Consider the following 57,671-nt stretch of genomic DNA (forward strand, 5'->3'; position numbering starts at 1 on the left):
AATTTACAGAGCAGGCTATAGCGCGTGTTTGCGAAATTTATATAGCAGATAATAAATATACAGATGCTTTTCCTTACCTAGAAAAGCTAGAGCAAACGGCAAATATTAAGCAAAACGTAACCTTTGCACAATCTAACTTAATGAAAGGTTATTACAACCAAAAGAACTACAGTAAAACTATTGCTTATGCAGAAAAAGTGTTGGCTACAGAGAGTATAGATAACCGTATTAAAAGTGATGCTCATATTATGATAGCGCGTTCTGCTATTAAAACTAATAATGAGCCTAAGGCAAAAGAGGCTTATGCTATTGTACAAAAAATAGCAACAGGAGAAAGAGGAGCAGAGGCTTGGTACTACAATGCTTATTTTAAGCATAAAGAGCAAGATTATGAAGGTTCTTCAGAGGCAGTACAAACATTGGTAAAAGATTTTTCTGGATATAAAGAGTGGGCAGGTAAAGGGCTTTTAATTATGGCTAAAAACTACTACGCATTAGGAGATGCCTACCAAGCAAATTATATTTTAGAAAACATTATTAAAAACTTTGGCAGTTACCCAGATATAGTAGCAGAGGCGCAAACAGAGCAACGACTTATTAAAACTAAGGAGTCGCGCAGCAACTCGTCTATAAATCCAGACGGCAACTAATAAACAGGTAACAAAAAAATAAGAACACACTATGCAAAAGTATATCTATATAATTATTACTTTATTTCTAGGATTGGCACAATTTGCCTTTGCACAAGAAAAAGATAAGGATGAAGAGGAAAAAGATTTAGGAACAGAGACTGTAACAGTGGTAAAAGCCTACAAGCCAACTATTGCAGATGCTTTTAAATTAAAGTCTACACCAGTAATTAACGGTGCCGTAGAACTAAAGAAAAAGCCAATTAAATACAGTATTTTTTCTGTGCCGGTAGCTTCTACATTTACTCCAGCAAAAGGAAAAGCTACTGCAGTAAAAAAGAGAAAGCCAGAGGAATTGTTTAATTCATACGCTTCTATAGGTTTAGGAAACTACAGTAATGCACTGGTAGATTTTTATACTAGTAGACCTATTAACAGAAATGAAACGTTAGATATTGGATTAAACCACCATTCTTCTCGTGGAGATATAGAAGAAGCTCCTGTAGATAATGTTTTTTATGATACTAAAGTAAAAGGTATTTATACCAGAAGAGAAAGAGATTTGGAGTGGAATGCTAATGTAGGATTGCAACACAAGTTGTATAGCTGGTATGGAGTAACGGAAGATGCTTTAGGTGCAACACCAGAAAGTTTAATAGATGAAAAACAACACTATTTTGATGCTGAACTTGGAGGCGAACTTAAAATGGAAGATTATCTAATAAAAGGAGGTGATGTATTGTTAAGACGTTTTTGGGACGCAACAGAATCTGGTGAAAATAGAGCGGTTATTAACGCAGCTGTAGAAGTCCCAATTTCTAATGAGCTTATTAATTTTAATGTAAAACTAGATTACCTTGGTGGTAAATTTAAAAATGCTAGTTTAAATAATACGGACAATACTGGAGAAATTAAATTTGGTCAAGTACAGTTTGGTGTAAACCCTAGTCTGGTAATTTTAAGAGATGACCTTACTTTAAATTTAGGAGCTAATGTAGTTTATGGTTTAGATACAGAAGCTAGCAATAGTAATTTTTATGTTTATCCAGCAGTAACAGCATCTTATAGGTTATCTGGAGAAACAGCTATTGCATATGGTGGTATAGAAGGAGATTTACACCAAAACTCTTATCACGATTTTGTAGATGAAAATCCATTTGTGTCTCCAATGCTTACAATTTTACCAACCGATAGTCAGTACAATGCTTACGCTGGTTTAAAAGGACAGTTGTTAACTAACTTAGGATACAATGTAAAGGCATCTTATAAGGCAGATAATAATAGAGCATTATATAAATTAAATCCAGAAAATACATTTAGAGCAGATGAAGATAAAGATTATCATTTAGGAAATACGTTTGATATTTTTTATGATGATATTAAAACATTTTCATTTTTTGGACAATTAAATGTAGATGTAAACAGAAATTTTGCTTTAGGTATAAATGCAGAAGTCTTTAGCTACACAACAGAAACAGACAATCCTGCGTGGAACTTGCCAAAAGTAAAAGGATCGTTGTTTATGGATTATCAAATTAATGAAAAATGGTTTATGGGAGCTAACTTATTCTTTGTAGGTGAAAGAGAAGATTTAAGCTCTGTAGCTGCTACAGGTACACAACCACAAGATTTTGCATCTACAGTGGTAACTTTAGATAGTTATTTTGATGCTAATGCGCATATTGGTTACCGTTTAGATGAAAAATTATCTCTCTTTATAAAAACTGCAAATATTACAAATAATAGTTACCAACGTTGGGCAAATTATCCGGTACAAGGTTTTCAGGTACTTGCAGGAGCAACATATAAGTTTAATTGGTAATAAAAATATGATTTAAACGTTATAAAGTTTCACTATATGTAAATGATTTGTAAGTAATTAATGAACCATTTAAAACTTTATAATGAATTTGTCAGAACAATTAATACTTTGTAAGAAATGTGAAAATAGAAAGTTTGATCCTAATACCGGAATAAATTGTTCCTTAACAGGTAAAAAACCAAATTTTGAAGACACTTGTAGCACTTTTGTTTTAGATGCTAAAGAAGCAGAGAAAATAGCGGCAAAGGGTCAGGCATCTGCTTATGTTAAAGAAGATTCTAAACAAAATATGTGGTGGGTTTTAGGTGTAGTTCTAATAGTTATAAAAATTATATGGAGATTTAGTAGAGATTAGTTAGATGTTGTATCGTAATCAAAACAAAGCATTAAACTGGAAACTAATAGACGCTCTATTTGAAAAGCAAATAGAGCAGTCCTTAAATATTCAATCTGGTTACAATCAAATTAAAAAAGTTTTATTGCGTCGTAATTTTCCAATTTTAAATATAGATGAACAGAAACTATATTTAGAGTTTAAAGATTGGTTGGTTGAGGTTTTAAAAAGAGAACCTATACCTAAAGACATTAAATCAATCTATTTTGGACTTGCTAATTTGTCATTTCCGGAATTTGATGATGGTAAAATTAAAACTACTGTCTATATAGCAGGTTCTAAAAATAAACCAGATGAAGATTTAGATTGGAACTCTGCCCTAGAATATCTACCCAAAAGACGCTACTTGTTACTAAACAATTTTGAAGAATTAGATGTGTTTGTAGAAAAACACAAACTAAGTACAAAATATAAAGTTTTAGTGTGTAACGGCCTATTAAATTTACTTGTGCTAAAAGTTATGCAAGACTTAAAAGATGATTTGCTTACATACAAAATACGGAAATACTTGTTTGCGGAGTCAATTTTAACAAGAGATGAACTTTATTTTGGCGCAGGGTATGATTCTGGTACTACATATATTCTTGGAATGTTGAGTAAATAATTATAGGCTTTATATTATTCATTTTTTATCAGTTTATTTTTAAATCTTTTTATTTCATTATTTTTGAAGAAACTCAAAAGACTAATGAAAAAACTAACATTTGTTTTACTGCTGGCAATTGCAGCGTGTAATCCTAAAAAAGAAAAGGTAGACTTTATAGTTACTAACGCTAATGTCTACACTGTAGATTCTACTTTTGCAAAAGCACAGGCTTTTGCAGTAAAAGATAATTTATTTGTTGCCGTTGGTACAGAGCAAGAAATTTCAGAAAAATATGCGTCAGATAAAACAATAGACGCGGGCGGTAAAACAATTACTCCTGGTTTAATAGATGCGCACTGTCATTTTTTTGGTTTAGGAATGAATCAGCAAGTGGTAGATTTGGTAGATACTAAAAGTTTTGATGAGGTAGTAGAGCGTGTTTCTGCTTTCCAGAAAACAAATACAAAAACATTTATAGCTGGTAGAGGTTGGGATCAGAACGATTGGGAAATAAAAGAATTTCCAACAAAAGAAGCATTAGATTCACTTTTTCCTTCAATTCCTGTAGTTTTAGAACGTGTAGATGGACACGCATATCTTGTAAATCAATATGCATTAGATTTAGCTAATATTACTTCAGAAACAAAAGTAAATGGTGGTGAAATTGTAAAGGTTAATGGTAAACTTACAGGTGTTTTGGTAGATAATCCTATGGCAATGGTAGATGCCGTTTTGCCTAAACCAAGTGTAGCTACACAGGTACAAGCATTAAAAGATGCAGAAAAAATTTGTTTAGATTATGGTTTAACAACGGTTAATGATGCAGGTTTAAATAAACAAACTATAGAAATTATTGATAGCTTACAGCAAAACGGAGAATTAGATATTCGTGTTTATGCTATGATAAGCGCAAACAAAGAAAACTTAGATTACTATTTAAGTAAAGGAGTAGTAAAAACAGATGGTTTAAATGTGCGCTCTGTAAAAGTATACGGAGATGGGGCTTTAGGCTCTAGAGGTGCAGCTTTAAAAGAAGAGTATTCAGACAAACACAATCATTTTGGAGCAATGGTTACTCCTGTAGACCAAATAAATAGCCTTGCAAAAAGAATAGCAAAAACGAAATACCAGATGAATACGCACGCCATAGGAGATTCTGCTAATGTAGCAGTATTACGCGCATACAAATCTGCCTTAAAAAATACAAAAGACAGACGCTGGAAAGTAGAGCATGCACAAGTTATTGCACCACAAGATTTTGACTATTTTAAATTAGGTATTATCCCATCTGTACAACCAACCCACGCAACTAGTGATATGTATTGGGCAGAAGAAAGACTAGGTGAGGAGCGTGTTAAGGGAGCTTATGCATTTAAAAAATTATTAGATATAGCAGGTGTTGTTGCATTGGGTACAGATTTTCCGGTAGAACGTGTTAGTCCGTTTTTAACTTTTTATGCTGCTGTTGCCAGAAAAGATACTAAAAATTACCCTGAAGGTGGTTTTCAAATGGAAAATGCTTTATCAAGAGAAGAAACATTAAAAGGAATGACAATTTGGGCAGCTTATTCTAATTTTGAAGAAAATGAAAAAGGTAGTATTGAGCCGGGTAAAAAAGCAGATTTTGTAGTGTTAAGTGATAATATTATGGAGGTTGAAGCCTCTAAAATACCAACAATAACAGCAGAACAAGTTTTTATAGGCGGTAAGCAAGTAAAGTAATTATAGCTAAAGTTTGCGAAAAAAAATAAACCCGAAACTAGTTTTAGTTTCGGGTTTTGTATTTTAATAATTTAATATTTTACATACTAACTGCATAAGGAACAGAAACTAAAGTAGTTCCCCAACCCATTACCATATCAGTATCTGTAAACGTAATAGAAAAAGCTTCTAAAGACTCTTTGTTTTTAGATACTTTGCCAGTTACTCTAACAGCATCTGCATCTTCTTCATAAGAATAAGCTCCCCATTGGTTTAAGTTCTGGTTTAAAATTATAGTCCATTGCTTATCTCCAGGAATAGAAAATAAAGAGTACGTACCTGCTTTTACTGTTTTACCGCCAAATTTAGTATCTGTGTAAAAAGTAATTTCTGCCGCCTCATTAGCACCAGTTCTCCATACTTTTCCTGCAGGAGCCAAATCTTTAACTAATCTTCCTTTTAATTGTGGTCTACTGTAAACTACGCGAATGTTCTTTTTAGAAATTTTGTAGCTAGATGGCTGTGAAGCAATGTCTGCTGGACTTTTATCTAATCCAGGGAATTTTTGAGCAGTAGCATTTGTAGTAAATACCATAGTTAATACAAGTGCTGATAAAGCAAATAATCTTTTCATAAATGTTTGTTTTTTGTGTTTTTCAAATTTAGCGACATTTTCGCAGTAATGAATTATATGGTCGCTAAAATTATGCCAACTTACAAAATGATTGTTTTTTTTGTAAAAATAGTTCTGCTAAATATCAAATATGATGTATTTTTTTAAATAAAGTTACAATTTAAAGCCATTTAGACATATTATGTTTTTAAATTGAAACCTTTAGTTCATCTTTGTAATCAAATTGATATAAAGAATAAAAATATGTGTGGAATAGTTTGTGCATTTGATGTAAAAGAGAGCACTGAGGTGTTAAGGCCGCAGTTGTTAGATATGTCTAAAAAAATTAGACACAGAGGTCCGGACTGGAGTGGTATATATGCAGATGATAAAGCCATTTTAGCACATGAGCGTTTGGCAATTGTAGATCCTGCTTCTGGTAAGCAACCTTTGTTTAGTAAAGATGGTAAGTTGGTTTTAGCTGCTAACGGAGAAATATATAATCACCAAGAATTAAGAGCACAGTTTAAGGGTTCTTATGATTTTCAAACCGAATCTGATTGTGAGGTAATTTTGGCTTTGTACAAAGAAAAAGGAACCTCATTTTTAGATGAGTTAAATGGTATTTTTGGCTTTGCTATTTATGATGTAGATAAGGATGAGTATTTTGTGGCTCGTGACCATATGGGTATTATACCATTATATATGGGATGGGATGCTAACGGTACATTTTATGTGGCATCAGAATTAAAAGCTTTAGAAGGTACTTGTACAAAAATAGAACTGTTCCCCCCAGGTCATTATTTACATAGTAAAGATGGCCAATTAAAAAAATGGTATTCTCGTGATTGGATGGAGTACGATGCTGTTAAAGAAAACGAAACCAGTATAAAAGAAATTAAAGAGGCATTAGAAGCTGCCGTACACAGACAATTAATGTCAGACGTTCCTTATGGTGTGCTTTTATCTGGAGGGTTAGACTCTTCTGTAACATCAGCAATAGCAAAAAAATATTCTCAAAAACGTATAGAGTCTGGTGATACAAAAGATGCTTGGTGGCCACAATTGCACTCGTTTTCTGTAGGTTTGGAAGGTTCTCCAGATTTGGCAGCTGCTCAAAAAGTAGCAGATCATATAGGTACAGTACATCATGAAATTAAATTTACTATACAAGAAGGGTTAGACGCTATTAGAGATGTAGTGTACAATCTAGAAACTTATGATATTACAACTATTAGAGCATCAACTCCAATGTATTTAATGGCACGTGTTATTAAATCTATGGGTATAAAAATGGTTTTATCTGGTGAAGGCGCAGATGAATTGTTTGGCGGGTATTTGTATTTTCATAAAGCACCTAGTCCACAAGAGTTTCATGAAGAAACAGTTCGCAAATTAGATAAGTTGCATATGTATGATTGTCTAAGGGCTAATAAAAGCTTAGCAGCTTGGGGTATAGAAGGTAGAGTTCCATTTTTAGATAAAGAATTTATGGACGTGGCCATGCGCATTAATCCAAAAGATAAAATGATTAATGGAGAACGTATGGAAAAATGGGTTGTTCGTAAAGCTTTTGAAGATATGTTGCCCGAAAGTGTAGCATGGAGACAAAAAGAACAGTTTTCTGACGGCGTAGGATATAGTTGGATTGATACTTTAAAAGAGGTAGTTGCAACAGAAGTAACAGATGAACAACTGGCAAATGCAAAATATAGATTTCCATTGCAAACCCCAACATCTAAAGAAGAGTTTTATTATAGAGCAATTTTTGAAGAGCACTTCCCTAGTGATGCCGCAGCATTATGCGTGCCGCAAGAGCCATCTGTGGCTTGTAGTACTAAAATAGCGTTAGAATGGGATGAAGCATTTAAAAATATGAACGATCCATCTGGTAGAGCCGTAGCAAAAGTACATACAGATGCTTATGTAAAACAATAAACTTATATTTAGAATTATCGCCTGTTCTAAGGTTTTAATTATAATTAGTCTTTTAGGAGCACCAATATAACGGTGCTCCTTTTTGTTTATAGCCTTTTTAAGCGTACTTTGTTGGTTCGCCTCTTTTTTTTAAAAGCTAGTTTTATCCTAAATAGCATCTAAAAGTTAATTTAAGCGCTTTTAAGAAGCTTTTTCCGTTGTAAAGAAAATGTTGATAACTATTTTAAAACAGTCTTAAAACTGTTTAAAATTAAGAAATCAATAATTTATATTTGTTAGGTTATATTTTTATGATGAAATTAAGCACAATAATTTATATATAATGAGCGAAGAAGCAAACAAGAATAATTATTCAGCTGACAGTATTCAGGCCCTAGAGGGTATGGAGCACGTACGTATGCGTCCTTCTATGTATATTGGGGATGTTGGTGTAAGAGGTTTACACCACTTAGTATATGAGGTAGTAGATAACTCTATTGATGAGGCAATGGGGGGCCATTGTGATAATATAAGTGTAGTTATAAATGAAGACGGCTCTATTACAACCAAAGATAATGGTAGAGGTATACCAGTAGGACTGCATAAAAAAGAAGGCGTATCTGCATTACAGGTAGTAATGACTAAGATTGGTGCTGGTGGTAAGTTTGATAAAGATTCATACAAAGTATCTGGTGGTTTACACGGTGTAGGTGTATCTTGTGTAAACGCATTATCTAATAATTTAAAAGCTACTGTTTACAGAGAAGGTAAAATATGGGAGCAAGAGTATGAAAGAGGTAAGGCTTTATATCCGGTAAAAAGTATTGGAGAAACAGAGGAAACAGGTACTATAGTTACTTTTTACCCAGATGATACTATATTTACACAAACTACAGAGTATAATTATGAAACGCTTTCTAACAGAATGCGAGAGTTGGCTTACCTTAATAAGGGAGTTACAATTAGCATTACAGATAAGAGAGTTAAAGATGAAAAGGGAGAGTTTTTATCTGAAGTTTTTTACTCTGAAGAAGGACTAAAAGAATTTATTAAGTTTTTAGACGGTAACAGAGAACAACTAATACGTGATGTTGTTTCAATGGAAGGTGAAAAAAACGGAATTCCTGTTGAGGTTGCAATGGTGTACAATACATCATATTCAGAAAATCTTCATTCTTACGTAAATAATATTAATACACATGAAGGTGGTACACACCTTTCAGGTTTTAGAAGAGGTTTAACATCAACCTTAAAAAAGTATGCAGATGCATCTGGAATGTTAGACAAATTAAAGTTTGAGATTCAGGGAGATGATTTTAGAGAAGGTTTAACGGCTATTGTGTCTGTTAAAGTTGCAGAACCTCAGTTTGAAGGGCAAACAAAAACTAAATTAGGTAACAGAGAAGTTTCTTCTGCAGTGAGCCAAGCTGTATCAGAAATGCTTACCAACTATTTAGAAGAAAACCCAGATGATGCTAAGGTAATTGTACAAAAAGTCATTTTGGCAGCGCAAGCACGTCATGCGGCTACAAAAGCCCGTGAAATGGTACAGCGTAAAACGGTAATGAGTATAGGTGGTTTACCAGGGAAATTATCAGACTGTTCTGAGCAAGATGCTACAAAATGCGAAGTATTCCTTGTAGAGGGAGATTCGGCGGGTGGTACTGCTAAACAAGGTAGGGACAGAAACTTTCAGGCAATATTACCGCTTCGTGGTAAAATCTTAAATGTTGAAAAAGCAATGCAACATAAGGTTTTTGAAAACGAAGAAATAAAAAATATTTACACAGCTTTAGGTGTTACTATTGGTACAGAGGAAGATAGTAAAGCCTTAAACTTAGAAAAATTAAGATACCATAAAGTAGTTATTATGTGTGATGCCGATGTAGATGGTAGCCACATTGAAACTTTAATCCTTACATTCTTCTTCCGTTTTATGAGGGAGTTAATAGAAGGCGGTCACGTTTATATAGCAACCCCACCTTTATACTTGGTTAAAAAGGGAACAAAAAAACGTTATGCTTGGAATGATAAAGAACGAGATGAGATAGCAGAAAGCTTTAATGGTAGTGTTGGTATACAAAGATATAAGGGTCTTGGAGAGATGAATGCAGAACAATTATGGGATACAACAATGAATCCTGACTTTAGAACGCTTCGCCAAGTAACTATTGATAACGCCACAGAGTCAGATAGAATATTCTCTATGTTAATGGGTGATGAAGTACCACCTAGAAGAGAATTTATAGAGAAAAATGCTGTTTATGCTAACATTGATGCATAATAATGTATGTTTACACAACAAAAACTCGCACCTACAGTGCGAGTTTTTTAGTTTTATAAAAAAAATGTAATTCTATGAGAAAGTTTAGTTTGGTTATTTTCTTGGCATTAAGTGTGTACGCTTCTGCCCAATCTAGTGCAAATGAAGTTTTTGCTGCTGGTGTAAACGATGCAAATAAATTTATAAACAACTATATGTCTCCTGTGTCTGAAGGTATGCTATATAGTATTTCTGGAGGGTGGTACAATACAGCAGATGCAAAACCTTTAGGTGGTTTTGAAATTTCTTTAATAGGGAATATGGCGCAATCTCCAGACGATAAAAAATCTTTTATTTTAAATACTGAAGATTATGAAAACCTGCAATTTGTAGACGGTAGTATCTCTAAGGAAGTATCTACAGGTTTAGGAGATTTAGAAGGTATTAATGTTTTTGTAGAGGATGAAAACGGTTTGTTTAGAGAGGAATTTGAGCTTCCTACTGGTTTAGCATCAGAAAACATAAACTTTGTGCCGTCAGCTTTTTTACAAGTTAGTGTTGGTTTAATAAAAGGAACAGAAATTAAAGCTCGTTTTCTGCCAAAAATAGATGCGGATGATGTGGAAGTAGGTATGTTTGGAGTAGGTTTACAACATGATTTTACCAAGCTACTTCCTGCAGATAAAATTTTGCCTGTAGCTATATCTGGTGTTATTGGTTATACGCACTTAACAGGTGTTTATGATTTTACAGACCAAGATGTTATTGCTGGTGAAAACCAACGTTTGGATATGAAAATGAATACTTGGGTTTTTCAGGCTGTAGTGTCTACTAAATTACCAGTAATTAATTTTTATGGTGGTTTAGGTTACTTAACAGGTAAATCTACTGTAGATGTATTGGGTACTTATAGAGTTCAATCTGGGCCATTTATAGGAGATACCTACACAGATCCTTTCTCTATAAATACAGAAACTAGTGGTGTTACTGGTAACATAGGAGCTAAACTTAAATTAGGTTTTTTTAGATTACATGCAGATTATTCTTTAGCTAAATACAATAACTTATCTGTTGGTGTTAATTTTGGTTTTAGATAATATTTAAATTATAAAACATAAAATATAAAAAAAGCCCTAGAAATTTATTTCTAGGGCTTTTGTTGTGGTGCTCCTTTCTTTACTATTGTTCCCTAATAGCTAAAGTTTCACCGTTTGTTTCTTCTAATATAACTGCAGAAGATGTGTTTTCAGAAGCTTTTTCTGTATTGTTATTAATTTCTGTTGTTTTAATTTTTACTTGGTCACTAGGCATTTCTGTGCCTGGGTAGGTAATAGTATAGGTGTCACCTTCTATTTTCCATCTAAAATCTGTTAAAAAAGCAACGTTGTCATTAGTGTAACTGTGGTAACGTCCTTTATACGCATCGTTAAAAATCCATTCTTCTTTAGCATCTATACCAGATTCTAAAGTGGTAGTTTTGGCCCATAGACCAATAATAGGATCATTGTTTTCTGGAATTTCAGAGCAACAGTAAACAGTAAAGCATACAATAGCTGCTATGAAAAAAAGTAGGGGTTTTTTCATAAGTAGGTTTTTAATTAATTTGGGTATTGTATACAACGCTCAATTTTGTTGTGTATTTTATAAAAATCGATGTATAACACCTTTTTTTGTAGTTTTTCGTTTAAATACACCTTTCTTTAACATTATGTACTGTTTTAATCTCTATAAAGCTGTTTCATTTAATATTAAAGTTGGTTTAAGCTCTATTTTTTTGTTTAAATTCTTTATTTTTACAGTCAATAAACAAATCATTAAAAAATTAAATATATATACTTATGAAAGTAACGGTAGTAGGTGCAGGTGCAGTAGGCGCTAGTTGTGCAGAATACATTGCAATTAAAAATTTTGCATCGGAAGTTGTTGTGTTAGATATTAAAGAAGGTTTTGCAGAAGGTAAGGCTATGGATTTAATGCAAACAGCATCTTTAAACGGTTTTGATACTAAAATTGTTGGTTCTACTAATGATTACTCTAAAACTGCAGGTTCTGATATTGCTGTTATTACTTCAGGTATTCCTCGTAAACCAGGGATGACAAGAGAAGAATTAATAGGTATAAATGCAGGTATTGTTAAAACAGTATCAGAAAACTTAATAAAACATTCTCCTAATGTAATATTAATAGTTGTTAGTAATCCAATGGATACTATGACTTATTTAGTACATAAAACTACTGGCTTACCAAAGAACAGAATTATTGGTATGGGTGGCGCTTTAGATAGTGCACGTTTTAAATACAGATTAGCAGAGGCTTTAGAGGCTCCTATTTCTGATGTAGACGGTATGGTTATAGGTGGCCATAGTGATACTGGTATGGTGCCTTTAACAGCGCATGCGACTAGAAATAGTGTTAAAGTATCTGAATTTTTATCTGAAGAAAGATTAGAGCAAGTTGCGGCAGACACCAAAGTTGGTGGTGCTACATTAACTAAATTATTAGGAACAAGTGCTTGGTATGCTCCAGGCGCAGCAGTTTCTGGTTTAGTACAGGCTATTGCTTGTGATCAAAAGAAAATGTTTCCGTGTTCTACTTTATTAGAAGGTGAGTACGGTTTAAATGACCTTTGTATTGGTGTACCAGTAATTTTAGGTAAAGATGGTATAGAAAAAATAGTAGAAATTGAACTTAGTGATGCTGAAAAAGCAAAAATGCAAGAAAGTGCTGCAGGTGTTTCTAAAACAAACGGACTTTTAGAATTATAATATTTATAAGAAAAAGGGCTTAATAAGGGTGACAAATTTATTTGTTCACCCTTATTTTATATAATATTATAAATATATTGGCATTTCATATCTTAAATGATATATTTGCACGCTATATAAAATTACCAATAATAAACAAAAACTAATGTATAATAAAGGACTTATAAAGCTGTTTGCTTTTTTATTTGGGATCGTAAGTATCTATCAATTATCCTATACTTTTATAAGTAGTAAGATTGAAAATGAAGCAGCAACTTATGCAGCTAGCAAAATTTCTGAATCTGAAAAAGATTTTGCAAGCAAGAGAGAGGCATTGGAAATTAAATACTTAGACTCAATTGGAAGCGAATCCGTTTTTGGATTTACATCTTATAATGAAGCTAAGAAAAAAGAATTAAACAAAGGTCTTGACCTTAAAGGTGGTATTAATGTAACGCTGCAAATTAAGATAAAAGATATCTTATTAGGTTTAGCAAATAACACTAAAAACCCTGTTTTTCTTAAATCTTTAAAAGATGCTGATGAGGCATCTAAAAGTAGTGATAAAACATATGTAGACTTATTTTTTGATGCTTTTGATGCTAATAAGGGTGATACAAAGTTAGCTTCTCCTGATATTTTCTTTACAAAATCATTAAGTGAAGAAATAAAATCTTTGGATGCTTCAGATGAAGAAGTAAAATCTATAATCCGTAAAAAGATTGATGAGTCTGTAGAATCTGCTTTTGAAGTATTAAGAGAGCGTATAGATGGTTTTGGTGTAACACAACCAAATATACAAAGAGAAGGTACTTCTGGTCGTATTTTAGTAGAATTACCGGGTGCTAAAGATAAAGCAAGAGCGCAAGAATTGCTTTCTAGTACTGCGCAGTTAGAGTTTTGGGAAACATATCCTAAAAATGACCCTAACGTAATGCAATTTATAAATGCAGCAAATGAAAAGTTAAGATCTTTAGTAGATACAAAAACTGCTACGGCAGAAGACACAGAGTCTAAACCAGAGTCAGAAATAGATTCTTTATTATCTGATGTTACTCAGGATTCTTTAGATGTTGCTAATCAGGTGAACCCTTTAGGCGATTTAATTAAAGGAATTCCAAATAGTTTTGCTATTGCAGAATTTGCAATACAAGATACGGCTAAGGTTAATGAATACCTTAATATGCCAGAAATTAAAAGATTAATACCAAATGCTATACAACACGTTAAGTTTGTATGGGAGCGTCCTTCTAAGGGATCTGAGGTTGTTGGCCTTTTTGCTTTAAAAGGGAATAGAGATAATACTCCAAAAATGAGTGGTGATGTTGTTAGTGCAGCTCGTGCTCAGTTCGATCAGTTTAACAGGCCAGCTGTTGGTATGGATATGAACGTTAAAGGAGCTAAACAATGGCAAAAATTTACAAGTGAGGTTAACTTAAACCAAACTGGTATTGCTGTAGTTTTAGATAATAGAGTATACACTGCTCCTGGTTGTTCTGTAGTTGGTGGTATATCTGGAGGTAGTACAGAAATCTCTGGAGATTTTACTATAACAGAAACTAAAGATATTGCAAATGTACTTAGAGCAGGTAAATTGCCTGCAAGAGCAGATATTATTCAGTCAGAAGTTGTTGGGCCATCATTAGGACATGAGTCTATTAATAGTGGTTTAATGTCTTTCTTAATTGCAATGGCGTTAGTGCTGCTTTGGATGGTTTTTTACTACGGTAAAGCTGGTGTGGCTGCAGATATTGCATTGTTATTAAACATATTATTAATATTTGGAGTTCTTGTAAGTTTAGATGCCGTATTAACATTGCCAGGCATTGCTGGTATTGTTTTAACAATTGGTATGTCTGTAGATGCAAACGTTCTTATTTTTGAACGTATAAAAGAGGAGCTTGCAAAAGGAAAAGGTCAATCTTTAGCAATATCAGATGGTTTTGGTAATGCATTGTCTTCAATTTTAGATGCAAACATTACAACTGGTTTAACAGCAATCATTTTATTTATATTTGGTTCTGGACCAATAAAAGGTTTTGCAACTACATTATTAATAGGTATTGCAACGTCTTTATTTACTGCAATATTTGTTACAAGATTATTTATTGAAGGTTACACAGGTGGTAAAGGGAAAGTTTTAGATTTTTGCACAGGTCTAACAAGAAACCTATTTAAAAACTTAAGTATAAACTTTTTAAAGAAAAGAAAAATTGCTTACATTATTTCTGGTGGATTAATAGTTGTTGCATTATTTTCTTTATTAACTACAGGTTTGCAACAAGGTGTAGATTTTGTTGGAGGTAGAACTTACCAAGTACGTTTTGATCAGAGTGTTAATACCTCAGAAATTTCATCAAACTTAACAGAGGTTTTTGGTAGTGGTACTAACGTGAAAACTTTTGGAGAGGATAATCAAATAATGATTACTACATCATACAAAGTAGATTCAGAGGATATTGCTGTTGATGAAGAAATTCAGGAAAAATTATTTACATCATTACAGAGTTTATTGCCTAGTGGTTTAACAATTGAGGAGTTTAATAATGGAGGTACAGAAGATGTGTCTATAGGAATATTAAAATCTAAAAAAGTAGGACCAACTATTGCAGATGATATTAAAAAGAATGCTGTTTGGGCAATTTTAGGTTCGTTATTTGTAGTTTTCTTATATATTTTATTCCGTTTCCGTAAGTGGCAATTCTCTTTAGGTGCAGTAGTTGCAGTATTTCATGATGTACTACTTGTATTGGGTGTTTTTTCTTTATTAGGTAAAGTTATGCCTTTTAATATGGAAATAGATCAGGCATTTATTGCGGCAATATTAACAGTTATTGGTTACTCATTAAACGATACCGTTGTTGTTTTTGACCGTATTAGAGAAATAGTAAAAGAAAGAGGATGGAGTTCTGGAGATAATGTAGGTTTAGCATTAAACAGTACATTAAGTAGAACATTAAATACTTCTTTAACTACGTTAGTAGTTTTACTAGCTATCTTTATTTTTGGTGGTGAATCTTTAAGAGGATTTATGTTTGCTATGATAATTGGTGTTATTGTAGGTACATATTCATCTTTATTTATTGCAACACCAGTTATGTTTGATACATTAAAGAAAAGAATACAAGCAGGTAAAGAAGATGTTGTTGTAGAAGACAAAGAGTAATTCTTTAATCTGTAAAACATATAAAAAGCTGCTTACAATACGTAAGCAGCTTTTTTATTTTAGTCTTTTGGCGTAAGATCCGTTTGGTGTAATTTTTAATTCTAAAATAGATCTAGGCTCTAAATTTGGTTCTTGTCGGTGGGATACAAAAACAATTGCTGTTTGCTTATTGCTAGCTATTTGGTTAACTAAGTTTATAAACAATGTTGCACTCTCATCATCTAAACCAGCGGTTGGCTCATCTAAAATTAAAAGTAAAGGTTGTTTTACCATAGCTCTTAATAACATAGTTAACCTTTGTTGGCCAACAGTTACCTCATTAAATAATTTATTTTTTAAAGTAGATAGCTGTGCAATTTTCAACCATTTTTCTGCTTCGCTTTTTTGTGTTTCTGTAGGTTTAGTATAAAGGCCAATAGCATCTGTAAAACCACCAATAATCATATGTAGTAAGCTGTGGTTTCCTTTAAAACTATCTACTAATGACGGTGTAAAATAACCAATCTTCTTTTTTATATCCCAAATACTTTCTCCTGTTCCTTTTTTGTTGCCAAACAAGTATAATTCTTGTCCGTAGCCTTTGCTGTTTTCTCCGGTAATCATAGATAATAATGTAGTTTTACCACTGCCATTTTTGCCTATAAGTTGCCAGAAATCTCCTTTACATATACTCCAACTAATATTGTTTAGTATTTGTTTGTTGTTGTAAGCTACTGATACATTTTTAAACCTAATAAGTTCATTATCTTTATAATTAACTACGTTATTATTTTTAGGTATTGCAAGCGTTTTTAATGGTGTATTTTTTTGTCTTGAAGCTTTGTATGCTTGTAAGGAAGAGTAGGCGGTAAGCCTGTTTTTGTGTAGTTTATATATGTTGCTTTTTATAGGTAAAACATCTTCTTGTCTGCTAATAATTAAAATAAGGTTTACATTTTCAGAAATGTCAATTAGTAGTTTTTTTAGTATTGTTTGGTATGTAATGTCTAAATTATCATACAGGTTATTTAAAACAATATATTCTGGTTTTTGGGTAAGTATATAATTAAGTAAAGCTTTTTTTTGTTCGCCACTAGACATAGATTTTAGGCTTTGTTTAGTGTGTTTGGTAATTGTTTTTATATCGTGTATTTCTTCCTCTTTAATAAACTTATGTATTTCAGATTTAGAAAAAAACAGTACTTTTTTGTTGCTGAGGAAATCAAAATCAGCATTATTTTTTTTAGACAAGCTATCAATAAACAATTTAGTGTTAGATTGGTTGCTAGTAAATATGGTAATGTGATGTTGCATTTTACTGCTTTTATTTAAAAACTCTATAAATATGAACTGGGTTATTGCAATAACTTGTTGTTTTGCTTAACTGCATACCGTTGGCTATGGCAACTTTTTGTGACGGTATATTATCTATATGAATAATAGAGATTAATGAATCTGTAAAATTATGCTTAAAAGCATATTCTTTACATTTTACAGCAGCTTCTGTAGCATAACCTTTTCTCCAGTATTTTGGCAAAATAGAATATCCTATCTCTAACTCATCAATATCATCTACAGTTTGTACTAATAAACCGCATAAACCAATAAGCTTATTAGTTTTTTTGCAAATAAGCGCATTCATACCTCCAAGATTATATTGGTAGCGTTCAAAAGCTCTGTTAAATTGCTGCTTGCATGCAACAATGGGGTCTGTAGGTAAGCCGTCCCAAAACTCAGATGATCTAGGATCTTTATGAAAAGGAAGCCAATCGTTAAAGTCTTTGTGTTCTAATTTTCTAAATAATAACCTTTCAGTAGATTCGCCATTTAGAAGATATTTCATAATTGTTATAGTCTTGTGAAATCTATTTTATCGCCAACTTCTAACATGTATTTTTCAGATAAGCCTGCATTAATTTCTAAGACGTACATTACAGGTACTTTGCTAGATAAGCCTGTTTCGTCTAATGGTTTTGCATTTTCCTGAAAACTTGCTATGTGTAAATTTTCATCTATATAAATAATATCTAAAGCAATTTTAGTATTTTTCATATAAAATGAATGTATTCTAGAATCAGGAAAAATAAACAGCATTCCTTGGTTTTCCTTCATACTTGTTCTTTGCATTAAGCCAGTTTGTGTTTCGTAATCGGTTTCAGCAATTTCTATATCTAATAACAGTGCTTTGCTGTTGTCTGTGCTTTTAGTAATTGTTAGTATGCCTTCTTTTGTAAAAGCGGGTTCAGGAGTTTTTATAACTTCTGTTTTGTTTTCTTTACAACTTGTTAGTAAAGAAAAAATAGTAATTAATAATAAAGAATAATGCTTTAGTGTTTTCATTTTATGCTTTTTTAGGTCTAAATACAAAGTAAGCGCCTATTAGTATAAAAGGTATACTTAGCCATTGTCCTGTAGATAATGTGCCTAAAGACTCTTCAAAACCACCTTGACTTTTCTTTACAAACTCTACAAAGAAACGTATAGTCCACAATAGCATTAGAAATAAACCAAATAAAAAGCCTGCTTTGTCTTTTTTATCTGTTTTCCAGTAAAAGTATGATAAAATAACAAATACAAAAATATAGCAAACACCTTCATACAATTGTGCAGGGTGTCTAAAAGGTATACTTTCTAAAATTGAAGCAAATTTTGGATTGTTTTCAATAGCTTTGTACGCTGCAGTTACGGTTTTTTCTTTAGTTAGAGCTAATGCTCTTGAGGCAGGCATATCATCTGAATCTCGTATAAATTTTGTAGCAAAAACAAATGTTTTTTCTGTTATTTTACCATTAATCTCAGAATTAAAAAAGTTTCCTAGTCTTACAAAAAATGCACCAATTGAAACTGGTACAACTAACCTATCTAAAAGCCATAAAATTTTATAGTCTGGGTATTTTCTGCTGTATAAATACATCCCAATAATAACACCTAATGCTGCACCGTGGCTAGCAAGACCCGCAAATCCTGTGAACTCGTATCCTGTAATTATACCAAAAAGTCTTCCGCTAGGGTTTTCTCTTATTGGAAGTAAAATTTCTATTAAATGATTTTGGTAGTATGCCCAGTCATAAAAGAATACGTGACCTAAGCGTGCGCCTAGCATAGTTGCTATAACAGTATATAAAAATAAAGAATCTAGTTGCTCTATTGGTTTTTTCTCATTAGCAAAAATCTTTTTAATAATTACCCAACCTAAAGCAAAAGAGGTAATCCATAGTAAGTTATAGTACTTTATTTGTATTGGTCCAAGACTAAATAAAGTTTCATTAGGATTCCATAATATACTTAAAAAATGCATCTATTCTTCTTTTTGTGAATGGCTAAGATACATATTTTGGGCAAGGGGTTAAAAAAGAAAATGTGATTATAAGTTAATTTTATCTTATTCTTTTTTGAGGACTAGGGTACTGGGTCGTACCCGCTGCCGCCCCAAGGGTGACAGCTAAAAATACGTTTAGTTGCCAACAAACCGCCTTTAAATAAACCGTGTTTTTTTAACGCATCTACGGTGTATTGTGAGCACGTTGGTGAATATCTGCAACTAGCTGGAGTTAAAGGCGATATAGCAGTTTGATATATTTTTACTAATAGAAGAAATGGTGCTATCAGTATTTTTTTTATCATCTTAATTTATTTTAAGATACACTAAACGTAGTGCCATCTTTACCATCTTTTAATTGTATACCCATTGCTAATAATTGGTCGCGTATTTGATCTGATAAAGCAAAATCTTTATTGCTACGTGCATCATTACGTAATTGAATTAGCAAGTTTACTACTTCTTCTAGTTTTTCTGAATTGCCATTAGCGTCTTCATTAACACCAGTAAGTCCTAAAATATCAAAAGCAAAAGTGTTTAGTGTGTTCTCTAATAATTCTTTGTCTTCTTTAGTAATAGTTTCTTTGCCGCCTTTTATAAGGTTAACGTGTTTTACTGCTTCAAATAAATGTGCAATTAAAATTGGCGAGTTAAAATCGTCATTCATTGCATCATAACATTTCTGTTGCCAAGCAGCTACGTCAAATTCAGTTTTACTGCTAGTCTCTATTGCTTTTAAAGTTGTAATAGCCTCCATTAGTTTTAGGTATCCTTTTTCAGACGCCAACAAGGCATCATTGCTAAGGTCTAAAATGCTAGTGTAATGTGCTTGCATCATAAAAAACCGAACAGCAGATGGAGAAAAAGCTTTGCTTAAAATATTGTTATCTCCACTAAATATTTCGTTAGGGTAAATATTGTTGTCTGTAGATTTAGACATTTTTTTACCGTTAAGCGTAAGCATATTAGCGTGTAGCCAGTAATTTACAGGAGATGCGCCATTACTTGCTTGTGCTTGTGCAATTTCGCACTCATGATGCGGAAATTTTAAATCCATACCACCACCGTGTATATCAAAAGTTTCACCCAAATATTTGGTACTCATTGCAGTACACTCTAAGTGCCAACCAGGAAAACCATCTCCCCAAGGAGAAGGCCAACGCATAATATGTTCTGGTTCTGCTTTTTTCCAAAGAGCAAAATCTTGCGGATTTTTTTTATCACTTTGCGCTGCCAATTCTCTTGTATTGGCAATCATATCTTCTAGTTTTCTGCCGCTTAAAATTCCGTAGTTGTTTGTTTTGTTAAATTCAACAACATCAAAATATACAGAGCCATTAACCTCATAAGCAAATCCTTTTTCAATAATTTCTTTAATAATTTCTATTTGCTCTATAATGTGCCCGGTTGCAGTAGGTTCTATGCTAGGAGGTAAAAAATTAAATTTTTGTAATGTATTATGAAAATCTACGGTGTAGCGTTGCACTACCTCCATAGGTTCTATTTGCTCTAAGCGTGCTTTTTTTGCAATTTTATCTTCACCTTCATCAGCATCATCAACTAAATGTCCGGCATCTGTAATATTACGCACATAACGTACTTTATACCCTAAATGCTTAAAGTATCTAAAAATCATATCAAAAGACATAAACGTACGGCAGTTGCCTAAGTGTACATTACTGTATACTGTTGGTCCACACACATACATACCAATATGGCCCTCGTTTATAGGTTTAAACTCTTCTTTTTTTCCAGAAAGGGAATTATAAACTTTTATTGTCTGATTTTTATATAGTTGCATTATGGCTAAAAGGAATTAAAAATTGGTGTCTAGCTTTATATAGTCTAAAAATTCTTTACGTGTAGCTTGTTCTTTAAATTTGCCGCCATACTCTGCAGTAACTGTACTACTTTGTATGTCTCTAATACCTCTAGAGTTTACGCAAAGGTGTTTTGCATCTATAACGCAAGCTACGTCTTCTGTTCCTAAAACCTCTTGTAATTCTCTAACAATTTGTATGTTTAGTCTTTCTTGTACTTGTGGTCTTTTTGCGTAATAATCTACAATACGGTTCATTTTAGATAAACCTACAACTGTTCCTTTAGATATGTAGGCAACGTGTGCAATACCAACTATTGGTAATAAGTGATGTTCACAAGTAGAGTAAAGAGTAATGTTTTTTTCTACTAACATTTCTCCGTACTTGTATTTATTATCAAATGAAGAGGATTTTGGTTTACGTTCCGGATTTAATCCTCCAAAAATATCTTTAACAAACATTTTTGCAACACGCTTTGGAGTGTCATTTAAACTATCATCTGTTAAGTCCATACCTAGTGTAGTTAAAATATCTCTAACACTAGCTTGTATTTTTTCTATCTTTTGGTCATCATTAAGATCAAAAGCGTCTTCTCTTAAAGGGGTATCTTCAGCTGCAGATAAATGGTCGTTATCCATTTCTTCATCAAACCCTTCTATAGTGCTTTCTATTTTCATCAGCCTAAAATTTTTTAGAAATGCAAAGATATACATATTATAGCATTTAATGTTATAGTTTAAGGTGTTTGACAACATTAATTAGTGCTAAAGTTTGTTAAGGTTTAGTTTTACATATCTCAAACTTTTATCTATTTATGAAAAGGTTGTACGCAATAGCGTTTTTTTTCTTTACGTTAGGGTTACTGTCTGTTGGTGCGCAAGTGTCTGCAGATTGTAGCAATGCTATACCTATTTGTAATAATACACCAACTAATGGTGGTACAGACGGTTACGGAGTAGATGATTTTGGAGGTGCAGCAGAAACAGGTTGTTTAGAGCGTACTTTATCTGGAGCAATAGAGTCAAATTCTGCTTGGTATAGATTTAAAACTGGTGAAGCCGGACAATTAGGTTTTAATATTAGTTTTGATGCCGCAGAAGATTGGGATTTTGCCTTGTATAAGGCAAGTGACTGTAGTAGTTTAGGAGCCCCTGTGCGGTGTAATTTTTTTGATAACGGCGATGGAAATTCTTTTACAGGAGTAGGGGAAGACCCAACTGGAGCAACAAATGTACAATATGAAGATTGGTTAAATGTAGAGGCTGGTGAAGATTATTATTTATTAATTAATAATTTTAGTAACATTAACTCTGGTTTTTCAATTCAGTTTTCTGGACAAATATTTATAGACTATCCAAATACGGCATTAGATTGTTCTATTATTAGCAACTTATTGGGGCCGCCAATTGCTGCTTGTGATGGGGATACTGTTAGGTTAGATGCTACTACGCCAAATACAGCATCTTATACTTGGTATAGAGATGTTGGCTTGGGATATACAGAAATTGTAGGTGAAACTAATGCAACTTTAGATGTAGCTACAGATGCAATGTATAGGGTAGAGGTAGTTTCTAATGCGGCAGATGTTTTAATAAGTGATGTTCAGGTTGCTTTTTCTACAGCTCCAACTACAAACCCAATTACAGATATTACCCTTTGTGAAGAAAATTTACCTTTTAATTTAACCACAAAAAATGATGAGGCTCTAGGAACACAAGCGGCATCTGATTTTATTATTAGCTACCACGCAACCCCCGCAGATGCTGTTAATAATGCATCTAGCTTGCCAATGCAATATAGTCCTGCCGTAGGTGTAAATACTGTTTATGTTAGAACTACATCTGTAAAAAATCCAAACTGCTTTGATGTTTCTGAGGAATTTGACATTACAATTATAGAGACTCCCACTTCCACAATACAAACAGAAGTTTTTTTATGTGAAGGAGCAACTTCAGAAACAATAGGAGAAACCAATCCAGATCCCAATTATAATTACAATTGGCAAAGCGGTGAGTCAACACCTACTATTCAGGTATTTTCTGCTGGTAGTTATGTTTTAGACATTAGTTATGTTAATTTAGGAGTTACTTGTGTTAATACGGTTGTTGTACAAGTTGTTGTGGGGCAAACCCCAACCATATCTACTGTAATTATAGAAGATTTTAATGCAAATAATAAAGTGACTGTAGAAACTGATATTAAAGGAGATTTTGAATATCAGATTGATGATTCTCCTGTGCAAGGTAGTAATGTGTTTACAGACGTGTCTGCAGGTGCCCATACGGTTTCTATTATAGATAAAAATGGCTGTGGATTTGTTACAGAAGATATTGTTGTAGTTGGTTTTGATAATTATTTTACGCCCAATGGCGATGGTATTAATGATACTTGGCAAATAGTTGGTATGGAATCTTTACAGCAACCCGTAGTACATATTTTTGATAGATATGGTAAATTGTTAAAGGAGTTACGCGGAGCTGATTCATGGAATGGTACTTATGGCGGAAAGCTATTGCCAGAGTCTGATTATTGGTTTAAACTTAACTATACAAATACCGCAGGAGACAGGGTTACCGCAAAACACATAAGTAGTCATTTTACCTTAAAACGATAAATTTTAACTAGAAGTAAAATTGGTATTTCGTCGATTATGCAAAAAAATATTCGACGTAATGCAATAAATTTTATTATTTGCCGCTTATTATATGGTTATGTAACATCCCAACCAATGCAATATTTTTATGCGAGCACAATACAAACTAGTAGTAGGATTTCTTTTTTTTACACTAATTAGCAATGCGCAATTTACTCCAGATTGTAGGTCGTCTATACCAGTGTGCGGAGACGCACCAATTAGCGGTATAGCAGATGGCCGTGGAGATATAGATGATTTTGACCCTGATGTAATTAGGCAAACAGGTTGTTTAGAAAAGGGTAGTAATAGCTCTGCAAACATAGAAAATAACACATCTTGGTATGTTTTTAGAGCTTTAAAAGATGGTGTTATTGGGTTTGATATTTCTGCAGATACAGATACAGCTGAATGGGATTTTGCCGTGTATGGCCCAGATACAGATTGTGCCAGTATAAGTAACGGTACTGCACAGCCAGTGCGTTGCAATTATGAAGCTAACAATACAGCTTTTACAGGTTTAGGTACCAACCCAGAATCTGGTCAAGAAGGTTTTTCTTTTGTTAAAGGAAGTAAAAACACATATGATGAATTGTTAGATATAGCAGAAGGTGAAATTTATTATATTTTAATAAATAACTACAATACTAATTTTGATGGCGATCCAGAACCTTTTACCTTAACTTTTACAGAAGATGTAGATGCGTTAGATTGTACGTTTAGAGATGAGTTTTTAGGGTTAGATGTAAATGCTTGTGAAGGTGATCCAGACGTGGTTTTAAATGCTTTTAGATCTCCGGTAGGGCCAGATGTTGCAAGTGTTAGGTGGTCTGTAGATTATGATGATGATGGTACTATTGATGATCCAAATTTAGCAACAGGAACAGAATATACGGTTACTAGCCCAAATACAGGTAGGTATTTTGTAGAGATTACTACAGCTTCTGGAGCTCCGCCTACAGTTACAGATGATATTTTAATAAATTTTCACGCACCTCCAAATCCTGCTGATATTGAAATTACAGTTATAGATTATTTGGTAGATAGAAATAAAATAGAAGTTCTTGTTAATGGTACTAGTGAGTATGAATATGCTATAAATGGTGGTGAGTTTCAAGATGAAACACTTTTTCATGATGTGCCACCCGGACAAAATACTTTAATTGTAAATGATAAATATGGATGTGGCCAATCTGAAGAAATTCCGTTTTTAGTAATTGGCTATCCAAAGTTTTTTACTCCTAATGGAGATGGCGTACATGATGGTTGGAATGTATTAGGTATTGAAGAATTAGTAGATGCTAAAGTGTATATTTACGATAGGTACGGTAAACTGTTAAAACAACTAGGACCTGGAGTAACTTGGAATGGTATGTTTAATGGTAAAAAAATGCCAGAATCTGATTATTGGTTTCGTATGGAATATGCAGAGCCAGAGGAAGGTGTAATTGTAGCTAAAACTCTGCAAAACCATTTTACTTTAAAAAGGTGATAAAAAATAAATAAATTATACAACTAAAAAAAGCAGCCTATTTGGCTGCTTTTTTTAGTTGTATAATTGTGGTAAACTTTAAAAGTTTACAGTGTAACCTATAGTTACATTTGTGTTTGCTACATTTACTAAGGCTGGTGTTGTTAAGCCTGCATTAAATAGTTGTTTATTTACATCTTGCTCTGTTCTATTATAAGCTATATCTAGTCTGTTAGGTCCAAATGAGTAACCAAAACCTAAAGAAAATCCGTTTAAATCACCAATTGTATATTCATCTTCATACGGACTTTGTTCATACCTGTATCCAGCTCTTAAACTAATATCTTTAATTCTGTATTCCCCTCCAAGTCTAACTGTAGAAACAGTTCCTAATTCGTTAGATATTTCATCATTTGCAGCAGCAAAACCAGGATCGTTAGTAGGTTTAATTTCAGCCTGACTCATATCCTGAAAGCCGTAGTCTAAACTCAATAAACCATCTTTTCCAAATACAACAGCTAAACTACCAGTAACTTTACTAGGTGTTTTTATAGTGTATCTTTCATATACATTTATAATGTCAAAATTTATATAATTTATGTCATCATCAGCCAAATCAGAAGAAATACGTTGTGATGTATCATCTGTTAATCTGTACCAAGTAGGAGACTCATAACTGGCACCAACTCTTACCATATCGTTTAACTTAGCAATAGCACCCAATGCAAATGAAAATCCATTACCTTCTGTGTGTAAATAATTGTCAAAAGTAGTTCTGGTTATGTCTGTGCCTACAGTGTAACCAGTTTCTGTAAATTCTGTGTACTTGTCATAGTTTATGCTATGAAAATTTAAAGATGCACCTAAATATAAATTGTCTTGGTATTGGGTGGCAAAATCTAAAATAAATTTACTGTTATATCCTGTAGTATTTTCAAAATAGTCTTGATTAACAGTATTGTAATTTGCATTGCTTACATAGTCTATGTTATTGTCGTTAGCCTCGTCTACAGGGTCTATAATACCTCCGTAGTAACCTAAAAAAGCTTGCTGATCTACAAAACCTAAGTTTCTTCCAATATCTAAATAAGCTTCTTCTAGGTATTCTCCGTCTCTTTTTAATAAAGGTCCAAAGGGTACTCCATTAGCGTAACTTAAAAAATACTGATCTATACCTTGGTTGCTAACACCAGATATAGAAAAATTATTATCAAAATTCTGAACCAAATCATAATTTGCAGCAATGGCAATTTTTTTCCAATCAGAGTTATTAGATCTAAATACCATTACACCACCTACCTGATTAATTTCTAGGTCGTTTCTTGTAGCCTCTCTGTTGGTTCTAAAATAATTTGCATCATTACTCTTATTGTAATTAGATAGCGTTGCAGAAAATAAATGATTGTTAAAAACTGCTGCACCAGCGGGATTTGTGTTTAGAGCAGACAAATCTCCACCTAATGCTCCAAAAGCACCACTCATACCTTGGTAGCGAGCTGTACCAATAAGGTTTTGTTGGTTATATTGTAGTACATCGTTTATATTTTGTGCACTAGCAATAGTACATACCAAGCCAAACGCTAAGGCGATATAATTTTTCATCCTTTGAGTTTTATAATTAGTTTTTATATTTAAAGTAATAAAGTATTATCTACCTCTACCTGAAGATCTACCTCCAGAAGATCTACTGCTGCTGCCAGAAGATGACCTGCTGCTAGAAGAAGAACTTCGTGCAGATGAAGATCTAGAAGAGCTACTACTCCTTGTTGTTGTGCCCGAACTTCTTGAGCTACTTCCAGAACTTCTGTATGTTCCAGAACTTCTTGAAGAAGAAGATGGCCTAGAGTAGGTAGAGCTGGATCTAGATGATCTTGTTGTTCTAGTAGTTGTTGGTCTAGTAGAACTACTATTGCTACTTCTGCTATACGTGTTTCCTCTGTTATAAGTATTAGTTCTAGAGTTACTGTATGTTGGTTGTGTTCTGGTAGTACGACTAGTTCTATATGATCTATTACGATCTATACCATCTACACTAACATTAGACCTGTTACTATAAGTATTAGATGATCTGTAAGTAGTACTTGTTCTAGATGATGCTGCAGATTTCCCAGATCTGTAACTAACATTAGATCTAGATATACCTGTATTTACGTTAGATCTTCCAGAGCGAGAATAAGCATATCTACTATTACCGTAAATTATGTTGTCATAACGACCTCTTCTGCTGTTGTTAAATGCATATGAATTTCTTCCGTAATTGTTATAGTATCTATTGTAATAAGGATTGTAAAACCTTCGGTTGTAATAGTAAGGATTTCCCCATCCAAAACCATATCCATAACCAAAACCATCCCAGCCCCAGCCAAATCTGCTGTAGCCTCTATATCTCCAGTTGTTCCATCCCCAATAAGGACTTCCCCAGTTGTTGTAAAACCCAAATCCGCCATATCCATATCCCCAAGGGTCATAAAAACCACCAAAGTTTCCCCATCCGTTATCATGAATGTTAATACTTACTTGCGTAGCATTATCTCCCCAACCTGGATTTCCGTTATAATTGTTTTCTACATCTCCTTCTTGCACATCACTATAATAGCTATCTACATCTGTAAAGACTTCTCCATCTAACAGAGCATTATAATCATTAGCTTGTTCACCAAAAAAGTCTTGGTATTCACTATTGTTATTTGCAGGAGCTTGTTCTACAGTTTGTGTTGTGTTGGTAGAGTATATACCATCATTGTCATAATAAGATGCTTCTTGGTAAGAACCACAAGAAACAATTAATGAGCCAACTAAGATGCTAAATGCAACTTTTTTTATTTTCTGGATGGATTGGGAATGTATCATCATATTAAATTTAATTGTTGTACAATGTAAAAATAGTTAGTTTTGTCGAACTATAATTTATTTATTGATAAAAACACAATATTTGTGCCAAACTACTAATAATGAGCAAGAAGTTAACTAAAAGAGCCGAAGATTATTCCAAATGGTATAATGAACTAGTTGTAAAAGCAGATCTTGCTGAAAATTCAGCTGTTCGTGGATGTATGGTTATAAAGCCTTACGGATATGCTATATGGGAAAAAATGCAAGCAGAGCTAGATAGAATGTTTAAAGAAACAGGTCATGAAAATGCATACTTTCCTTTATTTGTTCCTAAGAGTTTGTTTGAAGCCGAAGAAAAAAATGCAGAAGGCTTTGCGAAAGAATGTGCTGTTGTTACACACTACAGATTGCAAAATGATCCTGATAAACCAGGGAAATTAAGAGTAGACCCTAATGCAAAGTTAGAGGAGGAGTTAGTAGTGCGCCCAACTAGTGAGGCTATTATTTGGAATACATATAAAGGTTGGATACAGTCTTACAGAGATTTACCATTATTAATAAACCAATGGGCTAATGTTGTACGCTGGGAAATGAGAACAAGGTTATTTTTGCGTACAGCAGAGTTTCTTTGGCAAGAAGGACATACGGCACACGCTACAGAACAAGAAGCCATAGCAGAAGCAGAACAAATGATGGATGTATATGCTGATTTTGCTCAAGACTTTATGGCAGTACCTGTAATTAAAGGCTTAAAAACTCCAAGCGAACGCTTTGCCGGAGCTGTAGAAACATATTGTATAGAAGCCTTAATGCAGGATGGCAAAGCATTACAAGCGGGTACGTCTCACTTTTTAGGACAAAATTTTGCAAAAGCTTTTGATGTTAAATTTGCATCAAAAGAAGGAAAGCAAGAATACGTTTGGGCTACTTCTTGGGGAGTGTCTACACGTTTAATGGGAGCTTTAGTAATGACGCATAGTGATGATAATGGGCTGGTTTTACCTCCTAAATTAGCGCCAATACAAGTTGTAATTGTTCCAATTTATAAAGGAGATGAACAATTAGATGCTATTTCTGAAAAAGTAAATCCGTTAGTAAAGGAACTTAAAGCTAAAGGGATATCTGTTAAGTTTGATAACAGGGATACACACAAACCTGGATTTAAATTTAACGAGTATGAGTTAAAAGGTGTTCCTGTACGTATAGCCATAGGAAAAAGAGACTTAGAAAACGGAACATTTGAAATAGCACGTAGAGATACTTTAGAAAAGCAAATAGTTAACGCAGATGAAGTGGTTGCTAAAATTGAATTTTTGTTAGATGATATTCAAAAAAATATTTACAAGAAAGCAGCAGACTACAGAGCCAACCATATTACAGAAGTAAACTCTTATGATGAGTTTAAGGAAGTTTTAGAAAGCAAAGGTGGATTTATATCTGCACATTGGGATGGTACGGCAGAGACAGAAGAAAAGATTAAAAATGAGACAAAAGCAACCATAAGATGTATTCCTATGGATGCAAAAGAAGAAAATGGGAGTTGTATGCTAACTGATAAACCCTCTAAAAACAGGGTGTTATTTGCAAAAGCATATTAATTTTAAAAAAAAATTGACTTAGGTGTTGCAATAATTAAAAATAGTTGTATTTTTGCATCCGCAATACGCAAAAAGTTAATGGTCCGTTCGTCTAGGGGTTAGGACGCCAGGTTTTCATCCTGGTAACAGGGGTTCGATTCCCCTACGGACTACAAGTTCTTAAATGAAGTATAGTTTTGAAATTAAATAAAGTTTTCTTTATTTTGCACTCCACTATACAAATAGTAATAATGGTCCGTTCGTCTAGGGGTTAGGACGCCAGGTTTTCATCCTGGTAACAGGGGTTCGATTCCCCTACGGACTACAATTTTTGGGTGGAAGCCCGTTAAAAACATAATAACAAAAATAAAATGGCAAATCACAAGTCAGCATTAAAAAGAATAAGAAGAAACGAAGCAGCGCGTGTACGTAACAAGTACCAACACAAAACAATGCGTAATGCATTGAGAAAGTTACGTGCTGAGGAGGATAAGAAATCTGCCGAAACTATGTTGCCTACAGTTATTAGTATGTTAGACAAGTTAGCTAAGCGTAATATTATACACGCTAACAAAGCATCTAACCTAAAAAGTAAATTAACTAAGCAAGTAGCAGCTTTATAAGCTATACTTTTTTTAGTAAAAATAGTAAAAGCGCTCTTTTTTAAGAGCGCTTTTTTAGTTTATCTAAAGATTTAAAAGTATGTTTATTAAATTAATATACAGTATTTGTTATTATACTTTATTCTTTTATTAATTTACGCCTCATTTTAATAAAGCCAATAATAAAGCAACAATACATTAAGGGTATTAAAAACAAATGCAATCTTCTAATAAAAATATAGCTTTCTTGGTTTTGTATTATTCTAAAATAATAAGATAGTCTTATAGGGAGAAACCCTGTGTGGAACAAAAGTAAGCCCCAGCTTAACCAAAATAAGAAATTTTTTGTTGGGTCTTTTTTATTTTGATGCCAATCTATTTGATTTAGGTAGACTAAGGTAATTAATATTAGAAAAAAACATCCAAATGAATGGGTGAGTACATGGCTTTCTAGTTGTATATCTTGATAAAATATATTTAAAATACTAATACAGCAGAAGAGAATAATAACTGTTGTGGTTACTATTTTTAAAGTCTTTTTTTCTAAGTATAGTTTGTAGATGTATAGAAAATAAAGAAAATAAATTATATCGTAAATATTGTAAAGTAAAATATTGTTTTTAGTATAGAATTTATTGATTGATATATTAAATAAATCTGGATAAGAGCTAATTAAAAATCCTAAAACCTCGTTTAAAAGAGTGTAGGCAATTAGTATTGGAAAATATTTTAAATATGTATTATAGTAATTTGGATAGCGCCACAATGCAATAACTAGTGTTATTGCATAAAATGGCTCTGCTATATTTTCTAGTAAATTATCTATTAATGTCATTTTTTTTGTTGGAAACTAAGTATACTTACTAATCCTAGTACGGAGGAGGAACCATATTGGAATGATTAAGAATTAAACTTTGTTCTTCATCGTCATTAAAAAATGAAATCTTTGGAAAAATAGATGCTTCTTCCGTTGTTGATTGTTTAGAAGGCTGTAATAAAAAATTATCTTTTAAAATTTTAGCCTTGTATGTTTTGCCATTTGTAATTACAGAAAATGGATAATCTTTACCATTTACTGTGGTAGTAGGTGCTATAAAAAATGTGTTTTGTCTTGGGTGTTTATATTTGCTATCCTTAGGGTAATTTCCAAAATAAAAACGTACGTTGGTAATTTCTACATTTGCTTTTTTTGCTTCTTGTTCTATAAAAGCAATGTAGTTTTTTAAGGTTATAAGATCGTAATAGCCATATCTGGCAACATCAAAAGAGGAGTTAGGGTCTACTTCATTGTCTTCAAAATCTTTAATGAGGGTAGCTCTTCTTTTGGAGTAGTCATCAAAAAGAGTTTGAGCCTTTTTGGTGGTAATTATTTGTGTAGGAGGTTTTACTTCTTTAACAGGCTCTGGATGTTCTTTCTTTTGCTCTTTAGGATTATTGCAGTTGCTAACAATAAGTAATGCTAAGGGTAAAATAAAATAAAATGCTTTTTTGTTGGTGGTCATAACTATTGGATTTTAAGGTCGCATAAATATAGTCACTTTTTTATAGTATTCTGAAAATCAAATAATAAAAAATCCTACTAAAATTAATTAGTAGGATTTTTTATTATAGAATAGAGGTTTTTGTTATTGATTCATTGTCAATAAAAACTCTTCGTTATTTTTAGTTTGTTTAATACGTTGTTCTATAAACTCCATAGCTTCAACAGGGTTCATATCGGCTAAGTATTTACGTAAAATCCACATACGTTGTATTGTGTTGTCATCTAGTAACAGATCATCTCTACGGGTACTAGAAGATGTAAGGTCAATTGCAGGGAATATTCTTCTGTTAGATATTTTACGGTCTAACTGAAGTTCCATATTACCAGTACCTTTAAATTCTTCAAAGATTACTTCATCCATTTTAGAGCCTGTTTCAGTTAGTGCGGTTGCAATAATGGATAAAGAACCACCATTCTCTATATTACGTGCAGCACCAAAGAAACGTTTTGGTTTGTGTAGTGCATTTGCATCTACACCACCACTTAATACTTTACCAGATGCAGGTTGTACCGTGTTGTATGCTCTTGCCAAACGCGTAATAGAATCTAGTAAAATAACAACATCATGGCCACATTCTACTAGTCTTTTCGCTTTTTCTAAAACAATATTTGCAACACGTACATGTTCTACAGCTTCTTTATCAAAAGTAGACGCTACAACCTCACCACGTACATTACGTTGCATATCTGTAACCTCTTCTGGGCGTTCATCTATCAATAAAATAATTTGATAAACTTCTGGGTGATTTGCAGCTATAGCGTTTGCAATATCTTTTAATAGCATTGTTTTACCAGTCTTTGGCTGGGCAACAATCATACCACGTTGTCCTTTACCAATTGGAGAAAACAAATCTATAATTCTGGTAGAAATTTTACTTTGCTTGTCTGCAAGGTTAAATTTTTCTTGAGGAAATAATGGTGTTAAATGCTCAAAAGACACGCGGTCTCTTACAACTTGTGGGTCTATACCATTAATTTTATTTACCTTAATTAGTGGAAAGTACTTTTCGCCTTCTTTTGGAGGGCGCACATTACCTAAAACCGTATCTCCTGTTTTTAATCCAAATAATCTAATTTGTGATTGTGATACATAAATATCATCAGGAGAAGAAAGGTAGTTATAATCAGACGATCTTAAAAAACCATAACCATCTTGCATAATATCCAATACACCTTCACTGGCAATAATGCTGTCAAACTCAAATTCAGGTTCTCTGTACCTGTTTTTTAAGTCCTTATCAAAGTTACTTTTATCTCTTTGATTTTTTTGGTGCTGTGGTTTTTTATTTTTGTGCTGATTGTTATTTTTTTGCTGCCCTTGTTGTGGTGAATTTCTTTGAGGTGATTTTTTTTCTGGACTAGCTGCAGGTTTTGTATTTTTTGTAGAAGGTACTTTTTTAGCTACAGGCTCTTTAGTAGTTTCTTCTGTAGTGGTAACTTCTTTAGCTTTTGGCTTTGGTTTTTCTCTTAAAACACGTTCTCTTTTAACAGGGCGTGGTTTTGGTTTTTCTGCAGGTTTGGCTTTGGCAACAGGTTTTGCATCTGGTTTTTTAGGTTCTTTAACAACAACTTCTTCTACTGCTTTAGGGTTTGCTGCTTGTACATCTAGTATTTGGTAAACCAAATCTAGCTTTTTTAATGTTTTAAACTTAGGAACATTTAAACCTTTTGCAATATCCTGTAACTCAGGAAGCTTTTTTGCTTTTAAATCGGAAATCTCAAACATGTAATGTTGAATAAGTTATACTTTGTTGAAAAATATGAAATCTTGAAGTGTGTAATTTGGGTACTTATTTGGACTTGAAAGTCCCTGTCGGTAAGCGATATTACTAATATTCTGTAGCAATATTACAAATTATTTTTAATATTTCATTGATAAATCTTAAAAAGACGCTATTTTTGTTTTTTCAAAGAAAGATAAATGATACAAAGAGTACAAACTGTTTTTTTATTAATAGTAGTTGTTTTGGCAGCTGTGCTTCCTTTTTTTGCTAGTTTGTGGACATTAGATAACGGTACAGTTATTTTTGCTAAAGATGAAATGTATATTTCTGTAGCTTTTTATGTGTCTGCTATTTTGGCTTTTATTGCCATTTTATTGTTTAAAAATAGAAAAAATCAATTTGTGGTAAACAGATTGAATATGATATGTAATCTTTTTATACTAGGATTTTTCGTTTCCCGATCACTAAACTTATCCGGAGAAACTGTTGTTTCTGAGAAGGGTATTGGGATGTTGATTCCACTATTTTCTATCGTATTTTTAGTGCTAGCCAATAGGTTCATTAAAAAGGATGAGGATCTTGTAAAATCTGTTGATCGTTTGCGTTAAACCTAACATCTTAGTTATATTAGTGCGTAAAACCCGGGGTTGTTCCCGGGTTTTTTTATGTTATAACTGTATATTATCAAACAATATTACTTGTCCATTTTCGGGGTCAAAGTAAATAGTTATTTCCTTTTCAATATTATTTACAGTGGTGTTGTAAGTCCATACATTTGTAATTGCTCCTTTTGTAGGAGATCCAAAGAGTTTTAAAATTTCGGTTTTACTTTTACCAATCAACTGAGTTTCATCAATCATATATATTTATAAATTTAGGTTTGGTTTTGTAAATATATATATAGGTTACTGTATAAAAGTATCAAAATCAAACCATAATATATAAAAATCAAAGAATTACGGCTCTGTACTCTAAAGGAGACTTACCGGTATTACTTTTAAAAAATGAACTAAAGTTGTTAGGGTATTTAAAACCTAAGCAATATGCAATTTCTGATATGTTTAAATTGGTATTGTAAAGCATATTTTCTGCTTCTGCAGTAATTTTTTCTTTTATGTGTGTAGATGTAGATTTGCCTGTTATGCTTTTTACAGAATCATTTAAATGATTTATATGTACAGCCAAATTATCAGAAAAATCTTTAGGTGTTTTTAGTAATATAGGGTTGTTAATATTCTTAATTGGAAATTGTCTATTTAATTGTTCAAAAAATAAAGATGTAATTCTAGATGCTGCACATTTAATCTCAACATTAGCAGATTCTGGTTCTAGTTTTAAAGCTTCATGAATTAGTAGACTTATATAGTTACTGGCAACAGCTTCTTTATTAACGTAATTCGTATTTAACTCTAATTGTATTTTTTTGTAAATGTTTGTAATATTTTGTTCTTGCTCTTTATTTACATAAAAAATATTTTTAGCACCTAGTTTAAAAATAGGACATTTTTTTTCTAAATCGGTTGTGTTTTCTGCTAAAAACGTTGGATTAAATAAGCAAGAATAGCCTATTTGCTCTTTAGATATAGGTTCCCAATTATAAACCAATAGCGGGTTGGTAAATACCAAAGCTGTTTTATTAATTGTAACTGTTTGTGTAGGATAATGTAATTTGCTTTTAGGGTGTATAATGCAAATTTTATAGGCATCCTTTATGTTTTGTATTGTTGGGTCTGCTTTATAGGTCTCTAAATCTACAACAGTGATTTTAGGGCTATTAATCATATATATGGGGAAATATTTGGTTAATAATGTAGGTTTGTAATCTGTATGTTTAGTAAATATAAGGAAAGATTAACAAGATTAAAGTAGTTAACAGTGTGTTATTGTAGTTTTTTTAACACTTTTAACATATTAATTTTATTAAATTAAAGAAAGAAGAGATTATTTTTTACCAAGTTCTATAACTTCTAAATCTTTAATGTCTTCGCCATTTATAGTAAAACGTAACATTGTACGCACTTGATGAAAACCGTGTTTACCGCAAGCACCTGGATTCATATGTAATAAATTTAATTTTTTATCAAACATTACTTTTAAAATGTGTGAATGTCCGCTTATAAAAATTTTAGGAGAATTTACTTTTATTTCCTCTCGTATACGCACATTGTACTTATCTGGGTAACCGCCAATATGGGTAATCCAAACAGCCACTTTTTCACACATAAATTTATTGTCTAGCGGAAATTCTAGTCTAGCTTTATCATCATCAATATTACCGTATACGGCTCTTAAAGGTTTTAATTTTTTAATTTTGTCTGTAACATTTAAGTTTCCAATATCGCCAGCGTGCCAAACTTCATCAGCTTGCTTAACATATTTTAAAATTACATCATCAATATGGCCGTGTGTATCAGACAGTAATAAAATTTTTGTCATTCTAAATAATTAGTTGTTATAAAATTAAAAAAGAAGAATAGCGTAATTTAATTTAAAATTAAAGTAATACGGTTTACTGTCTGCTAAAATCTTACTTATATTAAGTATCTTTGTGGTTTACAAAAATAGGAATTCAATTTGAGATATTTTGTAGCATTTTCATACTTTGGAGCAGCATACCATGGTTGGCAAATACAACCAAACGCTAATACTGTGCAAGAGGAGTTAGAAAAAGCATTTAGTACGCTTTTAAAAGAAAAAATTTCTTTAATGGGAGCTGGTAGAACAGATGCAGGCGTACACGCTAAGCAAATGTATGCTCATTTTAATGTTGCTCCAATAGTTAATATACAAGATTTAATGCGTAGGCTAAATTCATTTTTACCTGATGATATTGCAGTGCAAAATATTTATGAGGTTCCTGATGATGCTCATGCTAGATTTAATGCTACAGAACGTACGTATGAGTATTTTATTAGTACACAAAAAGACCCGTTTTCATTAACAACAACCCATTTTATTAGGCAAAAGCTAGATCTTGATAAAATGAATAGTGCAGCACAATTGCTTTTGGGTAAACAAGATTTTGAATGCTTTTCTAAATCTAAAACAGATGTTAAAACCTATTATTGTACTGTTAAAAAAGCTATATGGGAGCAAAAAGAGGATAAATTTGTGTTTACAATTACTGCAGATAGATTTTTGCGTAATATGGTAAGAGCCATAGTTGGTACTCTTTTAGATGTAGGAACGGGTAAAATTAGCATAAACCATATAAACACTATACTAGCTAGTAAAAGTAGGGCAGAGGCAGGAACCTCTGTACCGGCAAAAGCATTATATTTAACGCAGGTTTTGTACCCAGATAATATTATCAATATAAATAATGGCTAATACAAAAAAAGAATCAGGAAAAGCATTTGACTACACATTGTTAAAGCGATTGCTTACGTTTACAAAACCGTATAAACTAACTTTTTATGGTGTAGTAATAGCTGCAATATCTTTATCTGCATTTGCGGTTTTAAGTCCTGTTTTATTAAGACAAATTGTTAATACAGCTTTAGAAAATAAAGATTCAGGATTATTATTAAACATTATTGTTTTAATGTTAGTGGTTTTGGTGTTAGAAGTCACAAGTCAGCTTTCCTTTGTTTACTATGCAAATTGGTTGGGAGAATCAGTTATTAAAGATATTAGAATAAAACTATTTAAGCATATGCTTAGTTTTAAAATGAAATATTATGATAATTCATCAGTAGGTTTACTAGTAACACGAGCAGTAACAGATATACAGCGTATTGGAGAAATCTTTAGTCAAGGTTTTTTTATGATAGTATCAGACCTATTAAAAATGGTTGTAGTTGCATGCGTTATGCTTTTTTATAGTTGGAAATTGGCACTTATAGTTTTTGCGATTATGCCAATAATAGTTTACGCAACGCGTGTTTTTCAAAAAGCTATGAAAGTTGCTTTTATAGATGTAAGAGCACAGGTATCTAACTTAAACACATTTGTACAAGAGCGTTTAACAGGAATGAAAATTGTTCAGTTTTTTAACAGAGAAAAGGTAGAACAAGAAAAATTTAGAGTAATAAATGAAAAGCACAGAAATGCTTGGTTAAAAACAGTTTGGTACAACTCTATCTTTTTTCCAATTGCAGAAATTGTTTCATCTGTAGCCATTGGTTTAATAGTGTGGTATGGTGGCTTGCGTGTTATATTAAATAATGATATTACTGAGTTAGGTACTATATTTATGTTTATACAACTATCTCAAATGTTGTTTAGGCCATTAAGGCAAATAGCAGATAAGTTTAATGTATTACAAATGGGTATGGTTGCTGCAAATAGGGTATTTGCAATTTTAGATAAAAAGGACACTATTACCAACGAAGGGTCTTTTGAAAAAGATGAAATAAAAGGAGATATATCTTTTAAAAATGTACACTTTGGTTACGTGGAAGGAGAAGAGGTGTTACACGGTATTTCTTTTGATGTAAAGGCTGGTGAAACAATAGCTATTGTTGGTGCTACAGGAGCAGGAAAATCTACCATTATAAATTTACTAAACCGTTTTTATGAAATAAATTCTGGTGAAATTTTGGTTGATGGTGTAGATATTAAAGATTACAAGTTAGCCTCATTAAGAGATAAAATAGCGGTTGTATTGCAAGATGTATTTTTATTTGCTGATACCATAGAAAATAACATTTCTTTAAAAAATGAAGATATAACGTTAGACACAATAACTCAGGCAGCACAAGAAATATCTGTGCACGATTTTATTACAAGTCTTCCTAATAATTACCAGTATAATGTAAAAGAGCGTGGTACAATGCTATCTAGTGGACAACGCCAATTGCTAGCCTTTTTACGTGCTTATGTAAGTAACCCAAGTATTTTAATTTTAGATGAAGCTACATCTTCTGTAGATACATACTCAGAGCAATTAATACAAAAGGCAACGGAGAAAATTACGCAAGGCAGAACATCTATTGTTATTGCACACCGTTTGGCAACTATTAAAAAAGCAGACAAAATTATTGTAATGGATGCAGGTAATATTATAGAAAGCGGTTCACATAAAGAGTTACTTAAAAAAGGCGGTTATTATTACAACCTTTATCAAGCACAGTTTGTAGCAGAAGATGTAGCTTAAATTATTTAGCAGGAACAAAATCTGCAGGATTAAAATGGCCTGTAACCATAGCAACTATCATTATAAAAGTTACTGTTCCTATGAATATAGTAGATAGTATTCCTATAAATAACACTGATTTGTAAGTTATTTGCCAAGCAGAGTACTTATTTAACTTTTGTTGTACGTAAATAAAATATAAAATTAAAAATAGGGTTAGCAGTAAGCTATAGTCAGAATAGTATTGTGGAAAAGAACTAATCACGAGCATACTTGTAAAAAAAGATAAAATACTCCATTGAGCTAAACTATAAATTACACTAATAGTATATTCTGCTAGTATGTGTTTTCTTTTGTTTAATGTAATGAGTCCTACAATTAAAAAAACAGGTATGTAGCTTATAAAAAATAAGGAGGAGTAATCATACAGTACATCTGTCATTTTTTTAGTAAACTCAGGATTCATTCCTTGGTTAAAAGCATCAAAATCCATTTCAAAATCAAAAACCTTGCGCATAAAAAACATTAAAAAACCAGCTAACATTAGTGCAATACCAAAATAGCTAATGGGGTTAACGTATTTTCTTCTTGTGCCATTTACATAACCATTTATAACAATATCAGGTTTTGTAAATAAATGTAAAAAAGTGCGTAAAAAAGTATTGTCTAGGTTAAAGTAGCGCTCTGTAATGTCACTAAGTAAATTTTTAATAGTAAGTCTATTTCTAATAACTTTTGCACCACAATCTGGACAAAAAGAATAGTCTGTTTGTAGACTATTTGCACAATTTTTACAATTCATTTTAAGATATTAAGTCCTCTTTAATAAGACTCGTAAGTTCGTCTAAATCTTTGTAAAGTACAAACTCTCCGTTTTTTATGTAAGATATGGTGCCAGTTTCTTCACTAACAACAAGTGCTAAACTATCGGTTTTTTCTGTAATACCAACTGCAGCTCTATGTCTTAATCCAAAACGTAATGGTATGGTACGCTCTTGCGAAACTGGTAGTATTACTCTGGTAGCAACAATGGTATTGTTTTCTACTATGGCAGCACCATCATGTAACGGACTATTTTTATAAAAAATACTTTCTAATATAGGTTGGGTAATTTCAATATTCATTTTATCTCCAGTACTTTTAACAAAATCTAAGGAGTTAGTGCGTTCTAAAACAAGCAATGCTCCTGTTTTAGATTTACCCATTTTATCACAAGCATTCACTATGGCTTCTACATTGGTATCTGTAGTCATAGCTTCTTGTTTTAAAAATTTAAAGTGTTTTATAAAATTACGTTTTGTGGCAAAATTAGTAGAACCTATCATTAGCAAAAACTTACGCAACTCCTGCTGAAAAACAATAATTAAAGCAATTAAGCCAATGTTCATAAACCCGCCAACCATACTGCTAATCATTTTCATATCTAGCAATTCGGTAAGTTTCCAAAGTGCCCAAACAATTACAATACCTATAAAAATATTAATAGCAACAGAGCCACGTACTAGCTTATATATGTAGTAGAGTAGTACAGCCACCAATATAATGTCTATAATATCTGTTATTTTAAAATCAAGAAAATTTAGAAAATCCAAGTAAAAGGGTTTTTGTAAAATTATAAAAAAAATGAGTAATTAAATTATAAGGTTTCATTTAACTGTAAAGCAGTATAAAGAGTAATACATTCTATAGCCTCCTTAACATCATGTACTCTTAAAATATTAGCTCCTTTTGTTAAAGCAATAGTGTTTAGTGCAGTTGTACCATTTAGAGCATTATTAGCAGTGGTGTCTAAAGTTTTATAAATCATAGATTTTCTGCTAATACCTGCAAGTATAGGTACATTCATTGTTTTAAAAAGGTCTAAGTTTTGTAAAATATTAAAGTTTTGTTCTGTAGTTTTTGCAAAACCAAAACCAGGATCAACTACTAAGTCTATAATACCTAAAGCTCTTGCTTGGGCAAGTTTTTTAGCAAAATACTGTTTTATATCTAAAGTCACATTGGTATATTCTGTTAGTTGTTGCATAGTTTCTGGAGTACCACGCATATGCATCATAATATAAGGCACTTTGTATTCTGCAATTACGCTCATCATTTTATCATCTAAAGCACCAGCAGAAATATCGTTAATTAATGCAGCTCCATTTTCTAAACACGCTTTAGCAACAGCACTCCTAAAAGTATCAATAGAAAGTAAAATACCAGGAAACTTTTTAACAAGTAGTTTTATAACTGGTACAATACGGTTAATTTCCTCATCAACAGAGATGTTAGTTGCATTTGGTCTAGAGCTATACGCACCAACATCTATAAAAGTAGCGCCATCTGCAAGCATTTTATCAACCTTGGTTACAATGTCGTTTTCATCTTTATAGCTTCCGCCGTCATAAAAAGAGTCTGGCGTTAGGTTTAATATCCCCATTACCTTAGGTGTAGATAGGTCTATTAAATTTCCGTTGCAATTAATTGTCATACTGTGTGTTAAAATGATTTTTATCGACTTCTAAAAAATAAATGATTTAAGATAAAACCCTTACTTTTGATTAGTTCAAAATTTTAAGCGAAATTTACACAAATTACACAAGATAAATGCAGAATACATCGGAACAATATGATGCGGTTATAAAAGAGTGCCGTGAGCTATTTCAAAAAAAAATGAAAGATTACGGTAGTGCTTGGCGTATTTTACGTTTACCGTCTTTAACAGACCAAATTTATATAAAAGCACAACGTATACGTGGTTTGCAAGAAAACGATGTTAGAAAGGTAGATGAAGGTGAAAAATCTGAATTTATTGGCATTATTAATTATGCTATTATGGCATTGGTGCAAATTGAAAAAGGCATTGTAGAACAACCAGATTTAGATGTTGCTGAGGCTGTAGAACTTTACAATAAACATATTACCATTACAAAAACCTTAATGGAAAATAAGAATCACGATTATGGTGAGGCTTGGAGAGAAATGCGTGTTAGCTCTTTAACAGATCTTATTTTACAAAAGTTGTTACGTGTTAAACAAATAGAAGATAATAAGGGTAAAACCCTAGTTAGCGAGGGTATAGATGCTAATTACCAAGACATAATTAATTATTCGGTTTTTGCACTAATTCACTTAAACGAGTAAAAATTATAAGCAAAAGTTAAAAGCTGCGTTGGTGTGCTTTTAAGTAGTATTTTTCAAAATTTAATTATTGTATGAAGTTTTTAGTAGGTGTAAGTAGGGTTTTTGTAGGTATATTATTTATTATAAGCGGATTAATAAAACTTAACGATCCGGTTGGTTTTTCGTTTAAATTAGAAGAATATTTTAGCGTTGGTGTTTTAAATATGCCTTTTTTTGAGCCACACGCTTTATCAATCTCTATAGTAGTTGTAATTGTAGAAGTATTGCTTGGCATTATGCTTTTGGTTGGTTACAGACCAAAGTTTACAGCATATAGTTTACTAGGGATGATTATCTTTTTTACTTTTTTAACTTTCTATTCTGCTTATTTTAATAAAGTAACAGATTGTGGTTGCTTTGGAGATGCAATAAAACTTACTCCTTGGGAGTCTTTTACAAAAGATATTATACTTTTTGTATTTATTTTAATTCTTGTTTTAGGGTTAAAATATATTAAACCACTTTTTAATTTTAATATTAGGAGAGGTGTTGTTTTACTAGGCTTACTTGCGTGTGTGTTATTTGCAAACTATGTACTTAACCATTTGCCTGTTAAAGATTTTAGACCTTATAAAATTGGTGCTAATATAGAAGAAGGTATGTCTGTACCAGAAGGTGCGCCACAACCTATTTTTGATTATGAATGGAAATTTAATGTAAACGGTGAAGAAAAAATATACGTTACTCAAGGAGATTACCCAAGTGTAGATGGTGAGTATTTAAGTGTAGAAACTACAGAAGTACAAAAAGGGTACGAGCCGCCTATACACGATTTTACAATTGAAAAAGATGGTGAAGATTTTGCTTCTTCTTTATTGCAAGAAAATAAATTGGTTATGGTAATTGCTTATGATTTGGCAAAAAGTGATTATGATGCTTTTACGGCAATAAAAACAGTTACAGACAAAGCTATAGCTAAAGGATATAAAGTTATTGGTATGTCTGCTTCTAACAATGATTTATCTAGTCAAATTGTAAAAAAATACAATCTAGATTTTAGTTTTTATTTTACTGATGAAACTGCGTTAAAAACAGTAGTTCGTTCTAATCCGGCTGTTTTGGTTTTAGAGAAAGGTACAATTAAACAAAAAGTACATTATAATGATGTAGACGATTTAAAGTTTTAAAATGATTTTTAAAAGTAGAAAGGATAATTTGTTCAATGGGGTTATAATAGTTGTAATACTAGTATTATGCTCAGTTCTTTTCTTTAGTATTTTTGATGAAGTTAAAACTACAAGTCACATAGTTACTACAGTAATTAACGTTTTGGTATTATGCTTTTTATTATGGGTTTTTTATGGTACATGCTACAAGCTTAGTTCTACTACTTTTAGTTATAAAAGCGGACCCTTTAAAGGTGATATTCCTATTAAAAACATACACCAAATTATAAAAGGTAAAACCCTATGGGTTGGTTTAAAACCAGCAACAGCAAGCAAAGGACTAATTATAAAATATAATAAGTTTGATGAGGTTTATATAAGTCCAAAGACAAACGATAGCTTTATTAAAGAAATTTTAAAGCACAATAGTACTATAAAAATTATTGAAGCATAACAATGGGAAATTTAGTAAGTGATACGCCAGATATAAAAGAATTAGAACCTAAAATTTTAATAGGTATTAAAAAGGAGGTTTCGGTACTTACTATGGATAATGTTGCTCATTGGAAATCTTTTATGACTAGAAAAGATGAAGTTATAAACCATATTAAAGGAGAATATTACTCTGTTCAAGATTATGGCAAAGAGTACTCTTTTGTAAATTTTAACCCAGCAGCTACATTTAATAAGTGGGCAGCAATAGCTGTTACTAATGCAGAACAAGTACCTAATGGTATGCAAGTTTTAGAGCTTAAAGGTGGTTTATATGCAGTTTTTTTATACCAAGGTATGGCTAAAGATTTTTCTACAGCTTTTCAGTACATATTTACAGAGTGGTTACCAAGGACAGGTTACCAGCTAGACCAAAGACCACATTTTGAGTTTTTAGATGATAGATATTTGGGCGCAGCAAATCCAGATTCTGTAGAAGAAATTTGGATTCCAATAAAAAACAAAAAACATTAAATTTTTATCAGCTTATGTCCTTTTTTTTAAGGATTAGGCAGTTATTTGTTACTAATGCAAAATCATTAAGTGATACAAATATTATATACTATATTTGATACTTAAAATTGATAGTAAACTCATAAAACACATAAAAAATGAGAGCAAAAATAGTTGCAGGTAACTGGAAAATGAATAAAACCTTAACAGAAACAAATGCTTTATTAGCAGAGTTAGCTGGTAAATTACCAGATACAGAAGCAGAAGTTATGGTAGCGCCAACGTTTGTAAATTTAGCAGCGGCTGTACAAGATGTAAAGTCATCAGCAATTCAAGTAATTGCGCAAAATATGCACTTTGCAAAAAACGGTGCTTATACCGGAGAAATTTCTGCAGATATGTTGTTAGATATTGGTATTAATACTGTAATTATTGGTCATTCTGAGCGTAGAGCTTATTTTGCTGAAACAGATGAAATTTTAGCTAAAAAAGTAATTACTGCTTTAGAAAAGAATTTGCGTGTTGTTTTCTGTTTTGGAGAAGAATTAGAAGATCGTAAATCTGATAATCATTTTAACATTGTTGCATCTCAATTAAAAAATGCACTTTTTAATTTAAAGCCAGAGGCTTGGTCTAATATTGTTTTGGCTTACGAGCCTGTATGGGCAATAGGTACAGGAGAAACTGCATCTCCAGAACAAGCACAAGAAATGCATGCTTTTATTAGAAAAACAATAGCAGAGGAGTACACTACAGAAATTGCAGAAGCTGTTTCTATTTTATACGGCGGTAGTGTAAAACCAGCAAATGCTAAAGAAATTTTTTCTAAAGCAGATGTAGATGGTGGCTTAATTGGTGGAGCAGCACTAAAAGCAGACGATTTTATTGCTATTATAGACGCAATATAAAGTACCTTTGCACTTCTAAAAAAGTTTACAAATACGTACATAATGGCAGATTTAGTCTATATAGAATACAATTTTACAGTTGCACCATTGCAACCAGCATCAGACATATTAATTGCGCAATTGGGCGAAGTTGGGTTTGATAGTTTTGTTGAAAATGAAGAAGGAGTACAAGCATATATTTTAAAAGATCTTTGGACAGAAGAGAAGGTAAAAAATGTGCAAATATTATCTAATGAAAATTTTGATATTAGCTTTAACTTTAAAGAAATAGAACAACAAAACTGGAATGCAGAGTGGGAAAAAAACTTTGAAAAAATTGTAGTAGATGACGTTTGTACTGTACGTGCACCTTTTCATGAAAAGCCAAATACTAAGTTTGATATTGTTATAGAACCAAAAATGAGTTTTGGTACTGGACATCATGAAACTACACATATGATGTTGCAACATATTTTAGAACATGATTTTACAGGAAAATCTGTTTTAGACATGGGCAGCGGAACAGGTGTTTTGGCAATTTTATCAGCAATGAAAAATGCTAGCTCTGTAGATGCTATAGACATAGATAACTGGTGTTACTTAAATGCTTTAGAAAATAAAGAACGTAACAATTGTAGTCAAATAAATGTTTTTGAGGGCGATGTTAGCTTACTTAAAGACCAAAAATATAATATTATCATAGCTAATATTAATAGAAATATTTTATTAGCAGATATACCAGAGTATGCCAAGTGTTTAACTAAAGATGGTATTTTATTTTTAAGCGGATTTTATAAAGAAGATATCCCGGTAATTACAGAAAAATGTAATGAAGTTGGATTAAAGTTTGAAAAAAATCTGGAAAAAAATAATTGGGTTGCCGTAAAATATGTATTTTAGTTAGTATAAATGTTAGAAGATTATGAGTAATCAGGAAAAATATTTAGAAGAACTATTAGTAGAAGAAGAGGTTGCAAACAATAACGAAATAGTGTTGTTTAATGATGATGTAAATACTTTTGATCATGTTATAGACACACTGGTAGATGCTTGCGACCATACGCCATTACAAGCAGAACAATGTGCTTTTTTGGTGCATTACAAAGGTAAATGTACCGTTAAAACCGGTTCATATAAAGATTTAGAACCAAGGTGTAGCAAACTATTACAAGCAGGTTTAAGCGCAGAAATAGTTTAGTTTACAATACTATAAAGTTTAAAACCAGCTTAAGGATTAATTATAAATCCTTAGGTTGGTTTTTGCTTTAATTAAGGCATAACCCAAGTTCCTAAATGGGAGTTGTTGTTTAGTGTATATCCTAGTTTATATGCATTAGATGAAGTTATCTCTATAATTTTTCCTGGTGCAGGAATAATATTATTTTTTAAAAGTAAATTATTAAGCACAGCTAAGTCTTTCTCAGAAATAGTTTTTCCGTTTTTTAAAATACTACTACCGTTAATTTCTAAAAGTAATTTGTCCTTTAAAGAGTGTATATATCCTTTTTCTTTTAGGTTTTTTAAAAAACTAGTAAGTTTTGCGTTATCATTAATAATAACAATATTATTGTTTGTTTTGTAGAACGAAAAAGTATTGTCTGGTGTAATGTTGTATTTTTTTAAAATATTCTTGTATTGCTTAATTTGTGTGTTGGTAAGTTTTGTGCCATTTATGTAAACACCAGTTGGGTCTGTATTAAAAACTATATCATTTTTAGTTTGTATTAAATTATTTTTTAAAAGAGCTGTAATAAGCTCATTTTGCGCACTTGGCCAAGTATAATTAATTGTCTTTTTTAGGGTATTATTTAAGTAAGTTTTGTTACTACGCAATAACATTTTTAAAGGAGCATTAATAGCTCCTTTATGACTTGCTTCTACGCTAATTATTGCAGCCTTTTCTGCTAAACGTTTGGCTTCTTCAGCAATACGCAAAGCATCTTCTTTATAGCTTTGTAAGTTAGCTTGCTCTATGCGTTCTGCTTCTCTTTGTATTCTGGCAGCTTCACGTTTCATTCTTTCTGCATCTCTTAACAATCTATCTGCTTCACGCTGTAATTCTTCTGCTTCTCTTTTTGTTTCATCATTACCAGAAATAACAGTCTTTAATGTTTTTCCTAAGGCTTCAAACTTATTAATTAGTGCATCAGAAGCAATACTTTTATCCAAAAACATTGATAGCTTTTTAGAGTTCAAATTAACATTGTAAACTTGGTTACCATCAGTATTAGAAACCCAAGAATAAGTACTACCAGATTTGGTCATTTTTTTAGATTCTAATTCATTTTTTAAGACAGATACTATTTCTGCATATCTTTCTGCAGGAAATTTTGCTTTAAACTTATAATTGTCATTTGTATTGCTAATAGCTATAGAAATGCTGCCACCACGGTTGTCACTACTAGTACTAGAGTATATTGTAGAACTAGAGCTAGTGGTATGCGTAGTTGGTGGTTTTGGAGGAGTTGGTATTGTTTGTGCCAGTACTGTGTTTCCTAGCAAAAATAAAATAATGTGTACGGTTAATATTGCTTTTGTTTTCATAGATTTTGTTTTTAATTTCTGCTTTAAACAGAAGTTTTTGTTGTTACATTTTACTCCTTAATTTTAAAGGTTAAGCCAACACCACGCGCACTCTCTATAGAAATGTTGTTGTCTTCTTTAAAATATTTACGGAGTCTACTAATAAAAACATCCATACTTCTACCAGAGAAAAAATCGTCTGTACCCCAAACCGCATTAAGTAATTGATCTCTTTTTACCATTTGGTTTTTGTTCTCAAAAAAATAGGCAACTAACTGAGCTTCTTTTTCCGTTAGGCGTTGTATTTTGTTATTAAAAAGTAGTTGGTAGTTAACAGGGTTAAAAACATAGGCGCCTATGTTGTAACTGCTGTTGTTTTTTGATTGATGAATGATTTTTTGTGTTCTTTTTAATATATTTTTTAATCGTAATACTAAAATATCTGCTTCAAAGGGTTTTACTATATAGTCATCTGCTCCTAGCTTTAATCCTTTAATTTTATCTTCCTTCATTTTTTTTGCAGTTAAAAAAACAAAAGGAGTTTCTGGGCTATTGTTTATTATTTTTTCGGCTAAGGTAAAGCCATCCATTTTTGGCATCATTACATCAAAAACACAAATGCTAAAAGGGTTGTTATTGGTAGCCTCTAACATAAAAATATCTAAAGCTTCTTTTCCATCTTTTGCCCAGGTAACCATAAAATTGTGAATTTCTAAGTATTGTTTTAAAATACTTCCAAAATCAAAATCGTCCTCGGCTAATAAAACAGTTGTTTTTTGCATTAGTTTATAGGTGTTTTAATAGTAAATGTTGTTCCTTTATGCAATTGGCTTTCTATAGCAATAGTACCGTTGTGTGCATTTATTATTTGCTTTGTATAATATAATCCTAATCCTAACCCTTTTACATTATGTAAATTGCCCTCTGTTACTCTATAGAATTTATCAAAAATTAAGGAAATATTTTTATCAGGTATACCAATACCGTTGTCCTTAATTACAATAATATACTCCCCATTAATATGTTTGGTTTCTATAGTAATATGTATAGTTTCTTTACCATATTTTACTGCATTTTCTAATATGTTTAGTAATGCTGTGGTAAAATGAAACTTATCTATACGTATTAAAACCTCTGTATTGCAAACTTTATTTGTAATGGTAACATCTTGCTGTTGTACAGATAATTTAAAATCTTCAATTAAGTTTTTAAAATATTCATTGTCTACAACTTGTTCTTTGTTTAAAACAATTTCTTTAGAACTAAGACTATTGGTCATTACTTGGTCTATTAGTTTTTGCAGACGTTCATTTTGCCTGTCTACAATATTAAGTGTGCCATTAAATATATCTTGGTTGTTTTTAATTTCTGTTTTTTTAAGACTTTTAGATGCTATACTTAATGTAGCCAATGGTGTTTTTAATTCGTGCGTTATGTTATTTATAAAATCGGTTTTAATGGCTGTTATTTTTTTCTGATTTATTAAATTTTTAATGGAGTAATACAATAGAGCAATAACTATTAAAAATATAAGTACAGATGCAAAAAACAGAAATGCCATTCTTTTGTATACAATGCTTTTCCAGTCTTTAATTACAATTTTATTTTCCGTTTTAACTTCTAGGTCAAAGGTGTTAAACTTAATTTCTCCATCTACTTTTTCTACAAATTCTTGCTCAGAAAACCACTTAGCGTTGTTAATGGTTTTAGAGTCTTCATCTTTAAAATCTTTGCCAAATAGTCTACATTCATTTTTACCAGCAGAAAAAATAGTGTCATTTTTAGTATCATCTAAAATAACTACACTAGTTAAATTTATTTTAAAATCTACATCATAACCTAAGTTTACTTTTTTTAATTCTTTGTCAAATATTTTTTTAAACTGAATATTTAAGCTGTCGCTTTTTTCATTAGATCTACTTACAATTTGTGCTTTAGTTAAGCGATTGTTTTTATAATCTGCTATATAATTTTTTAAATTTTCTCCCCATACATTGTAAATAGAATCTAGTTTAGGGTTGTCATCTATTACAGAAATAACATCTGTTGTTTCATTAATAAATGCTTTCTTTTTTAGTTGATAGGTGTTATTTATTAAGTATGCCTGTATAGATGATAATGCTATTAAAACCAGTATAGCGGTACTAATTAATATGGTTGTTTTGTTTTTCATTGGTTATTTTCTGCTAGTCAAAAATACCAATAAAGCTACATTAAGTAGCACAAACACCAGCCGTTAACCCTTCGTTAACGTTAATACAGGCTGTATTTATAGTGTTTTAGGGTCTTTTGCATTTATGTTAATTTCTTCAGCTTTTTTGAAGTCTTGCCATTAACTACCCTTTAACCTTGGGTTAACCAATTTATTAATAGAACAACCCCACATTTGTTGCATCAACAAAAAACAACTAATTATGATATTTTATGCAAAAAAAAGTAAATGCTTGTTATTAACTATAAGCGTGTTTGGGTTATTATTACAAAAGGTAGCAGCTCAAAAAAGTATAACCATACATAAAACTAAAGAAACTATAAAGATTGATGGAGAGGCAAAAGAAGCAATTTGGCAACAGCATTTAATAACAGGTAATTTTATACAAACTTTGCCAGAAGCAGGTAAACCATCTAAACAAAAAACAGATATAGCTATTTTATTTGATGATAGTTACTTGTATGTTTTAGGTGTTTTATATGTTGATGATAAAAAGGAAATTAGTAACCAATTAACAGCCAGGGATGATGTGGGTAACGCAGATGTTTTTGGCATACAAATAGATCCTTTTGGAGAAGCAAGGGAAGGTTATGATTTTTCTGTGACCGCTGCTGGAGTGCAGTCAGACCAGAAATTAAGCGCTAATGACTCTTACTCTAATTACAATGTAGTTTGGCAAAGCAAAGTAAAATTATATGATGATAAATGGGTTGTAGAGATGAAAGTACCATTTAACAGCATACGTTTTCCTAAGGGAGATTTAAGTAATTTTAAAATCAATTTTCAACGCATAACAAATGCTTTAAATGAAAATGCTTATTGGAATCCCATACGGTTAGACGTAGATGGATATTTAAATCAGCTTGGAAAATTAACTGGATTGAGTAATATAGCACCGCCACTAAATTTATCATTTAACCCCTTTGTATCTGTAGTTACAGAAAAGAGTCCTACAGGAATTAAAAACACAACTTTTAATGGTGGTTTAGATGTGAAATATGTGCATAAAAACGCGTATACTTTAGATGTTTCATTAATTCCAGATTTTAGTCAGGCTCCCTCTGATGATCAAATTTTTAATTTATCTCCTTTTGAAGTAAAGTTTAATGAAAATAGACAGTTTTTTGTAGAAGGCACAGAGATTTTTGACAAAGGAGGTTATTTATATACACGTAGAATAGGAGGTGAGCCAATAGCTAAAAATAACATTAATTTATTTGATGATGAAGAGGTTGAAGACAACCCTGCTACCTCTAACATTATTAACTTAATAAAATTTACAGGTAAGTCTAAAAATGGCATGTCTATTAGTGTTTTAAATGGTATAACAGCTAAAAGTGAAGCGAAAATTAGAAACACAAATACCAATACTACAAGAAAATTAGAAACTAATCCGCTAACAAATTATAATGCAATTGTTTTAGATAAAGCCTTAAAAAATAACTCATCTTTAACTTTTATAAATAACTCTGTATTGCGCAGTGGCACTGCTTATGATGCTAATTTAACGGCTCTTTTATACAGGTATTACAATAAAAATAGAACCTACTCTATGTACTTTAAAAAGGCGCTGTCACAAAAATATTTAAGGGGCGTAGAAGATCAATTTGGTCACGAATATTTTGGCTACGCAGCAAAAGTTAGTGGTAAATGGACAGGTGGTGTATCTGTAAAGTTATTAGATGATAAGTTTGACTCTAATGATTTTGGATATTTGTCTAGAAATAATGAGTTAAGATTTAGAGCAGACTTAAAATACACCAACAATAATCCAAAAAAAATGTTCTCTAGATACCAAATTTTTCTAGATCACCAGCAGAGGTACTATTACAGTTTAATGAAGCAGGAGCAAACGTATTATAAATTAGGTACCTATGGCGTGTTTAAAAAAAGCAACCATACATTTTTTGCAGAGTTTAGATATATAGAAAAAAGTAAAAACTTTTTTGAGGCTCGCACAAAAGACATGCATTTTAATTTGCCAGCGCAAGCTGAGACATTTTTAGAGTACCAAACTAATGATAATAAAGCTGTTTCTATAGCTGGTTATTTGGTTCTAGTAAAATATTTTAATTCTGATATTTATAGTAGAGAGTTTATTGCAGGTTATGGACTTAACGCAAGAGTTGGCCAACATTTCTCGGTATATTTTAGTCAGGCTTTAGAAGACAAACCAAACGGAGTAGGCTTTATAACAAAACAAAATAATGATATAATTTTTGGTAGCAGAAAAGTAAACGAGTTAAGTAATGCTGTTACTTTAAATTATGCGGTAAACTCTAAATTAAATGTAAATATGCGCTTGCGTCATTATTGGATAACTGTAGATTATAATAACCAATTTACACTAAAAAACAATGGTGATTTTAAGACAAATAACTATGCTATTAACCCAGATGATTTTGATGATAATTTTAACCAGTTTAATATAGATTTTATATCTAAATGGCAGTTTGCACCAGCAAGTGAAGTTAGTTTAGCTTGTAAATTAGGTTCTAACTTTTATGATACAAATGTAAACTCTAATTACGGTACAAATTTAACTCGTGTTTTAGAGGAGAAAAGCAGTACAACAGTATCTCTAAAAATGACCTATTTTTTAGATGCTAATATTTTAAAAAAGAAGCGTTAATGTTAATTGTAATAAGGGTTAGCGTAGTTTTTTGTGGTAATACCCTTTAAATTATATACAATTAAATGTTTTAAAATAATATCAGTATCGTAAAGGGTAAAAAGATTATCTTCAGTAAACGCAATAGACTCTACCTTGTAAAAATATAATTCTATTACCAATTTTAGGTTTACATTGGGTAAAATTAATCCTTTTTCTTTAGCATTTTTTAAAAGATTTAGAACAGTGCTAAAGGCAAGTTCTTTTCTAAAATCATTAAAAGTTGTATATGCTTTAGGATAGTATTTTTTTAAACCAAAAATAAACGAGGGTTTAAAGTATCTTAAATACTCAAACCCTCGTTTGTATATTAATATAATAGTAAGTATATCGTCATTAGTATTGTTTTTAACAATATCATTAATATCCAATTTATAATCGTTTATTAAAGACGCAACACTTTTGTTCACTAAAGTTTCTTTGTTTTTAAAATGTACATAAATTGTTTTTTTAGATATCCCAAGCGTTTTTGCTAACTCATCTAAAGTAATACGTTTACTTCCAAATTTTGTAAAGTTGGATTTAGCACATTCTAAAAGGTCCTTTTTAGTGATCATTACTACTTATATTATTTCCAACCGCCACCAAGTGCTTCATATAAATTTACAATACTTGTTAGTTGCTGTAATTTGCTGTCAATAATACTAAGTTCTGCATTTAAAGCACTTTCTCTTGCAGTTAATAAATCCAAGTAATTTGCGTACCCATTTTTAAGTAACTCTTCAGAGTTTTGCTCTGCTCTACGTAAAGCTTCAACTTGCTTTAATCTGTATTCATATTTCTCCGTTTCTGCATTGTAAGTATACAAAGCATTAGATACCTCAGAACCAGCAGTTAAAAGTGTCTTTTTAAATTGTAATAAGGACTGCTCTTGTTGTGCTAAAGCAACTTCTTTTTGTGTTTTTAGCCTTCGCTGATTAAAGATAGGCTGCGTTAAACCACCAACAATATTTGCAAAAAGTGAGTTAGCGTCTAACAATTTATCTAACTCTAAACTTTGGTATCCGCCAGATGCTGTTAATGTTAATGAAGGGTAAAAGTTACTCCTTGCAACATTTGTAAGCTCAAAAGAATTAATTAAACCATATTCTGCCGCCATAACATCTGGTCTGTTGCTAAGTAATGTAGCAGGTACACCAATTGCCAAGTCGGTTTCTATTTTTTGTATGTCTAAACTATTTCTTTTAAAGTTTTGCGGAGCTTTACCTAATAAAATGCTTAACGTATTTTCTGTTCTAAAGATAGCAGCTTCAAGATCTACCTTTAAAACTTTAGCACTGTTATATTGTGCTATGTTTTGGTCTACTGCAACTTGCGTTACATTACCTGCATCTTTTAAAGCTTTAATTGTTTCTACACTACTTTCTCTGGTCTCAATAGTTTTTTTGGTAATAGCCAATTGTGCATCTAAAGCCAACAGGTTGTAATACGTATTAGCAATACTAGATATAAGCTGTGTTTTTACTGCTTGATGACCAGCAACACTTTGCATGTATGCAGCTTGTGTAGCCCTTTTATTACTTCTTATTTTTCCCCAAATATCTGCTTCCCATGATAAGTTTGCAGTAATGTCATACTGGTCTGTAGAAGTATTACTTAAAAAAGAACCAAACTGACTGTTTTTAGATAACTCTTGGTGCGTGTAATTAGGTCCAATGCTTAATGTTGGAAAATAACCAGCTTTACCCTGTTTAGCATAAGCCTCTGCAGCAGCCAATTGTTGTATTGCAATTCTAATATCTAAATTGTTTTGCAATCCTTCTTGTATATATTGCTCTAAATAATTGTCTGTAAATAAATTTTTCCAAGACACATTTGCCATAGATATACTATCTGTAGGCAAATTGTCTGTTCTGTATAGAGCCTCGGTTTGTGGTAACTCTGGCCTATCATAATCCTTAGCAACAAAACAGCTTTGTAGTGTAAAAGCAACAACTACTATAAGCGCTGTTTTGCTAATAAATTTATATTTTATTGTAGATTTCATAATTTTTATTCTTCTGTAGTTTGAATTGCTGGTTTACTAGATATTTTTTCTTGTAACCATTGAAATAAAATAAACAGTATAGGAATAACAAATACCCCTAATATGGTACCAATTAACATACCACCTGCAGCACCCGTACCAATAGAGTTGTTACCTTCTGCACCAACACCTTTAGCTAAAGCCAATGGCATTAGACCTAAAATAAAGGCAAAAGATGTCATTAATATTGGTCTTAAACGAGATTTAGCACCATCTATGGCGGCATCTACAATAGATTCTCCGGCTCTTCTACGCTGTAGTGCAAACTCTACAATTAATATGGCATTTTTAGCAAGTAGACCAATAAGCATTATTAATGCAATTTGAAAATAAATGTTATTTTCTAAGCCTAAAAACTTAGTACTTATATAAGCCCCAAATACACCAAATGGTAATGATAATACTACGGCAAATGGTAGTAAGTAACTTTCGTACTGTGCACTTAATAAAAAGTAAACAAACAAAATACTTAATATAAATATAAATGTGGTTTGGTTACCGGCGCTAACCTCTTCACGTGTTAAACCAGAATAAGCAACTGTGTAGTTACTTGGTAATTTGGCCGCTTCTTCCTCTATAACTCTAATGGCATCACCTGTACTAAAACCATCGTTAGTAGCACCTGTTATATTGGTAGAGTTAAATAAGTTAAAACGAGTTACAGATTGTGGCCCATATACACGCTCTAAGTTTATAAATTGTGTAATAGGTGTCATCTCACCAGTATTTGTTCTAACATACATACTGTTAAGGTCATCTACACTAGCTCGGTCATCTGGCAAAGCTTGTATGTACACTCTAAATTGCTTACCAAATCTAGAAAAATCTGAAGCATACACACCTCCAATATATCCTTGCAGGGTAGAGAAGATACTGCTAACAGACACTCCTTTTTCTTTAGCTAAAGGTACATTTATGTCCATTTCATATTGTGGGTAACTTGTATTAAATGAAGATTGTGCGTATTTAATTTCTGGATGAGACATTAAAGCCATAGCAAATTCTTTATTAGTTTTGTCTAAGTCTGTAAACTCACCTCCAAATTTATCTAACAAGTTAACTTCAAAACCTGCAGAGTTACCAAAACCACGTATACTTGGTGGAGAAAAGAAAATAATGTTTGCTTCTGGCATTGTAGAAACTACACCAAACAACTTGCCTGTTATGGCTTGTACAGATGTAGAAGGGTCTTCACGCTCAGACCAATCTTTTAATTTAATAATACCAAAACCATAGTTGGTACCAGCACCACTAATTAAACTTCTACCTTTAATAAAGTTAACAGCGGCAATACCATCTATATCTTTTATTTTAGCATATAAATCTTTTGCTACAGTGTTTGTTCTGTCTAATGAAGAACCTGCTGGTAACTCTATATTAGCAAAAATAATACCTCTGTCTTCATCTGGTACAAAACCTGTTGGTGTTGTTTGTGCAGCCCAGTAAATACCAACACCCGCAATTATTAATAGTAATACAGATACAAATTTTCTTTTATATAAGAACTGAAGAGACTTACCATACCTGTCTATAGTAGCATTAAAGCCACGGTTAAACAAAGTGTAAAAACGTTTTAAAGGACTTTTGCCTTTTAACTCTTCATCATGTTTATGCTCTTTTAATAATAAAGCACATAAAGCCGGACTCAACGTTAATGCATTTACCGCAGAAATTAAAATGGCAATAATTAAGGTAACTCCAAATTGCTCATAAAATACACCTGTAGGGCCAGTAATAAATGTTACCGGAATAAATACGGCAGCCATAACTAGAGTAATAGAAATAATTGCTCCAGAAATCTCGTTCATTGCTATAAGTGTGGCTTTCTTTGGGTTTTTAACACCATCATCCATTTTGGCATGTACAGCCTCTACAACAACAATGGCATCATCTACCACAATACCAATGGCCAGTACTAATGCAAATAGAGTTAGTAGGTTTATAGAATAACCAAAAACGTTTAAGAAAAAGAATGTACCAATAATAGATACAGGAACTGCAATTGCAGGAATTAAAGTAGATCTAAAATCTTGCAAAAAGATAAATACAACTAAGAAAACCAGTAAAAATGCTTCTACAAGTGTACTAATTACTTTTTCTATAGATGCGTTTAAGAATAAACTTGTGTCATAAGGAACAAATATATTTAAACCTTCTGGTAGGTCTTTTTCTACAGAGGTTAAAGTAGTTTTAATATTTTCTATAATTTCTTGAGCATTAGAGCCTTTGGTTTGAAAAATACCCATAAATACTGCAGGGTTTCCTAAACTCATTGCGTTAGATGAGTAAGATTGTGCATCTAACTCTATTGTAGCAACATCATTTAAACGTAAAAACTCGCCGTTGCCTAATGCTTTTATAACAATATCGCCATATTGCTTTTGTTCTTTAAAACGCCCACTATAAGTTAATGCATATGTAAATGCCTCACCGTTATTTTCTCCTAAAGAACCAGCAGCAGCCTCTAAATTTTGCTCTGCTAAAGCTGCAGAGATATCTGAAGGCATTAAGTTGTAAGCAGCTAGTTTTTCTGGCTTTAACCAAATACGCATAGCATAATCTTGCTGAGAAAATACAGATACATCACCAACACCACTAATACGTTGCATTGCTGGTATAACGTTAATTTTTAAGTAGTTCTGAATAAATGTTGCATCATAATCTTCATTTTCAGAATACATAGATATAAACATTAAAGCACTAGTCTCTTGCTTTTGCGTAGTAACACCAGTTTGTATTACCTCTTGTGGTAATAAAGGGTTGGCTCTGGCAACACGGTTTTGTACGTTAACTGCTGCTATATCTGCGTCTATTTCCTGATCAAAATAAACTGTTATTTCAGCCGTACCGTTGTTAGATGCGGTAGAGGTAATATAACTCATACCTTCTACACCGTTAATTTGCTCCTCTATTGGGATAATTACACTCTCTAATACGGTTTCTGCATTTGCTCCTGTATATGATGCCGACACCTTAATTGTTGGTGGCGCAATATCTGGATATTCTTCTATTGGTAAGCTTGTTATACTTATTATACCAAGTACAACAATAATAATAGATATTACTGTTGAAAGAACTGGTCTTTCAATAAATGTTTTTAACATAACTAAATAAGTTTATAATTTTTAGTTTTTAAATAATGTAGCTATAGGTTTTAAAGCATCATCAAAAGAAGTTTCTTGAGGCACTATTTCCATACCATTTTTTAATTTACCCACACCAGTTGTTACAATTTTATCTTTAGCATCTAAACCAGACTCTACAACATATAAGTTATCTACTGTAGACTTAATTTTAATTATTGATGTAGCTATTTTATTATCTTCACCAACTTTAAAAATCATAATATTGCCTTGTTGCTCATAAGTAGCCTGTTGTGGTACAACAATAGCATCTTTATAGGTATTAGGAATTTGTATTTTACCACTATTACCATTTGTTATTAAGCGGTTAGGGTTATTAAATACAGCTCTTAAACTTACAGTACCAGTACTAGGGTTTACTTGGCCTGTACTTGTTTGTATTTTACCTTTTTCAGCGTACTTGCTGCCATTTGCTAAAATTAAACTTACCTCTGGATAATTGGCTAGTTTTTCATTTAATGTCTTTCCTTCTGCTTTTTCTAAAAAGTCTAAATACTGAGTTTCATTTAGGCTAAAAAAAGCATACACTTTACTAATATCACTAACTGTAGTAAGTGGAGTAGGGTCACTTGGTGAAATTAA

52 protein-coding genes and 2 tRNA genes (2 of these 54 cut by a window edge) are annotated in these 57,671 nt (G+C 32.0%); 27 read left to right on the forward strand and 27 right to left on the reverse strand.

What is annotated here, in order from left to right:
• The 5 genes from BFJ87_RS14520 to BFJ87_RS14540 form a co-directional block, all read left to right on the forward strand.
• On the forward strand, positions 1–650 hold the 3' portion of the coding sequence (locus BFJ87_RS14520) for a tetratricopeptide repeat protein (protein WP_245799647.1). Its footprint begins 2,374 nt before the window's first position; only the last 650 of its 3,024 coding nucleotides appear in the window; its start codon lies off the left edge, out of view; its stop codon occupies positions 648–650.
• A gap of 31 nt (positions 651–681) precedes the next feature.
• The gene (locus tag BFJ87_RS14525) at positions 682–2,451 is read left to right on the forward strand and encodes a porin family protein (protein ID WP_077406184.1); all 1,770 of its coding nucleotides are present in this window, start codon (positions 682–684) and stop codon (positions 2,449–2,451) included.
• An 82-nt stretch (positions 2,452–2,533) separates the two neighbouring features.
• Positions 2,534–2,806 (forward strand): hypothetical protein, encoded by a 273-nt coding sequence (locus tag BFJ87_RS14530; RefSeq protein ID WP_077406187.1) that lies wholly within the window; start codon positions 2,534–2,536, stop codon positions 2,804–2,806.
• Between the two features lie 4 nt (positions 2,807–2,810).
• A complete protein-coding gene (locus BFJ87_RS14535; protein ID WP_077406190.1) occupies positions 2,811–3,449 on the forward strand; it encodes a hypothetical protein in 639 nt (212 codons plus the stop codon).
• 84 nt (positions 3,450–3,533) lie between these two features.
• Positions 3,534–5,153 (forward strand): amidohydrolase, encoded by a 1,620-nt coding sequence (locus tag BFJ87_RS14540; RefSeq protein ID WP_077406193.1) that lies wholly within the window; start codon positions 3,534–3,536, stop codon positions 5,151–5,153.
• A 79-nt stretch (positions 5,154–5,232) separates the two neighbouring features.
• Here BFJ87_RS14540 and BFJ87_RS14545 read toward each other — a convergent pair whose 3' ends face one another.
• Complete coding sequence (locus BFJ87_RS14545) at positions 5,233–5,766, reverse strand: DUF2911 domain-containing protein (RefSeq protein WP_077406197.1); 534 nt, start codon at positions 5,764–5,766, stop codon at positions 5,233–5,235.
• 243 nt (positions 5,767–6,009) lie between these two features.
• Here BFJ87_RS14545 and asnB point away from each other — a divergent pair, with 243 nt between their 5' ends.
• The 3 genes from asnB (at position 6,010) to BFJ87_RS14560 (ending at position 11,022) form a co-directional block, all read left to right on the forward strand.
• Positions 6,010–7,683, forward strand: coding sequence for an asparagine synthase B (gene asnB / locus BFJ87_RS14550; protein ID WP_077406200.1), 1,674 nt, complete (start codon positions 6,010–6,012; stop codon positions 7,681–7,683).
• A gap of 322 nt (positions 7,684–8,005) precedes the next feature.
• Complete coding sequence (gyrB, locus tag BFJ87_RS14555; RefSeq protein WP_077406203.1) at positions 8,006–9,946, forward strand: DNA topoisomerase (ATP-hydrolyzing) subunit B; 1,941 nt, start codon at positions 8,006–8,008, stop codon at positions 9,944–9,946.
• Positions 9,947–10,020: 74 nt separating this feature from the next.
• On the forward strand, positions 10,021–11,022 hold the full coding sequence (locus BFJ87_RS14560) for a DUF6588 family protein (protein ID WP_077406206.1): 1,002 nt from the start codon (positions 10,021–10,023) through the stop codon (positions 11,020–11,022).
• Positions 11,023–11,104: 82 nt separating this feature from the next.
• On the opposite strand, the gene BFJ87_RS14565 is transcribed toward BFJ87_RS14560, so the two are convergent.
• Positions 11,105–11,509, reverse strand: a complete 405-nt coding sequence (locus BFJ87_RS14565; protein WP_077406209.1) for a hypothetical protein — start codon at positions 11,507–11,509, stop codon at positions 11,105–11,107.
• Positions 11,510–11,763: 254 nt separating this feature from the next.
• On the opposite strand from BFJ87_RS14565, the gene BFJ87_RS14570 reads away from it, so the two are divergent.
• Entirely contained in the window at positions 11,764–12,690 is a 927-nt protein-coding gene (locus BFJ87_RS14570) for a malate dehydrogenase (protein WP_013621857.1), read from the forward strand.
• A gap of 145 nt (positions 12,691–12,835) precedes the next feature.
• On the forward strand, positions 12,836–15,835 hold the full coding sequence (gene secDF, locus BFJ87_RS14575) for a protein translocase subunit SecDF (RefSeq protein WP_077406212.1): 3,000 nt from the start codon (positions 12,836–12,838) through the stop codon (positions 15,833–15,835).
• A gap of 54 nt (positions 15,836–15,889) precedes the next feature.
• Here secDF and BFJ87_RS14580 read toward each other — a convergent pair whose 3' ends face one another.
• The 7 genes from BFJ87_RS14580 to folE all read right to left on the reverse strand — a co-directional run bounded on the left by BFJ87_RS14580 (position 15,890) and on the right by folE (position 21,630).
• Entirely contained in the window at positions 15,890–17,128 is a 1,239-nt protein-coding gene (locus BFJ87_RS14580; RefSeq protein WP_077406215.1) for an ATP-binding cassette domain-containing protein, read from the reverse strand.
• Positions 17,129–17,138: 10 nt separating this feature from the next.
• Positions 17,139–17,657 carry a GNAT family N-acetyltransferase gene (locus BFJ87_RS14585; RefSeq protein ID WP_077406218.1) on the reverse strand — a complete coding sequence of 173 codons (519 nt, stop codon included), beginning with the start codon at positions 17,655–17,657 and terminating at the stop codon, positions 17,139–17,141.
• Positions 17,658–17,662: 5 nt separating this feature from the next.
• The gene (locus tag BFJ87_RS14590; RefSeq protein WP_077406221.1) at positions 17,663–18,154 is read right to left on the reverse strand and encodes a DUF192 domain-containing protein; all 492 of its coding nucleotides are present in this window, start codon (positions 18,152–18,154) and stop codon (positions 17,663–17,665) included.
• 1 nt (position 18,155) lies between these two features.
• Entirely contained in the window at positions 18,156–19,112 is a 957-nt protein-coding gene (gene lgt, locus BFJ87_RS14595) for a prolipoprotein diacylglyceryl transferase (RefSeq protein ID WP_077406224.1), read from the reverse strand.
• A 101-nt stretch (positions 19,113–19,213) separates the two neighbouring features.
• Complete coding sequence (yidD, locus tag BFJ87_RS14600) at positions 19,214–19,438, reverse strand: membrane protein insertion efficiency factor YidD (RefSeq protein WP_077406227.1); 225 nt, start codon at positions 19,436–19,438, stop codon at positions 19,214–19,216.
• Between the two features lie 11 nt (positions 19,439–19,449).
• The gene (cysS, locus tag BFJ87_RS14605; protein WP_077406230.1) at positions 19,450–20,934 is read right to left on the reverse strand and encodes a cysteine--tRNA ligase; all 1,485 of its coding nucleotides are present in this window, start codon (positions 20,932–20,934) and stop codon (positions 19,450–19,452) included.
• 15 nt (positions 20,935–20,949) lie between these two features.
• On the reverse strand, positions 20,950–21,630 hold the full coding sequence (gene folE / locus BFJ87_RS14610) for a GTP cyclohydrolase I FolE (RefSeq protein WP_077406233.1): 681 nt from the start codon (positions 21,628–21,630) through the stop codon (positions 20,950–20,952).
• A 137-nt stretch (positions 21,631–21,767) separates the two neighbouring features.
• On the opposite strand from folE, the gene BFJ87_RS14615 reads away from it, so the two are divergent.
• On the forward strand, positions 21,768–23,567 hold the full coding sequence (locus BFJ87_RS14615; RefSeq protein ID WP_077406236.1) for a T9SS type B sorting domain-containing protein: 1,800 nt from the start codon (positions 21,768–21,770) through the stop codon (positions 23,565–23,567).
• A gap of 127 nt (positions 23,568–23,694) precedes the next feature.
• On the forward strand, positions 23,695–25,077 hold the full coding sequence (locus BFJ87_RS14620; protein ID WP_077406239.1) for a T9SS type B sorting domain-containing protein: 1,383 nt from the start codon (positions 23,695–23,697) through the stop codon (positions 25,075–25,077).
• 78 nt (positions 25,078–25,155) lie between these two features.
• Here the strand turns inward: BFJ87_RS14620 and BFJ87_RS14625 are convergent, their stop codons facing one another.
• Together BFJ87_RS14625 and BFJ87_RS14630 are read right to left on the reverse strand one after the other, a co-directional pair.
• The gene (locus BFJ87_RS14625) at positions 25,156–26,658 is read right to left on the reverse strand and encodes an OmpP1/FadL family transporter (protein ID WP_077406242.1); all 1,503 of its coding nucleotides are present in this window, start codon (positions 26,656–26,658) and stop codon (positions 25,156–25,158) included.
• Positions 26,659–26,703: 45 nt separating this feature from the next.
• Positions 26,704–27,909, reverse strand: a complete 1,206-nt coding sequence (locus BFJ87_RS14630) for a hypothetical protein (protein WP_139344261.1) — start codon at positions 27,907–27,909, stop codon at positions 26,704–26,706.
• Between the two features lie 98 nt (positions 27,910–28,007).
• Here BFJ87_RS14630 and proS point away from each other — a divergent pair, with 98 nt between their 5' ends.
• From proS to rpsT, 4 genes are all read left to right on the forward strand, one after another.
• The gene (gene proS / locus BFJ87_RS14635; protein ID WP_077406245.1) at positions 28,008–29,486 is read left to right on the forward strand and encodes a proline--tRNA ligase; all 1,479 of its coding nucleotides are present in this window, start codon (positions 28,008–28,010) and stop codon (positions 29,484–29,486) included.
• 80 nt (positions 29,487–29,566) lie between these two features.
• Positions 29,567–29,638 (forward strand) — tRNA-Glu (locus BFJ87_RS14640).
• An 80-nt stretch (positions 29,639–29,718) separates the two neighbouring features.
• Positions 29,719–29,790 (forward strand) — tRNA-Glu (locus BFJ87_RS14645).
• 46 nt (positions 29,791–29,836) lie between these two features.
• Complete coding sequence (gene rpsT, locus BFJ87_RS14650; RefSeq protein ID WP_013621871.1) at positions 29,837–30,088, forward strand: 30S ribosomal protein S20; 252 nt, start codon at positions 29,837–29,839, stop codon at positions 30,086–30,088.
• Between the two features lie 118 nt (positions 30,089–30,206).
• Here the strand turns inward: rpsT and BFJ87_RS14655 are convergent, their stop codons facing one another.
• The 3 genes from BFJ87_RS14655 to rho all read right to left on the reverse strand — a co-directional run bounded on the left by BFJ87_RS14655 (position 30,207) and on the right by rho (position 33,336).
• Positions 30,207–30,902: a hypothetical protein gene (locus tag BFJ87_RS14655; protein ID WP_077406248.1), complete on the reverse strand. Its 696-nt coding sequence runs from the start codon at positions 30,900–30,902 to the stop codon at positions 30,207–30,209.
• A gap of 34 nt (positions 30,903–30,936) precedes the next feature.
• On the reverse strand, positions 30,937–31,569 hold the full coding sequence (locus BFJ87_RS14660) for a hypothetical protein (protein WP_077406251.1): 633 nt from the start codon (positions 31,567–31,569) through the stop codon (positions 30,937–30,939).
• Between the two features lie 123 nt (positions 31,570–31,692).
• On the reverse strand, positions 31,693–33,336 hold the full coding sequence (gene rho / locus BFJ87_RS14665) for a transcription termination factor Rho (protein ID WP_077406254.1): 1,644 nt from the start codon (positions 33,334–33,336) through the stop codon (positions 31,693–31,695).
• Positions 33,337–33,531: 195 nt separating this feature from the next.
• Between rho and BFJ87_RS14670 the strand changes: the two genes are divergently transcribed.
• Positions 33,532–33,942 carry a DUF4293 domain-containing protein gene (locus BFJ87_RS14670; RefSeq protein WP_077406257.1) on the forward strand — a complete coding sequence of 137 codons (411 nt, stop codon included), beginning with the start codon at positions 33,532–33,534 and terminating at the stop codon, positions 33,940–33,942.
• A gap of 60 nt (positions 33,943–34,002) precedes the next feature.
• Here BFJ87_RS14670 and BFJ87_RS14675 read toward each other — a convergent pair whose 3' ends face one another.
• From BFJ87_RS14675 to BFJ87_RS14685, 3 genes are all read right to left on the reverse strand, one after another.
• Positions 34,003–34,194 (reverse strand): hypothetical protein, encoded by a 192-nt coding sequence (locus BFJ87_RS14675; RefSeq protein WP_077406260.1) that lies wholly within the window; start codon positions 34,192–34,194, stop codon positions 34,003–34,005.
• Positions 34,195–34,282: 88 nt separating this feature from the next.
• Entirely contained in the window at positions 34,283–35,116 is an 834-nt protein-coding gene (locus BFJ87_RS14680; protein ID WP_077406263.1) for a helix-turn-helix domain-containing protein, read from the reverse strand.
• Between the two features lie 159 nt (positions 35,117–35,275).
• Complete coding sequence (locus tag BFJ87_RS14685) at positions 35,276–35,770, reverse strand: metallophosphoesterase family protein (RefSeq protein WP_077406266.1); 495 nt, start codon at positions 35,768–35,770, stop codon at positions 35,276–35,278.
• 138 nt (positions 35,771–35,908) lie between these two features.
• On the opposite strand from BFJ87_RS14685, the gene truA reads away from it, so the two are divergent.
• Both truA and BFJ87_RS14695 read left to right on the forward strand, forming a co-directional pair.
• Positions 35,909–36,664 carry a tRNA pseudouridine(38-40) synthase TruA gene (truA, locus tag BFJ87_RS14690; RefSeq protein ID WP_077406269.1) on the forward strand — a complete coding sequence of 252 codons (756 nt, stop codon included), beginning with the start codon at positions 35,909–35,911 and terminating at the stop codon, positions 36,662–36,664.
• A complete protein-coding gene (locus tag BFJ87_RS14695; RefSeq protein ID WP_077406271.1) occupies positions 36,657–38,432 on the forward strand; it encodes an ABC transporter ATP-binding protein in 1,776 nt (591 codons plus the stop codon). The genes truA and BFJ87_RS14695 overlap by 8 nt, the downstream gene beginning before the upstream one ends.
• 1 nt (position 38,433) lies before the next feature.
• On the opposite strand, the gene BFJ87_RS14700 is transcribed toward BFJ87_RS14695, so the two are convergent.
• From BFJ87_RS14700 to folP, 3 genes are read right to left on the reverse strand one after another with little or no spacing between them, the layout of a single operon-like run.
• A complete protein-coding gene (locus tag BFJ87_RS14700) occupies positions 38,434–39,213 on the reverse strand; it encodes a DUF3667 domain-containing protein (RefSeq protein ID WP_077406274.1) in 780 nt (259 codons plus the stop codon).
• 1 nt (position 39,214) lies between these two features.
• Positions 39,215–40,003, reverse strand: a complete 789-nt coding sequence (gene cdaA / locus BFJ87_RS14705; RefSeq protein WP_077406277.1) for a diadenylate cyclase CdaA — start codon at positions 40,001–40,003, stop codon at positions 39,215–39,217.
• 44 nt (positions 40,004–40,047) lie between these two features.
• The gene (gene folP, locus BFJ87_RS14710; protein WP_077406280.1) at positions 40,048–40,884 is read right to left on the reverse strand and encodes a dihydropteroate synthase; all 837 of its coding nucleotides are present in this window, start codon (positions 40,882–40,884) and stop codon (positions 40,048–40,050) included.
• A gap of 116 nt (positions 40,885–41,000) precedes the next feature.
• On the opposite strand from folP, the gene BFJ87_RS14715 reads away from it, so the two are divergent.
• The 7 genes from BFJ87_RS14715 to BFJ87_RS14745 all read left to right on the forward strand — a co-directional run bounded on the left by BFJ87_RS14715 (position 41,001) and on the right by BFJ87_RS14745 (position 45,712).
• Positions 41,001–41,537 (forward strand): DUF1599 domain-containing protein, encoded by a 537-nt coding sequence (locus BFJ87_RS14715; protein WP_077406283.1) that lies wholly within the window; start codon positions 41,001–41,003, stop codon positions 41,535–41,537.
• 71 nt (positions 41,538–41,608) lie between these two features.
• Positions 41,609–42,703 carry a BT_3928 family protein gene (locus BFJ87_RS14720; RefSeq protein WP_077406286.1) on the forward strand — a complete coding sequence of 365 codons (1,095 nt, stop codon included), beginning with the start codon at positions 41,609–41,611 and terminating at the stop codon, positions 42,701–42,703.
• 1 nt (position 42,704) lies between these two features.
• Complete coding sequence (locus tag BFJ87_RS14725) at positions 42,705–43,136, forward strand: PH domain-containing protein (protein ID WP_077406289.1); 432 nt, start codon at positions 42,705–42,707, stop codon at positions 43,134–43,136.
• Positions 43,137–43,138: 2 nt separating this feature from the next.
• On the forward strand, positions 43,139–43,648 hold the full coding sequence (locus tag BFJ87_RS14730) for a GyrI-like domain-containing protein (RefSeq protein ID WP_077406292.1): 510 nt from the start codon (positions 43,139–43,141) through the stop codon (positions 43,646–43,648).
• Positions 43,649–43,785: 137 nt separating this feature from the next.
• Complete coding sequence (tpiA, locus tag BFJ87_RS14735) at positions 43,786–44,535, forward strand: triose-phosphate isomerase (protein ID WP_077406295.1); 750 nt, start codon at positions 43,786–43,788, stop codon at positions 44,533–44,535.
• 42 nt (positions 44,536–44,577) lie between these two features.
• Complete coding sequence (gene prmA / locus BFJ87_RS14740) at positions 44,578–45,414, forward strand: 50S ribosomal protein L11 methyltransferase (RefSeq protein WP_077406298.1); 837 nt, start codon at positions 44,578–44,580, stop codon at positions 45,412–45,414.
• A 22-nt stretch (positions 45,415–45,436) separates the two neighbouring features.
• Entirely contained in the window at positions 45,437–45,712 is a 276-nt protein-coding gene (locus BFJ87_RS14745) for an ATP-dependent Clp protease adaptor ClpS (RefSeq protein WP_077406301.1), read from the forward strand.
• A 71-nt stretch (positions 45,713–45,783) separates the two neighbouring features.
• Here the strand turns inward: BFJ87_RS14745 and BFJ87_RS14750 are convergent, their stop codons facing one another.
• The 3 genes from BFJ87_RS14750 to BFJ87_RS14760 are packed head-to-tail and all read right to left on the reverse strand — an operon-like array spanning position 45,784 to position 49,210.
• A complete protein-coding gene (locus BFJ87_RS14750) occupies positions 45,784–47,058 on the reverse strand; it encodes a hypothetical protein (RefSeq protein ID WP_077406304.1) in 1,275 nt (424 codons plus the stop codon).
• A gap of 50 nt (positions 47,059–47,108) precedes the next feature.
• Positions 47,109–47,819, reverse strand: a complete 711-nt coding sequence (locus tag BFJ87_RS14755) for a response regulator transcription factor (RefSeq protein ID WP_077406307.1) — start codon at positions 47,817–47,819, stop codon at positions 47,109–47,111.
• Entirely contained in the window at positions 47,819–49,210 is a 1,392-nt protein-coding gene (locus BFJ87_RS14760; protein ID WP_077406310.1) for a sensor histidine kinase, read from the reverse strand. Before BFJ87_RS14760 ends, BFJ87_RS14755 begins: the two co-directional genes overlap by 1 nt.
• Before the next feature lie 241 nt (positions 49,211–49,451).
• Between BFJ87_RS14760 and BFJ87_RS14765 the strand changes: the two genes are divergently transcribed.
• Positions 49,452–51,881, forward strand: coding sequence for a DUF5916 domain-containing protein (locus BFJ87_RS14765; protein ID WP_077406313.1), 2,430 nt, complete (start codon positions 49,452–49,454; stop codon positions 51,879–51,881).
• Positions 51,882–51,883: 2 nt separating this feature from the next.
• Here the strand turns inward: BFJ87_RS14765 and BFJ87_RS14770 are convergent, their stop codons facing one another.
• The 4 genes in view from BFJ87_RS14770 to BFJ87_RS14785 are tightly spaced (at most 21 nt apart) and all read right to left on the reverse strand, a layout consistent with a single transcriptional unit that may run on beyond the window.
• On the reverse strand, positions 51,884–52,477 hold the full coding sequence (locus BFJ87_RS14770) for a TetR/AcrR family transcriptional regulator (RefSeq protein ID WP_077406316.1): 594 nt from the start codon (positions 52,475–52,477) through the stop codon (positions 51,884–51,886).
• 11 nt (positions 52,478–52,488) lie between these two features.
• On the reverse strand, positions 52,489–53,907 hold the full coding sequence (locus tag BFJ87_RS14775) for an efflux transporter outer membrane subunit (RefSeq protein WP_077406319.1): 1,419 nt from the start codon (positions 53,905–53,907) through the stop codon (positions 52,489–52,491).
• A 5-nt stretch (positions 53,908–53,912) separates the two neighbouring features.
• Positions 53,913–57,050 (reverse strand): efflux RND transporter permease subunit, encoded by a 3,138-nt coding sequence (locus BFJ87_RS14780; RefSeq protein WP_077406322.1) that lies wholly within the window; start codon positions 57,048–57,050, stop codon positions 53,913–53,915.
• A gap of 21 nt (positions 57,051–57,071) precedes the next feature.
• A protein-coding gene (locus BFJ87_RS14785) for an efflux RND transporter periplasmic adaptor subunit (RefSeq protein WP_077406325.1) crosses the window boundary here: on the reverse strand, positions 57,072–57,671 show its 3' portion. Its footprint extends 531 nt past the window's final position; only the last 600 of its 1,131 coding nucleotides appear in the window; its start codon lies off the right edge, out of view; it ends in the stop codon at positions 57,072–57,074.

It is taken from the genome of Cellulophaga omnivescoria, from assembly GCF_001999725.1.
Classification (GTDB): Bacteria; Bacteroidota; Bacteroidia; order Flavobacteriales; family Flavobacteriaceae; genus Cellulophaga; species Cellulophaga omnivescoria.

Coding starts and splice junctions, on each gene's coding strand:
- BFJ87_RS14660 (WP_077406251.1), bottom strand. CDS start 31,569: ATGACCACCAACAAAAAAGCATTTTATTTTATTTTACCCTTAGCATTA.
- rpsT (WP_013621871.1), top strand. CDS start 29,837: ATGGCAAATCACAAGTCAGCATTAAAAAGAATAAGAAGAAACGAAGCA.
- BFJ87_RS14780 (WP_077406322.1), bottom strand. CDS start 57,050: ATGTTAAAAACATTTATTGAAAGACCAGTTCTTTCAACAGTAATATCT.
- BFJ87_RS14685 (WP_077406266.1), bottom strand. CDS start 35,770: ATGACAAAAATTTTATTACTGTCTGATACACACGGCCATATTGATGAT.
- lgt (WP_077406224.1), bottom strand. CDS start 19,112: ATGCATTTTTTAAGTATATTATGGAATCCTAATGAAACTTTATTTAGT.
- BFJ87_RS14755 (WP_077406307.1), bottom strand. CDS start 47,819: ATGCAAAAAACAACTGTTTTATTAGCCGAGGACGATTTTGATTTTGGA.
- BFJ87_RS14765 (WP_077406313.1), top strand. CDS start 49,452: ATGATATTTTATGCAAAAAAAAGTAAATGCTTGTTATTAACTATAAGC.
- BFJ87_RS14775 (WP_077406319.1), bottom strand. CDS start 53,907: ATGAAATCTACAATAAAATATAAATTTATTAGCAAAACAGCGCTTATA.
- BFJ87_RS14625 (WP_077406242.1), bottom strand. CDS start 26,658: ATGAAAAATTATATCGCCTTAGCGTTTGGCTTGGTATGTACTATTGCT.
- BFJ87_RS14680 (WP_077406263.1), bottom strand. CDS start 35,116: ATGATTAATAGCCCTAAAATCACTGTTGTAGATTTAGAGACCTATAAA.
- BFJ87_RS14700 (WP_077406274.1), bottom strand. CDS start 39,213: ATGAATTGTAAAAATTGTGCAAATAGTCTACAAACAGACTATTCTTTT.
- BFJ87_RS14695 (WP_077406271.1), top strand. CDS start 36,657: ATGGCTAATACAAAAAAAGAATCAGGAAAAGCATTTGACTACACATTG.
- BFJ87_RS14730 (WP_077406292.1), top strand. CDS start 43,139: ATGGGAAATTTAGTAAGTGATACGCCAGATATAAAAGAATTAGAACCT.
- BFJ87_RS14745 (WP_077406301.1), top strand. CDS start 45,437: ATGAGTAATCAGGAAAAATATTTAGAAGAACTATTAGTAGAAGAAGAG.
- BFJ87_RS14580 (WP_077406215.1), bottom strand. CDS start 17,128: ATGCAACATCACATTACCATATTTACTAGCAACCAATCTAACACTAAA.
- folP (WP_077406280.1), bottom strand. CDS start 40,884: ATGACAATTAATTGCAACGGAAATTTAATAGACCTATCTACACCTAAG.
- BFJ87_RS14525 (WP_077406184.1), top strand. CDS start 682: ATGCAAAAGTATATCTATATAATTATTACTTTATTTCTAGGATTGGCA.
- BFJ87_RS14670 (WP_077406257.1), top strand. CDS start 33,532: ATGATACAAAGAGTACAAACTGTTTTTTTATTAATAGTAGTTGTTTTG.
- gyrB (WP_077406203.1), top strand. CDS start 8,006: ATGAGCGAAGAAGCAAACAAGAATAATTATTCAGCTGACAGTATTCAG.
- prmA (WP_077406298.1), top strand. CDS start 44,578: ATGGCAGATTTAGTCTATATAGAATACAATTTTACAGTTGCACCATTG.
- rho (WP_077406254.1), bottom strand. CDS start 33,336: ATGTTTGAGATTTCCGATTTAAAAGCAAAAAAGCTTCCTGAGTTACAG.
- BFJ87_RS14585 (WP_077406218.1), bottom strand. CDS start 17,657: ATGAAATATCTTCTAAATGGCGAATCTACTGAAAGGTTATTATTTAGA.
- BFJ87_RS14715 (WP_077406283.1), top strand. CDS start 41,001: ATGCAGAATACATCGGAACAATATGATGCGGTTATAAAAGAGTGCCGT.
- BFJ87_RS14540 (WP_077406193.1), top strand. CDS start 3,534: ATGAAAAAACTAACATTTGTTTTACTGCTGGCAATTGCAGCGTGTAAT.
- folE (WP_077406233.1), bottom strand. CDS start 21,630: ATGAAAATAGAAAGCACTATAGAAGGGTTTGATGAAGAAATGGATAAC.
- BFJ87_RS14760 (WP_077406310.1), bottom strand. CDS start 49,210: ATGAAAAACAAAACAACCATATTAATTAGTACCGCTATACTGGTTTTA.
- BFJ87_RS14750 (WP_077406304.1), bottom strand. CDS start 47,058: ATGAAAACAAAAGCAATATTAACCGTACACATTATTTTATTTTTGCTA.
- cysS (WP_077406230.1), bottom strand. CDS start 20,934: ATGCAACTATATAAAAATCAGACAATAAAAGTTTATAATTCCCTTTCT.
- BFJ87_RS14590 (WP_077406221.1), bottom strand. CDS start 18,154: ATGAAAACACTAAAGCATTATTCTTTATTATTAATTACTATTTTTTCT.
- BFJ87_RS14675 (WP_077406260.1), bottom strand. CDS start 34,194: ATGATTGATGAAACTCAGTTGATTGGTAAAAGTAAAACCGAAATTTTA.
- BFJ87_RS14545 (WP_077406197.1), bottom strand. CDS start 5,766: ATGAAAAGATTATTTGCTTTATCAGCACTTGTATTAACTATGGTATTT.
- secDF (WP_077406212.1), top strand. CDS start 12,836: ATGTATAATAAAGGACTTATAAAGCTGTTTGCTTTTTTATTTGGGATC.
- tpiA (WP_077406295.1), top strand. CDS start 43,786: ATGAGAGCAAAAATAGTTGCAGGTAACTGGAAAATGAATAAAACCTTA.
- proS (WP_077406245.1), top strand. CDS start 28,008: ATGAGCAAGAAGTTAACTAAAAGAGCCGAAGATTATTCCAAATGGTAT.
- BFJ87_RS14770 (WP_077406316.1), bottom strand. CDS start 52,477: ATGATCACTAAAAAGGACCTTTTAGAATGTGCTAAATCCAACTTTACA.
- asnB (WP_077406200.1), top strand. CDS start 6,010: ATGTGTGGAATAGTTTGTGCATTTGATGTAAAAGAGAGCACTGAGGTG.
- BFJ87_RS14630 (WP_139344261.1), bottom strand. CDS start 27,909: ATGATGATACATTCCCAATCCATCCAGAAAATAAAAAAAGTTGCATTT.
- BFJ87_RS14725 (WP_077406289.1), top strand. CDS start 42,705: ATGATTTTTAAAAGTAGAAAGGATAATTTGTTCAATGGGGTTATAATA.
- BFJ87_RS14615 (WP_077406236.1), top strand. CDS start 21,768: ATGAAAAGGTTGTACGCAATAGCGTTTTTTTTCTTTACGTTAGGGTTA.
- BFJ87_RS14720 (WP_077406286.1), top strand. CDS start 41,609: ATGAAGTTTTTAGTAGGTGTAAGTAGGGTTTTTGTAGGTATATTATTT.
- BFJ87_RS14655 (WP_077406248.1), bottom strand. CDS start 30,902: ATGACATTAATAGATAATTTACTAGAAAATATAGCAGAGCCATTTTAT.
- BFJ87_RS14620 (WP_077406239.1), top strand. CDS start 23,695: ATGCGAGCACAATACAAACTAGTAGTAGGATTTCTTTTTTTTACACTA.
- BFJ87_RS14535 (WP_077406190.1), top strand. CDS start 2,811: ATGTTGTATCGTAATCAAAACAAAGCATTAAACTGGAAACTAATAGAC.
- BFJ87_RS14530 (WP_077406187.1), top strand. CDS start 2,534: ATGAATTTGTCAGAACAATTAATACTTTGTAAGAAATGTGAAAATAGA.
- yidD (WP_077406227.1), bottom strand. CDS start 19,438: ATGATAAAAAAAATACTGATAGCACCATTTCTTCTATTAGTAAAAATA.
- BFJ87_RS14565 (WP_077406209.1), bottom strand. CDS start 11,509: ATGAAAAAACCCCTACTTTTTTTCATAGCAGCTATTGTATGCTTTACT.
- BFJ87_RS14570 (WP_013621857.1), top strand. CDS start 11,764: ATGAAAGTAACGGTAGTAGGTGCAGGTGCAGTAGGCGCTAGTTGTGCA.
- BFJ87_RS14560 (WP_077406206.1), top strand. CDS start 10,021: ATGAGAAAGTTTAGTTTGGTTATTTTCTTGGCATTAAGTGTGTACGCT.